The sequence below is a fragment of the Glaciimonas sp. GNP009 genome (assembly GCF_054343755.1).
In genome coordinates this window covers 2,306,387-2,364,057 of the sequence record NZ_JBTGUV010000004.1, presented here as the reverse complement: position 1 = coordinate 2,364,057, position 57,671 = coordinate 2,306,387, and the positions used below count along the sequence as shown (strand labels likewise).

At 52.6% G+C, this 57,671-nt stretch carries 52 protein-coding genes and 1 riboswitch (2 of these 53 running past the window's edge); of the genes, 9 read left to right on the top strand and 43 right to left on the bottom strand.

Annotated elements, in window-relative coordinates; genetic code table 11:
- The 16 genes from bluB to ACXX82_RS11260 all read right to left on the bottom strand — a co-directional run.
- Window positions 1–54: the 5' portion of a 5,6-dimethylbenzimidazole synthase gene (gene bluB, locus ACXX82_RS11335; protein ID WP_323506275.1), read on the bottom strand. It extends 633 nt beyond the left edge of the window; only the first 54 of its 687 coding nucleotides appear in the window; its start codon is at window positions 52–54; the stop codon falls past the left edge of the window.
- Between the two features lie 6 nt (window positions 55–60).
- Window positions 61–1,422 (bottom strand): cobyrinic acid a,c-diamide synthase CobB, encoded by a 1,362-nt coding sequence (locus tag ACXX82_RS11330; RefSeq protein WP_458562937.1) that lies wholly within the window; start codon window positions 1,420–1,422, stop codon window positions 61–63.
- 2 nt (window positions 1,423–1,424) lie between these two features.
- Window positions 1,425–2,027, bottom strand: coding sequence for a cob(I)yrinic acid a,c-diamide adenosyltransferase (gene cobO, locus ACXX82_RS11325; RefSeq protein ID WP_458562936.1), 603 nt, complete (start codon window positions 2,025–2,027; stop codon window positions 1,425–1,427).
- 49 nt (window positions 2,028–2,076) lie between these two features.
- Entirely contained in the window at window positions 2,077–3,237 is a 1,161-nt protein-coding gene (locus ACXX82_RS11320) for a CobW family GTP-binding protein (RefSeq protein WP_458562935.1), read from the bottom strand.
- A gap of 40 nt (window positions 3,238–3,277) precedes the next feature.
- Entirely contained in the window at window positions 3,278–4,894 is a 1,617-nt protein-coding gene (gene cobJ / locus ACXX82_RS11315) for a precorrin-3B C(17)-methyltransferase (protein ID WP_322234715.1), read from the bottom strand.
- A 50-nt stretch (window positions 4,895–4,944) separates the two neighbouring features.
- Entirely contained in the window at window positions 4,945–5,757 is an 813-nt protein-coding gene (locus ACXX82_RS11310; RefSeq protein ID WP_322234713.1) for a cobalamin biosynthesis protein, read from the bottom strand.
- Window positions 5,750–6,583 (bottom strand): precorrin-4 C(11)-methyltransferase, encoded by an 834-nt coding sequence (gene cobM / locus ACXX82_RS11305; protein ID WP_323506279.1) that lies wholly within the window; start codon window positions 6,581–6,583, stop codon window positions 5,750–5,752. Before cobM ends, ACXX82_RS11310 begins: the two co-directional genes overlap by 8 nt.
- Before the next feature lie 17 nt (window positions 6,584–6,600).
- Complete coding sequence (gene cobI / locus ACXX82_RS11300) at window positions 6,601–7,374, bottom strand: precorrin-2 C(20)-methyltransferase (RefSeq protein ID WP_322234709.1); 774 nt, start codon at window positions 7,372–7,374, stop codon at window positions 6,601–6,603.
- 22 nt (window positions 7,375–7,396) lie between these two features.
- Window positions 7,397–8,590: a cobalt-precorrin-5B (C(1))-methyltransferase CbiD gene (gene cbiD, locus ACXX82_RS11295; protein WP_322234707.1), complete on the bottom strand. Its 1,194-nt coding sequence runs from the start codon at window positions 8,588–8,590 to the stop codon at window positions 7,397–7,399.
- Entirely contained in the window at window positions 8,577–10,178 is a 1,602-nt protein-coding gene (locus tag ACXX82_RS11290; RefSeq protein WP_323506281.1) for a precorrin-8X methylmutase, read from the bottom strand. The genes cbiD and ACXX82_RS11290 overlap by 14 nt, the downstream gene beginning before the upstream one ends.
- Window positions 10,175–10,882: a cobalt-precorrin-7 (C(5))-methyltransferase gene (locus ACXX82_RS11285; RefSeq protein ID WP_458562934.1), complete on the bottom strand. Its 708-nt coding sequence runs from the start codon at window positions 10,880–10,882 to the stop codon at window positions 10,175–10,177. Before ACXX82_RS11285 ends, ACXX82_RS11290 begins: the two co-directional genes overlap by 4 nt.
- An 86-nt stretch (window positions 10,883–10,968) precedes the next feature.
- The gene (locus tag ACXX82_RS11280; RefSeq protein ID WP_458562933.1) at window positions 10,969–12,909 is read right to left on the bottom strand and encodes a putative cobaltochelatase; all 1,941 of its coding nucleotides are present in this window, start codon (window positions 12,907–12,909) and stop codon (window positions 10,969–10,971) included.
- A gap of 122 nt (window positions 12,910–13,031) precedes the next feature.
- Window positions 13,032–17,198: a cobaltochelatase subunit CobN gene (locus ACXX82_RS11275; protein ID WP_458562932.1), complete on the bottom strand. Its 4,167-nt coding sequence runs from the start codon at window positions 17,196–17,198 to the stop codon at window positions 13,032–13,034.
- Window positions 17,191–17,529 carry a (2Fe-2S) ferredoxin domain-containing protein gene (locus tag ACXX82_RS11270; protein ID WP_458562931.1) on the bottom strand — a complete coding sequence of 113 codons (339 nt, stop codon included), beginning with the start codon at window positions 17,527–17,529 and terminating at the stop codon, window positions 17,191–17,193. The genes ACXX82_RS11275 and ACXX82_RS11270 overlap by 8 nt, the downstream gene beginning before the upstream one ends.
- 221 nt (window positions 17,530–17,750) lie before the next feature.
- Window positions 17,751–18,545 (bottom strand): CbtA family protein, encoded by a 795-nt coding sequence (locus ACXX82_RS11265; protein ID WP_458562930.1) that lies wholly within the window; start codon window positions 18,543–18,545, stop codon window positions 17,751–17,753.
- Window positions 18,536–18,736 (bottom strand): CbtB domain-containing protein, encoded by a 201-nt coding sequence (locus ACXX82_RS11260; protein WP_322234693.1) that lies wholly within the window; start codon window positions 18,734–18,736, stop codon window positions 18,536–18,538. The genes ACXX82_RS11265 and ACXX82_RS11260 overlap by 10 nt, the downstream gene beginning before the upstream one ends.
- A gap of 190 nt (window positions 18,737–18,926) precedes the next feature.
- Window positions 18,927–19,149, bottom strand: a riboswitch (cobalamin riboswitch).
- 266 nt (window positions 19,150–19,415) lie between these two features.
- On the opposite strand from ACXX82_RS11260, the gene ACXX82_RS11255 reads away from it, so the two are divergent.
- The 3 genes from ACXX82_RS11255 (at window position 19,416) to ACXX82_RS11245 (ending at window position 21,348) form a co-directional block, all read left to right on the top strand.
- A complete protein-coding gene (locus tag ACXX82_RS11255) occupies window positions 19,416–20,294 on the top strand; it encodes an alpha/beta fold hydrolase (RefSeq protein WP_458562929.1) in 879 nt (292 codons plus the stop codon).
- A 262-nt stretch (window positions 20,295–20,556) separates the two neighbouring features.
- Entirely contained in the window at window positions 20,557–20,799 is a 243-nt protein-coding gene (locus ACXX82_RS11250; protein ID WP_323506286.1) for a hypothetical protein, read from the top strand.
- A gap of 96 nt (window positions 20,800–20,895) precedes the next feature.
- Window positions 20,896–21,348, top strand: coding sequence for a DUF3761 domain-containing protein (locus tag ACXX82_RS11245; protein ID WP_322234687.1), 453 nt, complete (start codon window positions 20,896–20,898; stop codon window positions 21,346–21,348).
- A 206-nt stretch (window positions 21,349–21,554) separates the two neighbouring features.
- Here the strand turns inward: ACXX82_RS11245 and ACXX82_RS11240 are convergent, their stop codons facing one another.
- The 11 genes from ACXX82_RS11240 to ACXX82_RS11190 form a co-directional block, all read right to left on the bottom strand.
- Window positions 21,555–22,523 (bottom strand): NAD(P)-dependent oxidoreductase, encoded by a 969-nt coding sequence (locus tag ACXX82_RS11240; RefSeq protein WP_322234685.1) that lies wholly within the window; start codon window positions 22,521–22,523, stop codon window positions 21,555–21,557.
- Between the two features lie 23 nt (window positions 22,524–22,546).
- Window positions 22,547–23,830: an MFS transporter gene (locus tag ACXX82_RS11235; RefSeq protein ID WP_458562928.1), complete on the bottom strand. Its 1,284-nt coding sequence runs from the start codon at window positions 23,828–23,830 to the stop codon at window positions 22,547–22,549.
- A gap of 123 nt (window positions 23,831–23,953) precedes the next feature.
- A complete protein-coding gene (locus ACXX82_RS11230; RefSeq protein WP_322234681.1) occupies window positions 23,954–24,904 on the bottom strand; it encodes a sugar kinase in 951 nt (316 codons plus the stop codon).
- Between the two features lie 101 nt (window positions 24,905–25,005).
- Complete coding sequence (locus ACXX82_RS11225; RefSeq protein ID WP_323506287.1) at window positions 25,006–25,773, bottom strand: sugar phosphate isomerase/epimerase family protein; 768 nt, start codon at window positions 25,771–25,773, stop codon at window positions 25,006–25,008.
- Between the two features lie 241 nt (window positions 25,774–26,014).
- The gene (locus tag ACXX82_RS11220) at window positions 26,015–27,085 is read right to left on the bottom strand and encodes a LacI family DNA-binding transcriptional regulator (RefSeq protein WP_322234677.1); all 1,071 of its coding nucleotides are present in this window, start codon (window positions 27,083–27,085) and stop codon (window positions 26,015–26,017) included.
- 131 nt (window positions 27,086–27,216) lie between these two features.
- Complete coding sequence (locus tag ACXX82_RS11215) at window positions 27,217–28,320, bottom strand: YncE family protein (RefSeq protein ID WP_323506288.1); 1,104 nt, start codon at window positions 28,318–28,320, stop codon at window positions 27,217–27,219.
- 3 nt (window positions 28,321–28,323) lie between these two features.
- A complete protein-coding gene (locus tag ACXX82_RS11210) occupies window positions 28,324–30,816 on the bottom strand; it encodes a TonB-dependent siderophore receptor (protein ID WP_323518754.1) in 2,493 nt (830 codons plus the stop codon).
- 105 nt (window positions 30,817–30,921) lie between these two features.
- A complete protein-coding gene (locus tag ACXX82_RS11205; RefSeq protein WP_458562927.1) occupies window positions 30,922–31,959 on the bottom strand; it encodes a FecR domain-containing protein in 1,038 nt (345 codons plus the stop codon).
- The gene (locus ACXX82_RS11200) at window positions 31,929–32,453 is read right to left on the bottom strand and encodes a sigma-70 family RNA polymerase sigma factor (RefSeq protein ID WP_458562926.1); all 525 of its coding nucleotides are present in this window, start codon (window positions 32,451–32,453) and stop codon (window positions 31,929–31,931) included. The genes ACXX82_RS11205 and ACXX82_RS11200 overlap by 31 nt, the downstream gene beginning before the upstream one ends.
- 374 nt (window positions 32,454–32,827) lie before the next feature.
- Window positions 32,828–33,457 carry a DUF2145 domain-containing protein gene (locus ACXX82_RS11195; protein WP_458563984.1) on the bottom strand — a complete coding sequence of 210 codons (630 nt, stop codon included), beginning with the start codon at window positions 33,455–33,457 and terminating at the stop codon, window positions 32,828–32,830.
- A gap of 526 nt (window positions 33,458–33,983) precedes the next feature.
- Window positions 33,984–34,319 carry a hypothetical protein gene (locus ACXX82_RS11190; protein WP_458562925.1) on the bottom strand — a complete coding sequence of 112 codons (336 nt, stop codon included), beginning with the start codon at window positions 34,317–34,319 and terminating at the stop codon, window positions 33,984–33,986.
- Between the two features lie 542 nt (window positions 34,320–34,861).
- On the opposite strand from ACXX82_RS11190, the gene ACXX82_RS11185 reads away from it, so the two are divergent.
- Both ACXX82_RS11185 and ACXX82_RS11180 read left to right on the top strand, forming a co-directional pair.
- Window positions 34,862–36,253: an amino acid permease gene (locus ACXX82_RS11185; protein WP_323506293.1), complete on the top strand. Its 1,392-nt coding sequence runs from the start codon at window positions 34,862–34,864 to the stop codon at window positions 36,251–36,253.
- Window positions 36,254–36,903: 650 nt separating this feature from the next.
- Window positions 36,904–37,980, top strand: a complete 1,077-nt coding sequence (locus tag ACXX82_RS11180) for a phytanoyl-CoA dioxygenase family protein (RefSeq protein WP_458562924.1) — start codon at window positions 36,904–36,906, stop codon at window positions 37,978–37,980.
- A gap of 400 nt (window positions 37,981–38,380) precedes the next feature.
- On the opposite strand, the gene ACXX82_RS11175 is transcribed toward ACXX82_RS11180, so the two are convergent.
- The 7 genes from ACXX82_RS11175 to ACXX82_RS11145 form a co-directional block, all read right to left on the bottom strand.
- On the bottom strand, window positions 38,381–38,503 hold the full coding sequence (locus tag ACXX82_RS11175) for a PEP-CTERM sorting domain-containing protein (protein WP_458563983.1): 123 nt from the start codon (window positions 38,501–38,503) through the stop codon (window positions 38,381–38,383).
- Between the two features lie 218 nt (window positions 38,504–38,721).
- A complete protein-coding gene (locus ACXX82_RS11170; protein WP_322234659.1) occupies window positions 38,722–39,669 on the bottom strand; it encodes a carbohydrate kinase family protein in 948 nt (315 codons plus the stop codon).
- A 142-nt stretch (window positions 39,670–39,811) separates the two neighbouring features.
- Window positions 39,812–41,065, bottom strand: coding sequence for an ROK family transcriptional regulator (locus tag ACXX82_RS11165; RefSeq protein ID WP_323506325.1), 1,254 nt, complete (start codon window positions 41,063–41,065; stop codon window positions 39,812–39,814).
- A 295-nt stretch (window positions 41,066–41,360) separates the two neighbouring features.
- A complete protein-coding gene (locus tag ACXX82_RS11160; protein ID WP_323506295.1) occupies window positions 41,361–41,801 on the bottom strand; it encodes an RbsD/FucU family protein in 441 nt (146 codons plus the stop codon).
- Window positions 41,794–42,588 (bottom strand): ATP-binding cassette domain-containing protein, encoded by a 795-nt coding sequence (locus ACXX82_RS11155; protein ID WP_322234656.1) that lies wholly within the window; start codon window positions 42,586–42,588, stop codon window positions 41,794–41,796. The genes ACXX82_RS11160 and ACXX82_RS11155 overlap by 8 nt, the downstream gene beginning before the upstream one ends.
- Window positions 42,589–42,590: 2 nt before the next feature.
- The gene (locus ACXX82_RS11150) at window positions 42,591–43,547 is read right to left on the bottom strand and encodes an ABC transporter permease (RefSeq protein ID WP_458562923.1); all 957 of its coding nucleotides are present in this window, start codon (window positions 43,545–43,547) and stop codon (window positions 42,591–42,593) included.
- 152 nt (window positions 43,548–43,699) lie between these two features.
- The gene (locus ACXX82_RS11145) at window positions 43,700–44,671 is read right to left on the bottom strand and encodes a sugar ABC transporter substrate-binding protein (RefSeq protein ID WP_323506297.1); all 972 of its coding nucleotides are present in this window, start codon (window positions 44,669–44,671) and stop codon (window positions 43,700–43,702) included.
- A 285-nt stretch (window positions 44,672–44,956) separates the two neighbouring features.
- Here ACXX82_RS11145 and ACXX82_RS11140 point away from each other — a divergent pair, with 285 nt between their 5' ends.
- Entirely contained in the window at window positions 44,957–46,048 is a 1,092-nt protein-coding gene (locus ACXX82_RS11140; RefSeq protein WP_323506298.1) for a porin, read from the top strand.
- A 102-nt stretch (window positions 46,049–46,150) separates the two neighbouring features.
- On the opposite strand, the gene ACXX82_RS11135 is transcribed toward ACXX82_RS11140, so the two are convergent.
- Window positions 46,151–46,486 (bottom strand): hypothetical protein, encoded by a 336-nt coding sequence (locus ACXX82_RS11135; RefSeq protein ID WP_322234650.1) that lies wholly within the window; start codon window positions 46,484–46,486, stop codon window positions 46,151–46,153.
- A 484-nt stretch (window positions 46,487–46,970) separates the two neighbouring features.
- On the opposite strand from ACXX82_RS11135, the gene ACXX82_RS11130 reads away from it, so the two are divergent.
- The gene (locus ACXX82_RS11130) at window positions 46,971–48,029 is read left to right on the top strand and encodes a helix-turn-helix domain-containing protein (protein WP_458562922.1); all 1,059 of its coding nucleotides are present in this window, start codon (window positions 46,971–46,973) and stop codon (window positions 48,027–48,029) included.
- Window positions 48,030–48,171: 142 nt separating this feature from the next.
- Window positions 48,172–48,519 (top strand): PIN domain-containing protein, encoded by a 348-nt coding sequence (locus tag ACXX82_RS11125; protein ID WP_503421163.1) that lies wholly within the window; start codon window positions 48,172–48,174, stop codon window positions 48,517–48,519.
- 55 nt (window positions 48,520–48,574) lie between these two features.
- On the opposite strand, the gene ACXX82_RS11120 is transcribed toward ACXX82_RS11125, so the two are convergent.
- From ACXX82_RS11120 to ACXX82_RS11085, 8 genes are all read right to left on the bottom strand, one after another.
- Window positions 48,575–49,660, bottom strand: a complete 1,086-nt coding sequence (locus ACXX82_RS11120; protein WP_322234646.1) for an alcohol dehydrogenase — start codon at window positions 49,658–49,660, stop codon at window positions 48,575–48,577.
- A 111-nt stretch (window positions 49,661–49,771) separates the two neighbouring features.
- Window positions 49,772–51,277 (bottom strand): aldehyde dehydrogenase family protein, encoded by a 1,506-nt coding sequence (locus ACXX82_RS11115; RefSeq protein WP_323506299.1) that lies wholly within the window; start codon window positions 51,275–51,277, stop codon window positions 49,772–49,774.
- 70 nt (window positions 51,278–51,347) lie between these two features.
- Window positions 51,348–52,532, bottom strand: a complete 1,185-nt coding sequence (locus ACXX82_RS11110) for an ABC transporter substrate-binding protein (RefSeq protein ID WP_323506300.1) — start codon at window positions 52,530–52,532, stop codon at window positions 51,348–51,350.
- Between the two features lie 70 nt (window positions 52,533–52,602).
- The gene (locus ACXX82_RS11105) at window positions 52,603–53,784 is read right to left on the bottom strand and encodes an ABC transporter substrate-binding protein (RefSeq protein ID WP_323506301.1); all 1,182 of its coding nucleotides are present in this window, start codon (window positions 53,782–53,784) and stop codon (window positions 52,603–52,605) included.
- Between the two features lie 21 nt (window positions 53,785–53,805).
- Window positions 53,806–54,597, bottom strand: coding sequence for an ABC transporter ATP-binding protein (locus ACXX82_RS11100; protein ID WP_322234638.1), 792 nt, complete (start codon window positions 54,595–54,597; stop codon window positions 53,806–53,808).
- Entirely contained in the window at window positions 54,563–55,261 is a 699-nt protein-coding gene (locus ACXX82_RS11095; RefSeq protein ID WP_458562921.1) for an ABC transporter ATP-binding protein, read from the bottom strand. The genes ACXX82_RS11100 and ACXX82_RS11095 overlap by 35 nt, the downstream gene beginning before the upstream one ends.
- Window positions 55,248–56,288 (bottom strand): branched-chain amino acid ABC transporter permease, encoded by a 1,041-nt coding sequence (locus ACXX82_RS11090; RefSeq protein WP_458562920.1) that lies wholly within the window; start codon window positions 56,286–56,288, stop codon window positions 55,248–55,250. The genes ACXX82_RS11095 and ACXX82_RS11090 overlap by 14 nt, the downstream gene beginning before the upstream one ends.
- Window positions 56,285–57,157: a branched-chain amino acid ABC transporter permease gene (locus ACXX82_RS11085; protein ID WP_322234631.1), complete on the bottom strand. Its 873-nt coding sequence runs from the start codon at window positions 57,155–57,157 to the stop codon at window positions 56,285–56,287. The genes ACXX82_RS11090 and ACXX82_RS11085 overlap by 4 nt, the downstream gene beginning before the upstream one ends.
- Window positions 57,158–57,631: 474 nt before the next feature.
- On the opposite strand from ACXX82_RS11085, the gene ACXX82_RS11080 reads away from it, so the two are divergent.
- Window positions 57,632–57,671 carry the beginning of an enoyl-CoA hydratase/isomerase family protein gene (locus ACXX82_RS11080; protein WP_322234629.1) on the top strand. 746 nt of this gene lie beyond the right edge of the window, so the window shows 40 of its 786 coding nt (coding positions 1–40); the start codon lies at window positions 57,632–57,634; its stop codon lies off the right edge, out of view.

Genomic DNA, 57,671 nt, shown 5'->3' with positions numbered 1-57,671 from the left:
CTCTGCAATTGCCTTGTAGACCGCCGCTATCTCGGCATCATCAAATCGGTTCATCGTTGTTTATGGCAAAAATAGCTGCGCGGCCGCAACAGGGTTGGACGGAAAATAACAATGTAAATAACTGGCAACGAGATGACCTTGCTGAAATATCTTTTCTCCCGCAGAGGTATTATGCAGTCGTTCACCACGCGCAATCGGGATCATCTCCGTCTCGATCACCGAATGATGAAAAGTGTGTGCACGCAAAACACCGCCCGGCATTGCCGCAGACTGATAACCAAGCCCTTGCAAGCGCCCTTGCATAATAGCGTGACCGCGCAGCAAACCGACCATGTTGGCCCGCTTACCTGCTTTATCGGTCAACGATTCGAGAAGATATAACATGCCACCGCATTCGGCGAAAATCGGTTTGTCGTTGGCGTGATGCTCTCTCAAGGCCGCCTTCATGGATTGGTTGTCTTGCAGCGATTGCAGATGAAGCTCTGGGTAACCACCGGGGAAATACAGACTATCAACATCGGGCAGACTGTGATCGGATAGTGGTGAGAAAAAATGTAACGTTGCGCCCATCTCGCGCAAGCAATCCAGATTGGCAGGATAGAGAAAAGAAAATGCAGCATCCTGCGCGATACCTATTCGTACGCCACACAATGGTGTGGTCAAAGCCGGTAAAAGATCATCGACCTGGGATCGCTCAAATGTGACTGCCGGCGGCAAGTCTGCCAATTTGGTATTGCCGATCCCCTCCGCCGCCCGATCAAGCCGCGCATACAGATCAACCACTTCTGCCGCTTGCACCAAGCCCAGATGGCGCTCTGGCAACGCGAAATCTTTTCCGCGTAACAAAGCGCCAAAATACGGGATGTTCAAATCCGGACGCAACCCTTCTTGCAACATCTCTGCGTGCCGCGCACTGGCAACAGCATTAGCCAGCACGCCAGCAAACGGCACATCCTTGCGAAAATGTGCCAAACCATACGCCACCGCACCAAAGGTCTGCGCCATGCCGGTAGCATCAATCACCGCCAGTATGGGAACGCCCAGCAGAACGGCTAAATCTGCGCTACTAGGCTGACCATCGAACAGCCCCATCACACCCTCAATCAAGATCAGGTCAGCATCCTGCGCTGCATCCCAGACCATCTTTCTGCAAGCTTCTTCCCCAGCCATCCACAGATCAAGCTGATACGCCGAATGACCACCGCCAGCCGCCAGCGCCAGCAACATGGGATCGAGAAAATCCGGACCAGTCTTAAACACACGTACCCGCAATCCACGCAATGTGTGATACCTCGCCAACGCAGCGGTCACGGTTGTTTTGCCGTGATGCGAAGCGGGCGCGCTGATAAAGAGGGCCGGCACCCGATGGTGCGGCACTTGATGTTGCGGCGCATCGGGGAAGCGAATCACAGAATCAGACATAGTTAAAACTCAACGCCTTTTTGCGCCTTGATTCCCTGCGTTTGATAGGGATGCTTTACCGGACGGAATTCCGTCACCAGATCGGCGGCCTCAATCAGCGCATCCGAGGCATGCCGACCGGTGACGACGATATGTAACATCTCGCGTCGGGCGGCGAATACGGCGAGTACTTCGGCTAATTCCAGATACTGATATCGCAACACAATATTCAGCTCATCCAGAATCACCATATCGTACGATGGATCTTGTATCATCCGCACCGCTTCGGCCCAGCCAACCGCTGCGGTTTTCATGTCGGCGTCACGATCTTGCGTATCCCACGTGTAGCCATGGCCGACGACATGGAAATCACAATTTTCGTGTCCGCCCAGAATAGTGCGCTCGGCACTTTCCAGCGCGCCTTTAATAAACTGCACCACGCCCAACTTCATGCCATGACCGAGGATACGCATCCCCATGCCAAAAGCAGCAGTGGACTTTCCCTTGCCCGTGCCAGTGTTGACGATCAACAGGCCTTTTTCTTTTTGTGCGGCGGCCTTCTTTTTTTCAAAGCCTTCCTTATGCCGCTGGGTCATACGCTTATGGGATGCTTCGTCGGTTTTCATTGTATTTTCTCCGTATTCTGTAACTTCTATTTTGCGTCTGCTAACGCCATTATTTCCAGACAGTACCGGTCAAGTCGGACAATAACGCCGCCACCTGCGCGCGACGCAAGTGATAACCAATAAAGACCAGCTCAGACTGCTGAGTCGATGCTGTATTTATTTCAGCACGCGCCATTTCAGTCACGGTGACGCGTGTACGCACACCCTGCAATAGCAAGGTAGACGTAGAACTCTTGTTACGAATAAAGCCCTTACTTCGCAGGATGGGCGTTGCGCGTGATACCGCGATTACAGCCGTTTTTAGCTGATCGGCCGATTGCTCGCCCGTGCTGCGAAGGGTGAAAGACATCCAGCCCGGGTCCTGCTCATGAAAATGTTTATGCGTGGCAAGACCGTGGCTGTGTGCCGCCATGCCAGAATGCACATGGCCGTTCAGCCGATTTTGGTGTGGCAACACCGTCGCATCCGACTCCGGCATACGACTGATCGGGGAATAAGTATGGCTGTGCGCCAGTTCTTTGGCCTGATGCAAACGCAACCCTAACGCAAGGCGAATATCGAGTTGCGCGTTAAAAGCTAACTCCAGAAAACGTACATTCGGTGCACGTGCACGCACACGGCTTTCTGCAAGCAGCAAAGCGCCCTCATCGAGTCCATCTATTTTGTTCAACACCACCACATCGGCATAGGCCAGTTGCTGGTCAAAGAGCGTCGCAATCGAGTCATTGGCTGATGCGCTTTTTAATCTCGTTGCCACCTCATCCGCGCCATACTCAAACGCATCGTCCAATAATAACGGGGTGTCGACGACCGCTAATGTCGCATCCAGCACAAAGGTCGCGACCAGTTCCGGCCCTTGCAACAATTCCATCACAGCCGTCGGCAATGCCAGACCCGACGTCTCAATCAGCACATGATCGACGTTGGCACGGCGCTCGGCAATCTGCAGCATGGCAGGGATAAATTGCGCATCATTGCCATACGCGATCAGACCATGCGCAAAGTCATGGATACGGATGTGATCATCACCGCCATCGCTACCATCAACAACTTCGCGCATCAAGACACCGTCTACCGCCATCTCACCGAATTCATTGATCAGCAACGCCAAGCGGCGTCGATTACGTCGCTTCACCAGTCCACTCAACAACGTGGTTTTTCCCGAGCCGAGAAAGCCCGTAACGATGGTGACAGGAATCGGTGGCTGCATTATGGCGTCCTCATGCAATGACTATGGTTATCTGCATTCATCATGGCGTTGAAAATACCGCATCCCACTGCTGAAGCTGCACTTGCACTGCATCAAAAGTTGTCGCCGTAAAAGGATAAGACATAATTGGCCGCTGAACTACCAGCAACGGAATCCCCAGCGCGGCGGCGGCATCCACCTTAGCTTGATACCCACCCGCTTCGCCCGAGTCTTTGGTGACCACACAATCAATGCGCCAGTCACGCCACAATGCCTGATTGAAGTCTTGCGAAAATGGGCCTTGCATCGCGCAGATATGACTGCGTGGCATACCAAGATCAATGGCGCGTTGAATATTTTCAGGTTCAGGCGTAACGCGAGCGAACCATTGTGTGTTCTGTGCGTCAGGCGCTTGCAAAAAACTACCCAAATCCTTCGAACCGGTCGCCAAAAAAATCCGCTTGCCAATTGCCATAGCACGTTCCGCAGCTTCTTCCATCGTTGCGCACACTATGGCTTTTTCCGGTCTGGCGACAGCCGTTGCTAACGCATCCGTCAACCCGCCCGGCCGTTCATAGCGCAGGTAAGGAATACCCAATTCTTGCGACAGGCGCATCAACTGTTCGGAAATCAGATTGGCATAGGGATGCGTCGCGTCCACCAAGACCCGGGCGCGACTGTTAACCAGCGCTTGCCGACGCGCCTCAACCCCTTGTCGTCCCGCCCAGACGATTAGTCCCGGGCAATCTTGCAACGCTACCTCGCCGCCATATTCCGTCGCGGCAGAAACTACTACCGGCTTACCGTCAGCCGCCAGCAAACTAGCCAACGCGTTACCGTCACTAGTGCCGGAAAACACCCACGTCGCCTCCTTGGGGAAAGTGACGCCGCTATCCACGCCCGTATTGTTATCGCTCTTGCGCGCATCTTCTGTTTCCGGCGCACGCCAGTCATTGTAGCCACGCGGCGTAAAAATCTGTCCGCGCTTGCGCTGCGTAAATCGATTGCCGATCACTATCGTGGTCAGCATGTCAAACTTAAGCGTCAGCAACTCTTGCAGCGAATAAATGGCGACTTCTTGCCCGGGCCGATAAGCATTCTTGACCACGCCGCATAGCGTTGTCGGCGCTTTGAATTCCAGCATCAAATTGAGAATCCGATAAACGCCTTCCTGCCGTCCTGCGCTCTGCACGTTATACAATACACAGGCCAGATCGGCCTGCGCGATGTGGCTTGCGCGTTGCTCGATCCAATCCCAAGGACATAACAAATCCGACAAACTCAGCGTCGCAAAATCATGCGATAGCGGAGAACCCAACAACGATGCACACGCGTTGGCTGAAGTGACGCCGGGAATCACGTTGACGGTAAAAGTATCGTCTTCGCGGATTTCGTCATAGGCCAGTGCGGCCATCGCGTAAATGCCGATATCGCCGCTGGAAATCAGCGCCACGGTCGCGCCAGCACGCGCCTTTTCGATGGCTAGCAATGCGCGTTCACGCTCCTGCGTCAGCGGCGGCGTATGGATTTCTTTGCCGACAATCCACGGCGCAATCCAGCGCAGATACAACTCATAGGCAACGATCACGCTACTTTCACGCAAAGCCGTTTCGGCACGCGGAATGATCAGATCGGCAAAGCCAGGTCCAACCGATACCAAATTCAAGACACCCGTCATTTCTCTTTACTCCTTCGGATTCAACTTCTTTTTATTGCATCTTTGCTACATTACGATGTGTAGGTTTTTATTAACTGATCTTCCACTACCGCTACCGCCACGCCATTGAGCGCCGTCTTCGGTACGATCAATGCACCACGCGGCGCAGCAATCAAGGCACATGGTTCGCACACGCCATCTAACCCAACATTCTGTTGTACCCATGCCGATGTTTGAGAAACCCATGCGCGGGACGCCACCGTTGCATGCGAAAAAATGCGTAATGGCAAAGCATGCTGATGACAAAATGCGAGCAAACCAGGTTCGTTCGCTTTCAGATCAACCGTCGCAATTTCTCTTACTTCCGCCAAACTGCGCGGACCCAATGCCAGCAACACAGCCGCGGCTATCTGCTCAGCCGAGACATCTTTGCGACAACCAACGCCAACAACGAGCGGCTTGATCGCCTCGGTCGCGGTGGTGATCACAGGCGTCGCGCCAATCGCCGCAGCGACGCGATAGGCAAGTTGATTGGCACCGCCTTCATGCCCAGCCAACAGCGATATCGCAAATCGGCCGGCCTCATCCACAACCACCATTGCTGGATCACTCAGTTTATCTTGTGGCAATCCGTCTAAAAAACGCACGGCGATACCCGTTGCGCCCATGAAAATCCATTGATAATGTTGACGATAGTGCGTCTCAAATAGTTTCTTCTGATTACTATTTTGAGTGGTGGCAGGTATTTCGGCGAGTGTATCCACGGATGTCAGCCAAGGTCGATAGCACACACCACCCAAATGCGATTGCAACACCGCAGCCAACGGTTCCGCCTCTGCACGAACTAACCAGATGCCCAGAGAACTGTCGGCAGATTTACTCAACGGACACCTGCTGTCCGACGTCCTCGTCCACTTGCTGATCTACTTTCTTGTTGGCTTTCTTTTTTCCCTTCTTTACCACGCGGAACAGATGCGTAAACTCCTTCGAATACAAGCTTGATTCAACCTGCTCGCCGTGACCCAACGCTGCGCCCACCAACATCATCGTGGTCAGGTTCCAGCTGCCGCGTTTGGTTTCTGCCAGCACGGTCGCGAGCGTCCCTTCGTAAATTTTCTGTTCCGGCCAGGTCGCCCGATAGACCAGTTTCACTGGCGTATCAGCGGGATAGTGCAAACGCAAATCGGTCACAATTTTCTTCAGATGCGGACCCGACAAGAAAATACACATAGTGGCGCGATGCTCTGCCAGCTTGGCAATAGCTTCGGCCTCCGGCACCGCCGAGGCACGTCCCGATACCCGCGTCAAAATCACTGTTTGCGACACTTCCGGTTTGGTGAGCTCTGATTGCACCATCGCCGCCGCAGCAGTGAACGAGGACACACCGGGCACGATCTCGTAATCGATTCCTAATGCCTCCAGCCGCCGCATCTGTTCCGCAGTGGCACCATAAATCGCTGGATCACCGGAATGTAATCGCGCAACGTCGCAATTGTTTTCAAGCGCACGCTGATAACAGGCTTGCTGCTGTTCCAAATCAAGCGTCGCCGTGTCTAACAGTTCCGCATCGGCGCGACAATGCTGCAACATCGCGGTCGGAACCAGCGATCCCGCGTACATCACCATGCCAACTTTACCCAACAAATTGGCACCGCGTAAGGTAATCAAATCAGGTGCGCCCGGACCAGCACCAATGAAGTAAACTTTCATACTATCTCTTCTCCATACTATCTAGTTTCTCTCGGTGTTTTGCGAATCAGCAGCGTCGCCAGATATCCCATCGCTTCGGTCGCCGATAGCGTGGTCACGTCTGCTGCGATCAATTCGCCCGAAAGGCCAATCCGCCGCGCAAAGGCGCAATGTTCAGCGATACCCATGTCACGCAATAAGGCCAACACCCACGGTAGACGTGCGCCGACTTTCATCAACACCACGACATCATGCGTGTCGATCTCCTGACGCAAAGCCGCGGCATCTTCCGGGCATGGCAAGATCAACGTGCGCTCCTTACCTTCTCCAAGCGGCCAACCCAGTGCGGCAGCGGCAGCGGCATAACTGGTAATCCCCGGAAAGGTGCGATGCGGCAAATGCGGCAATCGTGTCAGCAATGCAGCCAATACATAACCATAAGTCGAATAAGTCATGGTGTCGCCAATGGTCAGATACGCCACATTGCGACCGGCCCGAAGCTCCATGGCAATAGCGTCTGCCAGTTGCGCATAATGCTCGCTCAGCACATTGCGATCCGGGTCCATATTAAATTCAATCTCGCGCAAACGCGGCGATCCAGGTTCAAGCCCTAGTTCGATCCCAGCCAGACATTGCAACGCCACCGAAGTATCCGCACTTCGTGCACGTGGCGCGTAAATCAAATCCGCTTTTTGTAGAACTTCCAGCGCTGCCAATGGCAGATATCCTGATGGTCCCGGCCCGACACCAACGCCCCAGAAAGTGCCGAGGTTATTTTCTTTACTAATTTTAGTCACCTTTAATTCGGTCAAACTTGACTCCTGCAATCCACATTCACGCATCGCGCTGCCCTAAAGCATTGCCGTGTAAATCAAACAAGCGCACTTCGACCCGATCTACCGCTGGCACGCGACTTTGTGCGCAGACAGCAATCCGTCGTTCCATATCCATCCACAACGCTTGCGCATCATGCGCAGTCGCTGCGCCCTTTAACCGTTCCATTGCCGCTTCCACTGTGTTGGCGTTCGCCAGCTCCTCCACCAAAGCAGCCGGATAACCGCGCTCTGCCGCCACGCGTGCCACTACGCCCATGGCCATATTGCTTTTACTGGAATGGGTATCCCAGACACCATCCAACACCTTTGCCAGCTTGCCCGGATGTCCAGCTAGCCATAACACCGACAATCGGCGACCTTCTTCTTCCAGCGCAGTTTGCGTAAAATCCAGTGAGTCGCCTAGAAAATTGGCGATCTGTACCGCACGTTTTTCCGGCAAACCCAATACGTCTTTAGCAAACTCACGCCCGATCTTGCCGGGCAAAAACGCCACGCTGTCTGCGTCGCCAGCCAGCGCCACGCGTACATATACTTCGATGGAGGCGATCCAGGACGCCATCGACATCGGCTCTACAATGCCCGAGGTTCCCAAAATTGAGATGCCACCGATAATCCCCAATCGGGGATTGAAAGTCTTGCGCGCAATCTCTGCGCCGTTCATGCAGCCGATGGTAAGATCGAAGCCTGCATCCGCTACGACGATGTTCGCCAAACCTTGCAATTGCATCGCCACTGCTTGCCGCATCATCGCGCGCGGCACAGGATTGATCGCCGGTTCACCGACTGCGACGCGCAAACCCGGTTGTGTTGCAGTACCAACACCTTCACCCGCAAAAAACCGCACTTCACCAATCGCATTACGTCGCACTTCGGCGAAGATTGTCGCCCCATGCGTGCTATCAGGATCGTCGCCGCCATCTTTTAATACTTCAGCCCGAACGGTTTCTTGCGCGTCATCATCAACCCAGCAAACTTTCATAATCGGCACGATCAAAAAATGCTTACCGTCTGGCAAAAAAACGTCAACTTCCTGTACTTTTTCGCCGTGTAACATCAACCGCAAAGCCGCCGTGACTGCCGCCGTTGCACAACTGCCGGTTGTGCGTCCACGCTTCAGACCATTTGGTGCCAACACGCCGAGATCGAACTCGGCGCGTTCGGCATCCGGTGCAGATGCGTCAGACGGGTACATACCCGGCAAGCTGATTCTGCGCGTCGATCATCAGACCATTGACCACGCTTGCGGCCCACGGCGATCCCCCGCGCGTGCCGCTATTCGTAATGCGTGGCACTTGCAAACAGCGGCGCAAATCCTCTTTACTCTCGCGGGTTCCCACAAAGCCGACCGGTAAACCAATCACCAATTGTGGTCGCCAACCGTGATCACGAATTAACCGCGTCACTTCCATGATCGCGGTAGGCGCATCACCAATCGCTAACACGATGTCATTACCAAACTTTTCAAACGCACGCCGCATACCTGCCGCCGAGCGCGTGATGCCTTGCGCAGCGGATAGTAAATGGGTCTCCCGATCATGGACGCCGCACCAGGTTTCGATACCGAGCTGTTCCAGCAAAGCGCGTTTCAATCCGGTCTGCACCATGGTCACATCCGTGACAATTTGCTTGCAGCGCAATAAAGCACGAATCCCGGTTTCAACCGCACCCGCCGACACAAAAATATCATCGACCGCATTAAAATCGCCGCTGGTATGCACCAGACGTTGTAGCACCGTGAGATGCGCAGCAGGAAATGCCGACCAGTCACGCCCTGCCGCGATGATGCGAAAACTTTCGGCTTCAATTGGATGCGGCACATACGGCATTGCTACCGCTGTCGTCGGCTCCGCCATAGTTTGCAGCTCTTTTTCGAGCAACCCGCGCACCAGCAAATGGTGGGCGCGCTGTGGTTCGCCGACTTGCTCTTCAAAGCCAACAATTTGCACCCGATATTTGCACAAGCTACAGTTCATATCGGCGCGGCCTGCGACCGCCTCACGCGCCCGTTCGATAATGACATCGGCGACGTGTTGATGTGCACCGAAATACCCGGCTTTCACGATATCCACATTCGGCTCGCGGTGCTGCAGATCGTCCACGGCGGCGTAAATACGCTTCACCAATACACCATCAAACAAGAAGAAAGGCAGCACTACAAGCCGTGCGAATCCCAACTGTGCGGCAGCGCGGAGGCCATCCGCAACAAGTGGCTTGGCGGTCCCTGAGTAGCACACCATAGCGCTACCGAAACCCATGCCTTCTTCCAGCATCCGCGCCAGTTTGGAAACTTCACTATTAGCATCAGGATCAGTCGTGCCGCGCCCCACCAACACCAGACACGTATCAGATCGACGGATGGTCTGGGTGGATGTGGCCTCGGCAGCGATGATGCGCTCTTGCGCCAGCTGCAACAATTGCGGATGTAAATTCAACGGCGCACCGAAGTGAAAATCAATGGCCGGATAATCGCGCGCCATCGCCAGCACTTCGGCGGGCATGTCGTTCTTGGCATGGCGCGCAGCCAGTAACACGGCTGGTACGACCGCTATCTGCGTCGATCCTGCGGCCACATTGGCACTGACTGCCGCAACAAGTGCATCACCGATAGTCGGGCTGGAAAACTCCAGATAACCATGTGACACCGCATGCTGCGGCGCACGTGCGCGAACCAACGTGACCAAGGCCTCGAATTCGCGCACGGCGTCGGGATCGCGACTACCGTGACCGGCGATGACGATGCCAAAGCCGCTGACTGAGGATGCTGGAGGCGCAAGGTTCATTTGGCCTCCGGTGCCGCTTCGATCTGGCTATCCATCGGTGCCAACGTCCGTATCAACATAATACTCATGTCGCTGAACGTCTTGTGTGCGCATTCTGCCAACGTGCCATGCCACTCGGCCTCGGCGCGTGTCAGATTTTCCCAGACTTCGGTTGGATGTTGTGGATCAATACCTTGCTCCAGCAAATAAGTCGCAATATGCGGCGGCATAAACGAACGGGCGGCATCCCATGGACACGGAATAACAATCGCATTGCGCGCATCCTGAAGCACGTGCACCAGATGACGCTTGAACGGCGTCAAATCGCCACGTCGATGGAAGGTAATGAACGTGGTTTCGTCAAAACAAACCTTCGCACGCGAAGCCAGTATTTGTGCCGATGAAATACCTGGCAAAGTCTCCACAGGATGACCGCAAGCACGCTCAACCCGTTCCAGATACTGAAAACCGCTAAAGTGAATATCGCCCATAAACACCACGACGCAGCGTTTACCTTCGTGATGCGCTTTGGCCACCAGATCCAGTTGCGCGACCTGATCACGATAATTCATGAGGACCACTTCGGCAGTCGCTGGAATGATGCTCTGGATAACATTAACGACCGCATCAAACCCCGCCACGACATCCGCAGCACGAATCAATTCTGCGCCACGCTGTGTGAGATAGCCAATGTCGCCGGGACCGGCGCCGATACAGATGATCATAAAAAACTTTCAATACAAAACAGCATAAATAAAATAAACAGTCATCAAGAGGATGACGATGACGGTGACGATTTTTCACGCTCTTTTTATTGCATGCGCGCCCTAATCGTCAACGCCAGATTATCGGCAGTGAGTTGCTCCAACGTCAGGCATTCAGCACCTAACGCTTCGGCCAATTGCGCCGCTCGGCCCAGACGCAAATAGCCATCTTCCGTATCCAGCACCAGCGCTGCAATGCCATTATCAAACAGTTGTGCGGCCAATTCGAGGGTCTCGCGCCATGGATCGCCGCCGGTGGTTAACGCAACGTTGGCTTTGCCATCACTGAGAATTACCAGCAATGGGGTTGCCGCTGTGCTTTGTTGTGCGCGTCGTTGCAATAGTTCGCAAGCCAACTGCAAAGCGTGTGGTAAAGGCGTGCGACCACCGGTGGGAAGTTCACGCAAACTAATTTCAGCAAGATCAATCCCGCGCGTGGGTGCCAGTAACAATTGCGCGGACTGGCCGCCAAAAGTGATAACGGCGACTTCATCGCGGCGCTGATAAGCGTCTGTCAATAAGCTGAATACCGCCCCCTTGAGTGCCTCCATGCGACGTTGTGCTGCCATGGAACCGGAAGCATCGACCACAAACAAAATAAGATTCGCCGTTTTCCCCACCCGGACCTGCGCATGCAAATCTTGCTTCGTCACTTGAAAGTCTTGCGGATCTCTTAGCGCGGCAGAGCGCAACGTTGCGGCAATCGCCAGACTACGCGGATGCGGATCAGGAATACTGCGCACCATACGTCCTTGCGAAGCATCTTGAATGTCGCTACGGCGACCGGCAACGACTGCTGCACCGTGGGCATTGATACCGGAGATCGAGAGTTGGCGGGCGTTGGCGGCTGCGGCGATGGAAAATACCTGATGCTGTTCGGCGTCGTTCGATTTTCCCGTGTCGTCTCCCGTGTCATCCTGCTGATCCGGATTATGTTCTGATGCATCGTTGGATGATGGCGATGGCAAATCAGGTGCCGTGGTCTGTTGCATCAACTCATCAAGCTTATTTTGATCCAAACCCGGCTGCTCAAAAGGCTTGCGACGACGACGATGCGGCAATACCAGTTGCGCGGCCTGACGGATATCCTCGGGCGTGACACTTGTGCGCCCTTCCAGCGCAGCCAATGCACGTGCCGCCTTGTGCATAACAATGTCTGCACGCAAACTGGCAACCTCAAACTCGCAGCAAAGATGGCTGATCAGATCCAGTAATGCATCGCTCATTTCGACCGTTGGCAGCAATTTTTGGGCAGCGGTGAGTTGGGCTAGCAAAGCTGTTTGCTGTACCGACCAGAGTGTAGAAAAGGCGGTCGGATCGGCTTCATACCGGATACGACGCCGTACTACTTCTGACCGAAGTGTTTTGTCGCGCGGCGCGAACACCTCAACCATGAGACCAAAACGATCCAGCAATTGCGGTCGCAAGTCTCCCTCCTCCAGATTCATCGTGCCAATCAACGTCAGACGCGCCGGATGCGTGACCGAAAGACCTTCCCGTTGTACCGAATTGACGCCCATCGCTGCCACATCAAGCAATACATCGACCAGATGATCGGCCAGCAAGTTGACCTCGTCAATATAGAGAATTCCACGATGTGCGGCGGCCAGCAAACCCGGTTGAAAAGTACGTGCGTCACCCTTCAATGCGCGTTGCAAGTCCAGCGTGCCGAGGACACGATCTTCGGTTGCACCCAGCGGCAAGGTCACAAACGGTACGCTCGCCGACGTAACTGTCCGAGCCGAATCGATACACGCATCGCATAAACTTGACGGCTCATCGGGGCGGCAGTTAAAGGCACATCCCACGGTCCGCTCAATGCGCGGCAGAATCGCTGGCAAGGCACGTGCGGCGGTACTTTTTGCGGTGCCTTTGTCGCCGCGAATCAACACACCGCCAAGGGTCGGGTCGATCGCGCACAGCAGCAACGCGGTCTTCAACTGCGGTTGGTCGACAATGGCGGAAAAAGGAAAATTCAATATTGTCATAGCTCTATACTTATTTATCCGAATCCAGCAACGTTGCTGGACCTTTCTACATGGACTAACGCACTCAAATGCGCGCTCACATGAACGCTTACATCCCAGCTCGATGTGACTTCATTTTGGCATCAGCCAGCACGCGGGGTTTCGCCCCGCGCTTCCAGTAGCGTTTCGCTGCGCAGATACAGCTCCCGTAATGCGTCCAGTGTTTCCGGTTTTGGCGCTGCCCACATGCCTCGGCTGGCCGCTTCCAACAGGCGTTCGGCGATGGCATTTTGCGCCCATGGATTGGCCTCCTGTAAAAACTGTTGCATGGTTGGATCGAAGCCGTAAGTGCTGGCAACCTCTTCGTACATCCAGTCGTCCATGACCTGCGCGGTGGCATCGTAACCAAACAAATAATCAACGGTTGCGGTCAGTTCCAGACCACCTTTATAGCCATGCCGCTGTATGCTGGCAAGCCATTTTGGGTTCACTACCCGTGAGCGGAATACGCGCAGCGTTTCTTCTTTCAGGTCCCGCACTTGCGCTCTGGCCGGATCGTGACTATCGCCAAAATAATGCTTGGGCTGCGTGCCGGTAAGGGCGCGAATGGTCGCAATCATGCCGCCGTGAAATTGTAAGTAATCATCACTGTCAAAAATATCGTGTTCACGATTATCCTGATTATGCAATGCAACCTGTACGCCGGATAAACGCACACTGAAGGCGTCGCGCTCATCGATCCCTTGCGCCTCACGCCCATACGCGTAACCACCCCAGTTGACGTAAGCTTCGGCAAAGTCGGTATCGGCCTGCCAGTTTTTTTCCTGAATAAGCGGCAGAATTCCCGCACCGTAACTGCCCGGTTTGGCACCGAAAATCCGATACGTAGCGCGCCGTTTGGCTTCGGTCTCTTGCATGCCCTTGCCGAGCCAGCCGTCGAGTTCGTTCAGATAATGTTTGCGGATAAAATTGTGCGTCAGTGGCTCATCCAATATCAACACGGCGTTCACCGCGTCATCAATGAGTGTAATCAACTGCGGAAACGCATCCCGAAAGAAACCGCTGATACGCGTCGTCACATCGATACGGGGGCGCTTGAGTTGATCTAGCGGAATCACCTCGACGCCAGTGAGTTGACGGTTTTCCGGACGCCACAGCGGACGCACGCCAAGCAGCGCCAAAATCTGCGCTACGTCATCGCCATGGGTACGCATCGCGCTGGTTCCCCAGGTGCTGATGGCGACACTTTCGGGATAGGCGCCGGTTTCGCGCAGATGTCTGCTTAGGACCTCATTCGCCAGTTGCTGACCCACGCGCCAGGCCGATTGCGAAGGTACGCTGCGAGGATCGACGGAATAGAAATTGCGCCCGGTCGGCAGTATGTGCGCCATGCCTCGCGTCGGCGATCCACTCGGACCGGCCGGAATATAGCCACCATCGAGACCATTGAGCAGATTATCGATTTCGTCTGTCGCACGGGCCAGATTGGGGACTAAATTGGTACAGGCGAAGGTGATGACCCGACGCAATCCTACAAAGCGCTCGGTCGCTTGGGATGAGCTGAGCGATGCGGGCGCAATCTTGTTAGCTGGTCGCGCAACGCTGCTGTTGATCTGAAACTTTTTTGCCTGAGATAACATGCTGAAAGGACGTACCGCAGTGACAACGAGGGTCGGTTGCATTAACGGCTGAGTGGCAGCTTCCGCGCCCGCGACGCCGCCGAATAACGCGGTCAAAACCGGTTCGATGGCGTCTGTGGAGAAGGCTTTTTCTTGCAGTGCGACGAACAGTTGGCGACATAACACATCAATCGCATCCAAGGCATCGGCGCGGGTCACAATAGCGCACTGCGCCAAACGTGCCAGCGCGGGATCGGCGTTTAGACGACGACCTTTGTTGTCGAGCAACATATCCATGCTCAAGCCAAAGAGTTTGGCGATTTCTTCCTGCAAGCCCGGCACATCCTGATTAGGTAGTCTTACCAGCGAAACCAGCATGTCTACTAACTGATTATCGGCTGGACGCTCGCCGAGAATATGCAATCCGTCGCGAATTTGGGCCGCGCCAAGTTCGCACAGATAACCGTCCAGATCTTCGATTAGATGCGCAACCCCCGCACCGTCCAACGTACTGAGCGCGGCGGGTAGTTTGTCGTCGTGAGCATGGGGATGATCATGTTCTGCTTCAGGATCATGGTGATCGTGTGCGCCGTTTCCATGACCGTGGTCGTGGTCATGACCGTGGTCGTGGTCGTGGTCATGATCGTGGTGCAGCAATCTTGCCTGTAAATCAGAATCGAGATTGGTCTGTTTGACCAGTTCCCAAATTTGTTGCTGCAACAGCGGCAACTTGCTGGGGTCCAGTACTTCGACCTGATAATACTCATCCACCAATTGCGTCAACTGGGCCAATGCGCCGTATGTGTCGGCGGTGGTCATCGGTGGTGTCAGGTGATCGACAACGACCGCGTGTGCGCGCCGTTTGGCCTGTGCACCCTCGCCCGGGTCGTTAATAATGAACGGGTAGAACAAGGGCATATCAGCGAGCAGCGCATCGGGAAAGCAATTTTCCGACAAGCCAACACCTTTGCCGGGCAACCATTCCAGCGTGCCGTGCTTGCCGACATGGACGATCGCATCGGCGCGCCATGTGTCACGCAGCCAGCGATACAACGCGTAATAGTGATGCGTCGGCGGTAAGTCCGGCTGATGATAGATCGCGTCCGGGTCCATGCCGTAACCACGCGGCGGCTGCAATGCGACAAAGGTATTGCCTAACGCGATTCCTGCTAACACTACGTGATCGTCGTGCACATAGGCCGCACCGGGTGCTGCGCCCCATTGGGCGACCATGCGCGCTTGCATTTCTGGCGGCAAATCGGCCAGCCACTGCGCATATTGTGCGGCCGGAACGCGCCCAACCGCGTTGCGTAACTGCTGTTCGGTGAGATAGGTATTGTCGTACGCGCAGCGATCAATTAGGTCATGAATCAAGGCGGTGCCGTTATCCGGTAGTTCACCGGTCTGATAACCCCGCGCTTGCATGGCGCGCAGAATTGCCATCAATGAGGCGGGCGCATCAAGGCCGACCGCGTTGCCGATTTGGGCGGCTTTGCTATTGGCATTGGTAAAAATAAATGCCACGCGCTTATTCGCGTTTGGCGTATGTTTCAGGCGCGCAAATCGCTGTGCCAGTCCCGCCACTCTGGCGATGCGATCCGGCACCGGTGCATATTCCATCATCTGACCAGCGGCGCTGGCAGCTTTGGTCTTAAAAGAAATGGGGACGGTAATGATACGGCCATCAAACTCTGGCAAAACCACGTTCATCGCCGCATCTAGCGGGTTCATACCCCGCGCAGATTGTTGCCACTGATCTTGCGTCATGCCGCTGGTGATCGCTTGCAACACGGGAACGTTAAGTTGTTCCAGCACCGATACCGACCATCCGGCGGGAGTCGGTCCGCCCGGGGTAATCTCGCCCATGGCAAACGCGGTGGTGTTGATCAACACATCGATTAGCGCTGATTTCCCCCCCCGTTTACCACTTTTTCCGTCTGCCGTGAAATACCGCAACGCGGTCGGCAAGTTAGATTCACCATCGGCGCCGCTGCGCAACGAGGATGTAAACACCGGCAAAACGTTCATGCCGCGTTGTTCCAGTGCCGCGATCATCGCGTCAATAAAGCGCGTGTTGCCACTCATCCAATGGGCGCGATAAAACACGATGCCAACACCCGGACGATCGCATTTATCCTGTGCCGAGTGCTCAACCAACCAATCGGCTGTCGTCGCGCCCTCCGCCAGATCGGGGTGATAGATGCCATGGTCCGGCAAAGGTTGCGCTGGTAGATAGCCGAACCCGGTCAACATCAGATGATCCGAAAGGTAGCGCAACAACTGCGCGAGGTTGACACTGCCACCGGCATGAAAATAAGACAACGCTTGCTCTGCCACGGCTGAAGAGACGGTCGAGACGGCGGCGAGTTCAGGATCGGGCTCACCCGTGCCACTGATGGCAATCAGATAACAACCATTGTCACGTGCATGGCGTAGTAGTTCGTTAAAACCCGGCACGCCTCCCAATCGTCCCAACACACGCAAAATAATAATCCGCGTGCCAGCCAGATCACCCGACAACAGATCAGCGATGTGAGATTCTTTATCTAGCGTTTGCAGGTTGATTCCGGTCACTCGCGAAAAATCCTGCGGCAACTGACTCATCGCGCTGTGCAGTACCGTCAAATCATTGGCCGTGTGCGTCAGCAAGGCGATGGATGAACCAGACGAATGCTGTTGCGCGTCAGACATCGGTTTCTTCCTCTGCTGCGACGTCGCCGCTGCCAAGTCGATGAAACACCAGATCAGTCACTTCACGACCGTTTTCAAGATGCTCGGTGACGATGCGCTCAATAGCGGTCGCATCTTCGCAGCGATACCATATTCCTTCCGGATAGACCAACGCCAACGGGCCTTGATTTTTGCAGGCAACCATACAGTGGGTGCGCGTGCGCTTAACGCGCAACTCCGGCCGTGCATCAATGGCAGCGCCAAGAATGCCGAACATGGCTTCAGCACGCACACCATCTTCAGTACAACGTGGGCCGGTACACATAAAAATGTGTCGGGAATGGGTTCTCATAAGCTTTTCTTTGGAACATACAACAGCTAGTGCAGTTATTTCATAGAAGGACTATGATGATTGTTAAGAATGAGAGGAATCAAAAATTGCACATAAAAACAGCAATTGATCCATCAAACATATCCACAATCAGCTAGTTCCATTTAATTGCATCACGGTCAAAAATAAAACGTAATATTACGTAATACACTTGCTCGACTGCTACTTTTTTTGCGATAAATTTAGCCTTTGGGGTCGCCAAATTGACGGTTCAAAAAGCCGAAAGCGCCTCCCAAAGCAAGCCAAAATAGGCCGTTTGCAATCGCTGTTGCGACAATAAACGCCCTCGCTAACTCAGCTGGCGCTGCACCGCCGTGTATCTGCGGCTCTGGCGCACCCAATAAATGCGGCGTCAAAATCAACATTACCGCGAGCAATTTCAACGACCAATGACGCCCAAAAACGAGGAGAGCCAAAGAAATGGCTGTCAGCGTCGCTGTAGCAGTCCACCACAATTGCCGGTCAAGTAATGGCGCAGCTTGCGTCCCCGGCACTTCGGGGGCAAGGCCAAGTGAAGGGGCAACAAATACGACGACATATCCGGCAAGTCCCCACAACAATCCCTCTTGCCAACCGCTAATGCCACCACGTAGCAAAATCGCTGCACCCAATAAGAGTGCAAAACCGACCGCCATCGTCACGTTTGCCATCACGGTATAAAGCGTGCGCTCGATGCCGTTGGTCGGCTCCCATTCCTGCGCCTCGTGATGATGCTCTGTCGCGGAAGGTGGCAACGTTGACACCGATGACGCTGGAGGCAGGCTTGCTATCGCTGACGCTGGTTTGATTGCAGCCGCATGTGCAGCCGCTTCCTCGTAAACTTCCGCCTGAGCAATAATCGGCGTTACTTGTATTTTTTGCACCGCGGTGAGTACCAATCCGGCGAATAATCCAGCCAGCAGAACTGACGATATAAAGCGCTTAACCCCCGGCTTTATTGCTAAAAAATCACCAGTGTTAGTCCCGCTCAATGACATGGGAATCCAGCCGAATGACGACCGTCATGCGCCGCATTATGCAATGTCATGTTGTGAGAAAACCCCATCGCGTAAACCAGCAATAGACCGACTATTGCACTCAGCAATGCTGGAATAACGCGATCTTTCCAGGTGGCGGCAGGGGCTGCCGTAACAATGTGATCAATAAGACCAGTTGAGGATATTGCCATAGCGATCTTCCTTTTTTATAACTTACAACGATATGACTGGCACACGGCCTCCGCACCAGAACGGAGTGTGACCAGGAAGGCATAAAGGTGCAGCAAGAATGCAGAAAGCGCGACAGCAAAAGACGAGGAAATACAAGACGGGGTGCACAGGAAGGCAAGGCAATCCATCTGAATCGCCCGCCGCGACACAAACTGCATAACACTTTAGGCCGGTATCCGGGCTCACGAGGTGAAATCTGCTGACAGACTTCGAAGTTCGCGCCTTCCCATGCGTTGGCACAGTGGCGTACTGCAAACTTTTTACTCGCTTACCGTTGCGGGGGCAGCGTCGGATTAATGCCTGGGCACGCACCGACTTCCCGTTTAATTTTACGCACGACTGCACGCAAAACACCTAAAGCTATTGCTACCCGCCGAGTATAGGTTGCGACTTATCAAGATGCAAGTTGAAGCTGCTTTGTTTCTATTGGATGATCTAATAGCGTTTGCCAGTGTTACTGAAAGGTTTAACTGACACCGGTTAAGCTAATGTCAGTGTGCCTTTAGTTGTGCCGCGGTGCGGGAAGATGCGACAAAAAGTCGGCGTCACTCCACTTCCGGCTTTTAAAGACAGATTGTAATGAAATATTAACAACAGAAGCGCTATACAATTCATCCAAATATAAAGAGGAGAAACACCATGTTTACAGGATTTGAACGTCACGTCGCTGAGGTCAACGGTACGCACATAAATTATGTTCGCGGAGGCAACGGACCAGCGTTGCTTTTGTTGCACGGCCATCCACAAACGCATGTGATCTGGCATAAAGTGGCACAACAACTTGCGCAACACTTCACCGTAATTGCTGCTGATTTGCGCGGCTACGGCGATAGCGGCAAGCCAGTCGGATTGGCTGATCACAGCAATTATTCCAAGCGCACCGTCGGCCAGGATCAAATTGACTTAATGAAAACGTTAGGTTTCAAGCAATTTTTACTCATGGGACATGACCGCGGCGGACGCGTTGCGTACCGTATGGCACTTGACCATCCTGATGCGATTCTCAAACTGGTTTTGCTGGACATTGCGCCGACGCTGGCAATGTATGAAAAAACTACGATGGAATTTGCCAGCACTTACTATCATTGGTTCTTTTTAATCAGGCCCGCTCCCTTTCCCGAAATACTACTCGGCGCGCATCCCGAAGCCTATTTAGAGCACACCATCGGCGCACGCAGCGCAGGTCTCGGACCATTTACGCCGGAGGCGTATGCTGAATACCTGCGTTGTCTGAGTGATCCAGCCACCATTCACGGCATTTGCGAAGACTATCGCGCCAGCGCCAGCATTGACCTTGAACACGAACGTAAGGATCTCGCCGACGGCAAGAAAATTCAGTGCGATACGTTAGTTTTGTGGGGCGCGCATGGCGTCATCGAAAAGTGTTTCGATCCTCTCAACGAATGGCGGCTACTCACCAAAAACGTCACCGGCAAGGCCCTCGACTGCGGTCACTATATTCCGGAAGAAGCACCCGAAGCGCTGATGGCGCAGGTCATGCCGTTTTTTATTGAATGAAAAATGAGATGTGATGGCAGCCTGATTTATTAGAGGTTTCGCCGCTAGAAGAATGTGGGCAACTTGCTCATCGGCCACCGATGAAAGCCACAACTTAACTCTCAATAGCCAAGCGATACAAACGTCGATTACGTTTCCCAGTGACAACTATATGCAACGCCGAGTCGCCGTATTTGCAAACAATTGTTTCTGGGTCAACCGGTTTGGCTTTAGGCGCGTTTCTGTATTGCTATCAAACGTACATTTTCGAAAAGGAGTCATCATGCGATCAAAAATTATCTTTGTGCTGGCCTGTGCACTCACCCTTGCCGGAACCTCTGGACTAGTCGAGGCCAAAGGCTGTTTAAAGGGTGCTGCAGTAGGTGGCGTTGCCGGTCATGTGGCGGGCCACCATGCCGTACTCGGTGCGGCTGGTGGTTGTGTGGTTGGACGCCATATGGCCAACAAAAAAGCTGCTGAACAAAAAAATCAAGCCGCAACGACACAACCCGCGCCATCAAAGTAAATCGACAAAATCGGGCTAGTTGCTGCATACAAGAAGGCTAACATTTTCCTCTTTTTACCTGATTTTTTTACTTTTCTTACTGTATAGGAACTTAAAATGAAAACTTTATTACTCTCCGCAAGTTTGGCCTTAGCTTTGCTGACATCGGCCGGAAGCTATGCCCAGGCACCGGCAGGCGCTCCCGCAGGAAGCACCGGCCTATGTAAAGATGGCACTTATTACTCCGGCGCAACCAAAAGTGGTGCATGTTCTGGCCATAAAGGCGTGAAGGATTGGTATGCGACCAAAGCCACAACACCAGCAGCGACACCGGCTGCAACACCAGCGCCAGCATCAAAACCAATGGCTGCCCCAAGCGCAGCGTCGACTGCTAGCTCGGCGGTCGCTCCCGGTGGCGGTCCCGGTTTAGTGTGGGCAAATACCAGCACCAAGGTGTATCACTGCCAAAACACCAAGTATTACGGCAAAACCAAAGCGGGTGCTTACATGTCAGAAGCTGACGCAAAAACCAAGGGCTATCACGCCGATCATGGCAAAGCTTGCGGTTAATGGGTTAGAAGTATTTCAAACGACATCCGTGATGGATGTCGTTTGCGTTGGCGGTAACCTATCGCCAGAATGTTTCGGATCACCTCGATAGCGCACTGCACAGGTAAAAAAATGACGCCCTCTTCAGTATTTCCATTTTAAAAAATAGTGGAAATACTGAAGAGGGCGTTGTGTCATCAATACAGTCAATCAAGATATTGGTCGGGTTAGCGTTTTGGATTGACAATGTTCCCTGAATATTTGCCATCCAAAGCATCAATCAAATTTTGCGCTGCGCAGACCGCCATTGCGTGCCGTGTTTCATGCGTAGCCGAACCGATGTGCGGAAGCGCGACGACATTTTTCATGCGCAATAACGGCGAATCTTGCGGCAACGGCTCGCGCTCAAATACATCAAGCCCTGCGCCCCGAAGCTGACCGTTTTCCAGAGCGGTTATTAACGCCGACTCATCGATAATACTGCCGCGTGAAATGTTGACCAGAATAGCCCGGGATGGCATCAAGGCCAACTCGCGCGCGCCAATCATGCGTTCAGTTTGGGGCGTTAGCGGTACGGTAACACACACAAAATCGGAGGTCTTCAGCAAATCATCGAGCGGTGTAAGTTGCGCTCCGTAGGCTTTTTCGGCAGCGACGTTGGGCGTGCGGTTGGTGTACAACACCCGCATCCCAAAACCACATGCGGCACGTCGGGCGATAGCCCCGCCGATGCGACCCATCCCGATAATACCCAACGTTTTCCCTTGCACGTCGGTACCAAAACACGCCTCGCCGATACTACGCGTCCATTCACCAGCACGCACATAATCGGCCATTTCCACTACCCGCCGTGCAGTCGCCAGAATCAAAGCGAAGCCGGTGTCGGCAGTGGTTTGTGTAAGAACGTCTGGTGTATTCAGCAACGCGATATTGCGGCGGGTCAGATCATCTACATCGAATTGATCGGTCCCGACCGAGATTGTCGAAATCGCCAACAGTTTTGGTGCAGCATCAAGGATCGCGGCATCGATTTTTAAACTCGCACCGATCATGCCTTCGGCGTTGGTTAATGCAGCGATGAACGCCTCCCGATTACCGTCATTGACGCTGTCAAATTGCAGTACTTTAGAGCGCTCTTGCAACATTGCCAGCACATCTTCCGGCACTTTTTTGTAGAGTACGATTATTGGTTGCATAGCTTGTATTTCACCTTGGATAGTTAGCGTGTTGCCGGTTGCAAATTACGCGGCGCGACCACTTCCACTGGCGGTTTTACCCATAGCATCAGCAACACCGACATCAGCAAACCACCTGCCATGAACAGATAGGACGCCAACGGACTTCCGGTTGCGCCATTGAGATACCCGACCACATACGATCCCAGAAAAGAACCGAGCGCACCCATGCTGTTAATCAACGCCATCGCGCCACCGGCAACGTTCTTAGGGAGAAGCTCGGGAACAATTGCAAAGAATGGACCGTAAGGCGCATACATCGCGGCACCGGCAATCACCAGTAACGTGTAAGACCACCAAAAGTGACCGGTCCCGATCAGGAACGAACCCAGAAAAGCACATGCGGCCAACAACAAAGCTGGCCATACAAACAGCTTACGATTCTGCAATTTATCCGACGCCCATGACGACAGCAACATGGCGATGATCGCCGCCAGATAAGGAACTGCGGATAACCAGCCGGTTTCGACCATGCTGATAGACGACGCATTTTTAAGGATAGATGGCAGCCACAATACGAAGCCATACACACCAATACTCCAGCAAAAATATTGCGCACAAAGCTTCATGACCGCTGGCGACTTGAATGCCTCACCATAATTGCGGACCGGCTTCATCGCCGCTTGCTCCAACTCCAGCGCGGCTTTAATATCAGCCTTTTCTTGCGGTGATAACCAGGTCGATTCAGCCGGTTTATCCTGCACCACAAACCACCAGATAACCGCCCATATTACTGCCGGTATACCTTCAGCGATCATCATGTGACGCCAGCCGAAACTGTTGACCAGATAACCTGATAAGACCGACATCCACAACACCGTGACGGGATTGCCTAAGATCAAAAACGTGTTGGCACGTGAGCGTTCGGTTTTGGTGAACCAGTTACAGATATAAATCAACATCGCTGGCATCACCGCTGCCTCGACCACGCCAAGCGTAAAGCGGATCACCATCAGCATGGGGATATTGCTGACCATTCCGGTCATCGCAGCGCACGCGCCCCACAAAATAAGGCTCCAGAAAATCAATTTCTTGACACTTCCGCGCTGAGCATACATAGCGCCCGGAATCTGGAAGAAGAAATAACCCAAAAAGAACAGAGCACCGATCAACGATGACGTGCCATGCGAGACGCCGAGATCGCTGTTAATCCCTGCTGCTGCGGCAAAACCGTAATTGGCGCGATCCAGATATGCCAGACTGTATGTGATAAATATAATCGGCATGATGTACCACCAACGCCGTACTGCTAATGTTTTTGTCTCCATGATTTTCTCTTTAGTTTTGAATCTATATTGAGAGTGAATTTTAATTTTTGAATTACTTGTTGAATCTTGTTTTTTTATTCAGATCGGCTTCTTAAAAATCATCCAGCCTTCATCCGAAACAAATCAGATTATCGCCAACTCTTCCTGATCCAATCTGGCGCGGGTGGGCAATCCTTCGCTATCGCCGATGACTTGAATAGCCATGCCACCGATACGGTTACCGCGCTCTACCGCAAACGCCAGATCGCGCCCTTCCAGCAGGGCGCTGATCACGCCGACCGCAAAACCGTCGCCCGCGCCGACCGTATCGACTACCTTTGCGACCGGCAATGCTTCGACGGTTAACGCACGGTCGGCGGTGCGTACGTAGGCACCTTTTTCACCTAACTTGATGACGACACCTTTAGCACCGCCCGACAGATAGAAGTCTGCAATTTCACGCGGTGTTTGCAATCCTGTCAAAATCCGTCCTTCCTCTAAGCCGGGCATGATCCAGTCGGCATAGGCGGCCAGCTTATTCAGGCGTGCGATCATCACATCGCGTGAGGCCCATAAGGTTGGGCGCAAATTGGGATCGAAGCTGATACTTTTTCCTGCGGCGCGCATTTCCTGCGCGATATGCAGCGCCAGTTCGAATGAGGTTTCAGAAATTGCCGGCGCTACGCCGGATAAATGCAAATGACGCGCTGCGCCAAAGTATTCCGGCTTATAGTCGGCCAATGACAAATGACTGGCCGCCGAACCCTTACGGAAGTATTCGATTTGCGGATCGCTGCCATCGTCGCTGCGCGACTTTAATTGAAAGCCGGTGCGATAACGGTCATCAATGGTCACTGCACCCGTATCGATGTTCTCGTCGTTGAGTGTCTTGAGGATAAAACGCCCGAAGGAATCCGCGCCGACACGACTGGCCCAGCCAACCTTAAAACCTAAACGCGCCAACCCGATAGCGACGTTAAGCTCGGCTCCCGCGGCCCGTTTGACAAAGGAAGTGACGTCACCCAAATCGCCAGGTTCGGTGGCAACAAACAAGGTCATGGCTTCGCCATAAGTCACAACATCAAGTTCTTTCATTACATTCTCCGTAAATCCTGATATGGCATTTTTAATGCAATCACATCTAAATTAAATAACGTCCAAAGGCAATAACCCTCAATAACCTTTATCGTCCATAGTCAAACCGACCGTAACTGTGCAACATGTTGCTTCGCGGCGGGCCCGATTCCCTGATCAGGCAGCGGGTATTCGATTCCACGCGGGACGGTCTTTGGCAATACTGCCAGACACTTGCGCCAGTAAGCCAGCGTGTCTTCATTGGGCGCGGCCGCAAAACGCCGCATGCCTTCGCCCTCCACGCCTTTGCAATGGATGTAATGCACGTAGGGAGTTAATTGCTGCGCCGCCCGGAGCGGATCTTCGCCCGCCCATATCCAGTTGCCTATATCGAAAGTCATTCCGACAGGCAGTTTTGCCATACTACAAATGGCGAAGAAATTGGTGAAGTCGGCGATTCGTCCACCGGTTTGGAGTTGTCCGTTTTCGACTAATAACGCAACGTCGCTGGCCGCCAATGTGGCGCGCAACACACTAACGTCAACGTCACCCGCGAAATGCCCGAGTTGGAGTTTGAGGGACGATGCGTTTAATGCTTCGGCCTCGCGCAACAGATCCGAAAGTGCATCCAGATTGAGCGCGCCATCGTCGAGAAATAACGGTGTGGGCGCGGAATACACAGCGAACAACTGTTGACTATTGAGCGTTTTTGCCAGCGCTTGCAGCGCGTCAACGCTATGGCAAACGGCATCATGAAATAGCTCGCGCCGGATCTCAATACCATCCGCACCGGCAGCCACCGCAAGCGGCACGAGCGTGGCGTGGCCTTGTTTGATGACGGACTCGATGCCAAAAGATGAGGCGACAATAACGATCTTTGGTAACGGCAAAACTGTCTCCTGATTTGCTGACGGCGCTGTTGGCTCGGTGCAGCAGATGTTCGAATATTTTATTTTTTTACCCTGAATTTCGGGTGACACGTTCCATTATTTTTCAATTCAACGCGATGGAACCGTTTCCATTTTATGACGTAAAAAATTGGTGACTAATTAATTTTCACCATAAAGAAACAATTCATAAGGCAAAAATAGCTTGGAACCGATTCCAAGATAGTCGGTAAAAAATGCCTCGTCAAGGTTTTTTTTGTGATATCTCGTTGAGGGTTGAGCCCCGTATCTTTAACTCGCCCGGAAAACTGAGTACTCGCGCAGAAGTTGCCACACCATCAATACGCTGTATCAAAAATTCGACAGCGGCATGGCCTATATCGAAAGTTGGTTGCCGGATACTGGAAATATCCGCGCCCGCCAAACCTGCCCACTCCGGATCATCAAAACCGAGCAATCCGATATCCTTCGGCCATTGCGCGCCCAATTCACGTAAGGCAAGCGCCGCGCGTAAAAGCACGCGACCGTTACTTGCCAAAATGGCAGTCCGGTGCAAGGCAGTACTCGCCAGGCAGTGCCGCAATGCCGCATCAAGCGTAGCCGGTTCACGCAGATCAACTTCTGAGGTGACACTGAGACATTTTCCGGCGCTGGCATCAACGAGTGCGCGCATCGCGTGGTGGCGTTCCTGGCGACTACTGATCAGTCCGATAGGTTCGGTCAAAAAATGAATTGCCGTATAACCCTGATCCAGCAAATGTTGCGTCGCCAGCCTCGCAGCCTGGTCATTGTCGAGGCCAACCATATCGCATTTAATACGGCTGGCGCGACGATCGATCAACACCAACGGAACGCCAGTGCGCGTGATCGCTTCCAGATCTTCCTCCGGTAGCGCGATTGGATTGACCACCAATCCCTCTACCCGATAATTAGTTAGCAACTCCAGATAGCGTTGCTCAAGCTTCAGTTCGTTGGCCGAATTGCACAACATCAACATATAGCCGTGCTGCTGGCATCCAGCTTCAACACCGCGCATCACCTCGACCGAATAAGGATTGGTGATATCTGCCACGACCATGCCGATCAGACGCGTACGGCCTCGCTTTAAACCACGTGCCATCTGATTCGGCCGAAAATCGAGCTTTTGGATAGCGCGCGCTATCCGTTTACGCAACTCTTCCGACAACGCATCCATCTCGCCGTTCAGATAACGCGAGACGCTGGTTTTGCCGACCTGTGCTTCCCGCGCAACGTCATTGATCGTAGTGGTGCGCGGAATACTGGCGGATGCGCTAAGGTTATTTTTTTTGATCATGGTCTGGTAAGTGTCGGCAAAACAATTTTGCCGCGCCTATTATTCCATGCATGCTAGCGCCTGTGTAACCAATCACATCAGCGCCAGGTCGGCGCTATATTGATATTGCCGCCAGATGCGCATGTGCCGTATTACCGCAATTGCATCGTCAAAACCGAAAACGAGTCCGCATGAAACTGTGGATCTTGCTTCTTCAGGTCCGGCCCCGGAGCTGGTTGCGTAAAATCCATCGTGAACAAATACGCCTGACCGCGTTGAGGGTCGTAAGCCATATTGTGCGCCCAGGGTCGCGTGCCGACAAAACCCAATGTTCGATAGTCATTTGGCCCCGATTGCGCGATCACGGTCAGATTCGCATCTACACCGCTTGCTACCAACAGTCGCCGACGTTTTGCGTCGTAAGCAACTGCATTGACCGCATGCGTGATGGGCAATGATGCCTTTAACGCACCGCTGTCGAGATCGGCCACAACCAAAATAGGTGAGTTGCCGCGACAAGCCACGAACAACCGGCGATTTTGCGGATCAAGCGCCAGTGCGCTTGGCTGCGTACAGCCATCAAAGCGCCAGATTGCGCTAGTCTTCAGACTTGCTGCTGCAATACGCATGACCTTGCCTTCATCCCGCATCGGTAATAATATCGTGCCGTCACCTACAGCGACAAGAGGATCAATTTTCTTGACGTCGACATCTTGTTGCGCGACGATTCTGTCCTCTTTTGGATCGAGGACGAATAAAGTCGACTTGTCTGCACGGCGGCCGCTGGCGATAATCACCCATCCAGTGACGGGTTCGTAGACTGCACTATTCAGGTTTGCGTCGGCTACCGGAATGCGCTTCAGCGTCATCAGATCGGATAACCGCACGATCGTCAGAGAACCGTCCATGTTGGTAATGTAAGCCCGATCCACACTCGGCACGAAAACCACGGCATTTGCGCCCGCACTGTTATCGAGAGAGCGTACTACGCGCTGTTTTTCAACATCAAACACCGTGAGTCCGTTTTCACGGCGGGCAATAAAAAGGTAAGGACGGGTCGGATCTTGTGCCGCAAAACCCCAACTATGACCACTGCCAGGCAGCGTAGTGGTGTGTGTGATCGCCGCTAACAAGCTATTTTCTTGCGCCAGCGCAGAATTGCCGGACAACGCGCCGCCAGCAAACAGGAGCGCTGCACCTAGCGCATTCAAGCCTCGCAGGGCCAGCGATGGAAAAGCATCATTAATCGTTTTCATAGGTCAGAAATCCACACTGGTGACGAACGAGACCTGACGCGCATCGCCGATTGAAACGAAGTACCGATTGACGCCGGACGGGTAGTAAGTCTTGTTGAACAGGTTCTTGATATTTAACTGAAACTTGACGGCCTGACCGCCAATTTTTGCGTCGTAAGTGGCAAACGCATCGGCAACGGTATAACCCGGCATTTCAAAGGTATTGGCAGAATCAATGGCCCGTGCGCCGACATAATGAGCACCACCGCCCACCCGCAATTGGTCATTTCCAAAAATCTGACGTGCATCGTACGCTGCGTACAGCGAGGCCGTTTGTTTGGCTACGTTAGCCAGTCGATAGCCAGCATAAAGCGGATCTTTTGTGGTCTTGGCATTGATGTAGGCATACGTGCCAATCAGACTCCAGCGCTCGGTTAACTGACCCGTAAGATCGACTTCGATACCGCGAGAGGCCGCCGCACCGTTGGTGCGATATTCGTTCAGGTTGGAAGTCGCGTTGTATTGCACAATCTGGACATTCTTCTTTTTTATATCAAATACTGCGATGGCTCCGGTCAGCGCGGTCGTAAAATCAAATTTGGTGCCCAACTCAAACGAAGTCGCCTGTTCTGGTTCAACCGAGGAGTCGATAATATTGCCCGAAAGCAGCGGCGCGATAGTCGACGTTGGCTTCAGCGACTTGGTATAACTGCCATACAACGAGACTTCGTCCGACACCTTATAAATCAGACCGAGACGCGGCAACCATATCGAACCGGTGGTGTTGGTATTTGCAGTAAATGGGCGACCACGACCCGCGATTTGGGACCAAGTCTGATAACGCCCGCCGCCCACCAAAATCCATTTTTTACCCAGATAAAGTGAATCTTGAAAGAATAACGCGCTGTTGTGTAACTGGTCGCTTTGGTCGCTGTCAGAGGCCGAAACGGTGGACACCGACTTGTCCTGACCATATACCGGACGCAAATAGTTGCCATTCGTGGTCGTGGTGCCGCGCAAGAGATCACCCCGGAAAATCCGTCGGTATTCAGAGTCGGCACCAAACTGGATATCATTGCGCAAACCCGCGATATCAACCCTGCCCTGCAAATACGCGGTGCCGTAACTATCCATACTTAACGCGCCATGGGTCGCATCGTGGCTGCGTGTTAGCCCACCTGTGATGATGTTGACGCCGAATAAACGCTGCTGTTCGGCATCATAAGTTTCGCGGTTATAGCTTAAACCGATATGCGCCTTCCAGACATCATTGATCTGGTGATCAACCGTCAGTTGCGCCAAATCCGATTGCCCTTGCATGCGATCATAAGGCTCATCCAGCCGTTGCGTGGCCGGAATATCCAGCGGTCGGCCGGTAGTCGGATTGATGGCTGTACCACGATCAAATGGATACAAAAACTGGCGGTGTTCGTAAGAGGCCACGACTTGCGTATCGCGTCCATACCAGGCTAACGAAGGCGCAAAGAGGGTTTCCCGATGCGTACCGAAATTGCGCCAGTAGTCCTCTTCAACCTGATCGAAGATCAATCTGTAAGCCAGATCACTATTGCCGAAAGCACCAGTCGTATCCAGCGTGACTCCACCGCCATTTTTGCCGCCACCGTAGGTAGAACCGGTGGCCGAAAGCCTGGTATGGCGCAACAGCTCCGGCTTTTTGCTGATCACGTTGACGACGCCACCCGGGTCCATAATGCCGTAGATCAACGACGATGGCCCTTTCAATACTTCGATACTTTCAGCCGCGGCATTAAGTCCGCGGCCCTGCACTAACGGCATGCCGTTATGCATAATTGAACCATCACGATTGCCCCCAAAACCACGTTTCATGATCGTGTCCTGCGTGCCAGCCAAGGTATTTCCCTGTGTGATGCCGCTAACATTGATCAGTGCGTCGTCCATATTGCGCGGGCGCTGGTCGTTCAGAACTTGCGCCGGTACGACGTTGACGATTTGCGGAATGTCCAGCACCGGCGCGTCCGAGCGCAGCGTCGTTGAATTCGGTGCAGGACGATAGCCGCTGCCGGCGGATGCGTTGACCGATATTTCAGGTAATTCCGTCAAGGATGCGTCGCTCACCTGAGGCGCACGGATAATAATGTAGCCACCGTCGTTTTGCACCACTGCGGTCAACCCTGTGCCAACCAGCAACTGCTGCAAACCTTGCGGAACCGCCACATTTGCATGCAACCCCGAACTGGACTTACCTTCCATCAGACTGGCGTCGGCTGACAACAGAATACCGGCCTGACTAGCAAATTGACGCAACGCCAATCCCAACGCGCCAGCGCCAATGTCATAACTTTTAACCACTGCATTGTGTGTCACTGCGGCGGTCCCTTGCGCTTGAGCAGATATCGACGTCAACAATGGAACCGACAGCAGCGCGAACCCGCAGAGTTGCCATACAAAGGGCAACGGCAGCGGGTTCCGAAGGTTATGTAATGTATGACGCTTATTTCGAGACCGGACGGTGTGCGGAGAATGGGATGTAGACATGGAAATCCTTAAGGTAATCATCGATGGCAACAACTGTTTATCCATTGCCAAGCGATATCCCAAAAGCGGAACCATTTTTATAAAAATATTTCTTAACAGAAAATATCAGAGCGCTTCTACAGTCACCCACCACGATGATCTGCGTCTGATATGAACCGGCAGCGTTGCTGCCAGCGTCGTCAGAATACGGTCAGTATCGGCCAGCGGATAGACGCCCACCAACCGCAAATGCGCCACTTCGGGAGCGCATCCCAAGTAACCATGACGGTAACGGCCCAACTCTGCCAAAAAATCGTCGAGACGCATGTTGTCCGGTGTCAGCAATGCATTCACCCACGCTGCGCGACTTTCGTCGCTGACTCTGGACGCACCGATCCAGCTAACACCGAAATCACGTGCGAATCCGGCTTGCGCCAACTGGATTGCGTTACTTTTAGCCGGACTGATCTCCACTGCTCCTTCGAACACAGCAACAGCCGACCCGGTTTCCTGATATCGCACGGTAAACCGCGTTCCGAGTGCGCGCACCTGACCGTCTGGCGTGGATACTTCCAGCGGACGGGCAGGAATTTGTGTGTCGTGTGCGCTTTGCACTAATATTTCACCAGCGCGCAATCGTATTTGCCGCGTAGAACCGGTGTAGTAAACATCCACCGCGCTGTCAGTGTTGAGCCACACGACAGTACCATCCTCAAGTGTCAGCTTACGCGTTCGCCCGATATAGGTCCGATATTGCGCTTTCATCGAGGCCAGATAAGTGCGCGCCGAATAGGTATCCAGAGCCGTATCACCAACAGCAACCATGACGCACAGCGCGACCAAAGACTTCACCAACGTGCGTCGCTGGCGCCCGGGTGCCGATAGCGCTGCGTGTGCTGGTACCGCAGACAACAACCCAAACTGTTGATTGACCGCCTCGACACGACTCCACGCCTCAGCATGCAACGGTGTGGCATTGATCCACACAGCCCAACGGCGGTGATCGTAGGCATTTGCTTTCTCGGATCGCAGCACGGCAAACCATTCTGCCGCTTCCTGCAACACGCTAAAGTCTTTTGCGCCCGAACCCGGCGGATTGGCGCGCGGAGGCGGCAGATAAACGCCTTTATCGATCATCCCGCCAACTCCACCAGTAATACGCATTGCAACATTGCCTGCGCCATATATTTGCGCACCATACGATCTGAAACGCCAAGTTGAATCGCAATCTGACCGTACGTCAGCCCGTCGAGTTGCGCCAACAAAAAAGCTTGCCGTGCCTTGGTCGACAACTTATCGAGCATCGTATCAATTTGAAATAAGGTTTCCATCACCAAGGCGCGCTCTTCTGGCGATGGCATTGCCATCTCTGGTCGCGCCGCCAGCGCAGACAGATAAGCCCGCTCCAATGACAATCGCCGCCAATGATTGACGACCAACCCATTAGCGATCGTGCTCAGATAAGCGCGTGGCTCAAGCAGACCTGGTGCAGATTTATTGGCCAACAAACGCACAAATGTATCCTGCGCCAGTTCCGCCGCGTCGTCTCTCGAACCAAGTTTGCGCCATAACCAGCTATACAACCAACCGTGATGATTGCTGTAGATAGTTTTGAAACTCGCAAGCGTATTGTTTAACGGAGTGCTGGAGCTGGACACGATCGGGACGCGATGACGCGCGGTTAACAAAGCTTGTTAAGGTAAAACCAGAAGGGATGAAAGTTGCGCAAGAGAAACGCTTCTTGGGCAATTATAATAGAAATGATTCGCATTTACTACTTGTTAACGATTTATCTTAGGAGCAATGCGAAATTTTCTTATCTTTAATTGAAGGCAAAGGGAGATGAATTGCCAACGTGGGAGTCTGAGGTGAATGGACTTCCCACATTGCCAATGATGTTAAAGGACTATTGTGCTGACTTTGACAGTCCGATAGGTTAAAACGCGCGCCAAGAACTTAATGTTATTACTTCAATCCGCTTCGGCACCAAAAAGTTTAAGCGGTGACGAAGCATGGATTAGGTCCTAACTTTTTACGGACGATCAGGCGCTTCGCATGGATACGCAGCCAATGCAGTAGATGGCGGCGCTACTTCAGGCTCCGCCACAAAGATTAGCTTTGCTGCAGGATCAATTTTTTTCAGGAAATGCGTCATTGACACCACGCTGACGATGTCAATTTGATCCGCGTATCGCCGCTTGCCAGGGTGATCGTCGAACGCAATATTTGCACGAAACAGGCGACCGCCTAACCTTGTCATCGGACCAAGCGCCAACGTGGTGGGTTCATATTCCATCAACTTTAACCATTGTTGCGCTTTTTCACGGCCGTCTATTTTTACGTTTTCAGCAAGCATAACGGTTAGCAATTCCAATACCCATTGATTCGAATTTTCATAACGGCTCGCAAATGGATAGGCCAGCATGTTGTAATGCGGAGTAAATAAAGCAAGATAATCGGCTGGATTTGAAAGCTTTGCCAGAATTTTTTTCTGCGCCGCCGGAGACGGAATCATTAACAGCGAATCGAAGCTAAATAAATCATCAAGGAAAAAATTAGCCAAACCCTCTTTCCAGATTGCCGAGGTAGCAGTACCGCATGCGTTGAGCAAATGCATGGTGCGCCAAGTACCAGATGCTGGATCTTTAAGAACGAAAGCAATGTGGGAATAACGTCATCCGTACTTAGACAAATCCGAGCCGACGCGGGCAATTAACGCAAATTGTGGCTGTTCCTTGTCTAGTGTTTTTGAAAGCTTGCTAGCGCTATTGAAGGCCATCCGGACAGAGCTGGGACTCGGGGTCGTTTCTGAACAGCTTTGGCCCGCAAATACCGCATTCTGTAATGCCAAGATCAAGACCAAACCACTGATAAGTCGAAGGATCATACGGTCCTTTTTTAATGAGAAAGTTTAGTTTGATAGAGCAAGCTTTCACCAACGGCATTGGAGCAATCCTGGCCGAAGTTGTTTGTTGATCTTTGTCTAGACACGAGATGATTGGTGCGGCGGGAAACTATCGTCAGACATTGCGGCGACGAGATCGGCGCGGAATGCATTTGAATTTGAGGCCGCCTGTGCACACGCACACCGACACGACATCAATCAAAAAGTCCGGTTCTTTGGTATTCGGCGCATCATCTTAGCGCTGGGTAAATCTAAATGGACAGCCCCTTCAACCAACTCGAATTCAATGGACTAGCCGACCAAAGGCGCGACGCAGTAATCCGCGAGTGACACCAATAGCTGTGCCGAGTAAACCTAACATCATGAGGCTTGCGCCAAGCCCGAATTGGCGCGGCATTTCGCCGCTGGTTGGTGAGTCCGGAACGGCAAAGATCATACCCGTCGTCCCGACAATGATAAGCCCTGCGCAGGTTATCCAGTACCAGCGTCGGCGAACGGATCGACACCCTTTCCAGATAGAAAAAAACAGGCAGGAAAAGTAAAGCGAAGCAAACAGGCAGATGAAAATCATTTCCACACCCGTCCACGCATTGGGATTTGCCTCCGCACCTGGCAACATATATTTATCCTCGTTTGATCATAAATGCAAAATTAGCGACAACTGACTCGTCCTTCTCGGCATTGATAAGATCAATTGGTTAAAAGCAATACACATATTTTGTCCGAAAAAACTTCTTATCGAAACATTAAGCAAAATCCTGGACACACACTTTGACACACGGCTTGACTCCCGGTTCAGAAGCCGGCGACATTTTTAATATCCCCTTAAAGCCGTTGTCATAGCTGCTTATCTATTCATGATTTATTGCTGAAATTCAACTGTTTTTTGGTTACAAATCTTACTTACTGAGCGTTAGCATAGCGCTACATTGAATTAGATGGCCTTTTTGCAGCAATAAACACCGGCTGGAGGAATCGTCGGTAAGGAAATAATCGTGGCGCAGAGGGCGCTATGACATCTTAAAACGATGCTTCCTTAGCCGCTAACGCATTGCGTTCAAAAATATTAACAGCAGGTCCGGGACAAGGCTACGTCAGATTGCCGTTCCAAAAATTGGCAATCTGATTGTCCATACGTTAAAAAAAACAGGAGATGAAACAATGAAAAAAACCGATCAGGGCCTTCATCGTGGCTTGGGCGAACGCCAGATTCGCCTCATGGCACTTGGCGCAGCAATCGGCGTCGGGCTGTTCTTAGGATCAGCCAATGCCATCAAAATGGCTGGACCCGGCATTATGCTGGCCTACATTATCGGCGGTGCAGTCATATTTCTGATCATGCGCGCACTGGGTGAAATGTCCGTACACAACCCGGTTGCAGGATCGTTCAGCCGCTATGCAAAAGACTATATAGGCCCGTTGGCGGGATATCTGACTGGCTGGAACTACTGGTTTTTATGGCTGGTGACGTGTATCGCAGAAATTACCGCCGTCGGTATTTACATGGGTATCTGGTTCCCTGACGTGCCACGCTGGATTTGGGCATTAGCCGCATTAGCCGCGATGGGTTCCGTCAATCTATTAGCGGTGAAAGCGTATGGTGAATTTGAATTCTGGTTCGCATTGATCAAAGTGGTCACCATCGTACTCATGATCGTCGGTGGCTTTGGCATGATCATTTTTGGCCTCGGTAATCATGGCGTTGCCATCGGTATTTCGAATCTATGGAGCCACGGAGGATTCTTACCCCACGGCGTACAAGGCGTGCTCATGTCATTTCAGATGGTCATGTTTGCCTATTTGGGCGTAGAAATGATCGGCCTGACCGCGGGCGAAGCAGCCAATCCCAAAAAATCGATCCCGGATGCCATCAACTCGGTGTTCTGGCGCATTCTGATCTTTTACGTCGGCGCGCTGTTTGTCATCCTATCGATCTATCCATGGAATGAAATTGGCGTCCAGGGCAGTCCGTTCGTCATGACCTTTGAGCGCCTTGGCATCAAGACTGCCGCTGGCATCATTAACTTTGTCGTCCTCACCGCTGCGCTATCGTCATGCAACGGCGGCATTTTCAGCACCGGTCGGATGTTGTTCAATCTGGCAGAACAAGGTCACGCACCACGCGCATTTGCTGAAACATCGGCCAACGGCGTGCCACGCTGGGCGGTCCTGACATCGGTCGTTGCGCTGTTATTCGGAGTATTGCTAAACTATCTGGTGCCAGAAAAAGTGTTCATGTGGGTCACCTCAGTGTCAACCTTTGGCGCGATCTGGACATGGGGCGTGATTCTGGTCACGCAAATGCGCTTCCGCGCATCTTTGTCTCCAACCGAACGGAAAGCGCTCGCTTTCAAGATGCCTTTCTGGCCTTATGGCTCATGGATCGCATTGGCATTTTTAGCGCTGGTAATAGGTTTGATGGCCTATTTCCCGGACACCCGCGTTGCGCTCATGGTTGGTCCGTTATGGCTGGTACTGTTGACCATCCTGTATTACGCGCTGCGCCTTGCGCCGCACCACAATCAGGGCGTGAGTGGCGTCAGGGCGAGATAATTACCGTTGTTGCGCTGTGCAAGAGAGGGCGTTTGTTTTGCCCTTTCTTTGCTTACAGTGGCTTTTTTGTCGTTCACCAAAGTCACCAACGCCTATTCTTTGCATATAGTTTGGCTCAACACGCGCCATGATTTAAACCATGCGAATCGTCCGTAGAATAAATTCTCAATTGCTTGGTACAAAGGTAGTTTTGTCGCGATGTGAAGCGGCTTCCAGTGTAGAACGCCCCTCTAAAATTTCCCCTGCTTTCAAAAAATTAGCACTTTTATTTCCGTCTTGAAATAGTCGTCGCGACAAACATCGTCATAAGACATGACGTCAGAATCATAGCCGGTCGGGCCAATGACGGCGCACATCACCGCAACCATCTTTAAACGAATAAATCAGCGCTTCCCTGGACAAACCAGCGGCTTATTGCGGTAAACGCTCTCTGCGCCCTTGGCGTTCACCGCGTTCTCTGAGCTGGGTAAAAGGCGGTGATGATCGCCCATTATGGCTATCCCCAGCCGTTTGCTCCGAAAGCTTTGCGCACGTATTCGCCATCTCAAATATTTTCCTTGCAGGGTAGTAAATACGGCTATCCTCTACCATTCGATATTTAATTATAAACTTTCGGTCAGGTTCCCATGTCCATTCCAAATCAACTTAGCATGCACGATCTGGCGCAGTTTTTTACAAACGGGTATTTTCGTTTTGTTCAACCGAATGGACCGGAAGTTGTAGATCGAGTAATGGCTGCGGCCAATAGATTAAGAGCGGCATATCCCAATGGATTTGATCATTCTGAGGGTTTTGGATCGACAAAGATGCTCCCCCGAACAACGCCGCCCTTACCCAACGATCGCGCCCCTACGCTGATTTATCATAACGCTGGTTTTATAGAGCCGGATCTTTTTTTGCCTTTACAAAATCCTGCTGTTTATGAAACCATAGAGCGGGTCGTTGGCCGGGATTTTTATTTGTCCAACGTATGGCTACAAGTAGTTCCTCCGGGCACTGGAAGAATGGGCTATCACAAAGACGAGCATGGTTCTGTGTCTATCACGATGCCGTTGGACGATATTGGTTGGCGCAGCGGCAGTACCTGCCTCGTTCCTGGCACTCATCGGAATACGCCACCACCTGTTTTTTGCATGTCAAACATCATGCTTGATCACAAGCGCGAAGCCCAGTTGACCGGTGCAGCTGGCGACGTCATCTTTTTTACACCTGAAGCATGGCATGGACGCGCAGAAAATTCGACCGATACATCGACTTGTCGTTTATTTTTTAATTTTTATAGTCGTTCAAGTCGCGATTCGACCCGCTGGAGTCCATGTATCCCTGCTGAACAAGTGGCCCACGCAGCCGAAGTAATACCTTTCCCTTATAGACATATGTTTCGTATTGATCCTGCTCCACGAAGCGAAAATCTTCAGCAAAGCAAGTTCATGGCATGGGTGACCCATAACGGCTCATCTTCTTCCTCCTCTGCATTGTCTGCGCTTCTACGCGAGTATTTTTATTGGAAGGGTGCCATCAAAGCGCCGATAGGCACGGATGCCCGTGGAACTGATCTCCCTTCTTATCGGACCACCATCACCGAAAGTGAAAGGTTTTCCGTCTTTTACTATATTCGGCATTTGGATCCAGTCCGAACAATCAAAAATACTGTGCGATTGAGCTTGGAGTATTGGATGTCGGTGTGCAGATTGCGGGCAAAACCAGTAGAAAAAGGTGGAGAGTAAAGCATTGCTCGACTGGACCGAATCACTGACGATTGGGTTTATTGCACCAACGTTGCAAAGCCAAGGCATCTTCACACTTACCTCAATAAATTGGACGTGCGGATCGATTTAGTTTGAAAGATCGCTCTAGCATTTTTGGTGCTCGTAATAGGTTTGATGGACCATCTCTCAAACGCCGCGTTGTGCTCATGGCTGGTCCGCTATGGCGAGGTGGATTTTTCAGGTCCCTCAACACGCAAGATCGAGAAAAAGTCAGCGAGTCAGCGATAGTAAATAAAAAAGCGAACCCGTTAAGGTTGGCGCTTTGTCAGTGTTGCAACGTTGGGCAATTCGACGACATAAAGCACTGGTAAACGAAAAACGACGCACGCGGCGGCGTTTGAACGGCACCAGAAAAGATCTATGCGTTTTTGTTTTTCGATGATTTGCGGCGGGATGCTACAAAACCGAAAAGACCTCGTCCAAGCAATGCCAGGCTTGTTGGTTCAGCAACGGCGTTACTTGCAAACGAAATGTCATCCATTCCAATTGTGTCGCCCGTGGTATTTCCGTTATAAGAAAACACAACCGAACGTATGTCATTATCAGAATCAGTGACACCCATAAACAGAGTTTATTATTCTGGAAATTTAGAATATCTAAAACCGATGTGTATCCGAGGTTCAGGCCCGTCCCATTGACTCCACTGTATGCTGTCAGGGTCATAGGGTCGGTGGATTGATCAATCATGCCAATCAGAATTCAGAGACTAGGAACAAATTGCTCAGTCTCTTCCCAAGACGCAGGATCACAACCCACTCGCGTAATGTTAATACTGGCCGCTGCAATCGCGTGTTGAAGTGCACCGCGCAAAAAATGTTGATCAACTTGGGCCAGTTCCCGGGATGAGGTCAACTTGTCCGAACGCCTTAGATAAGCGATCAATCCGGCATGAAAACAATCGCCCGCCCCGACCGTATCAACCACATTTAGCGCTCCTGGAGTCGGCAATTCGACCTGATGAGCACGCGTCAGCAATGCGGCACCTTGCGCACCGCGCGTCAATGCAATCAGTTGCAACGTTGATGCTTGAAATAAAATGTTGGCCAGTTCGGCAAGGGACGGCGCGCCAAAACCAAGAATCTCCAGATCCTCGTCACTGACTTTGACGATATGCGACTGGGCAATAGCGCGTTTGACGCCTTCAATATAGTCATCACGATGTGCCACCGCCAGCGGTCGCAAATTGGCATCAATCGACACAATGGCACCACGATTTTTTGCTTCGTCTATCGCAGTGAGGATCTTTTCCAGATCATCCGGGACCAATGCCAGTCCGCCCGTGTGCAGCAATTCCATGCCTTCTGGGAAGCGTGAAATCAACATCTCGGCGCTGACATCCCTATCCGCCACCGCTTCACGGTGAAAGGCGTAAGTCGGCGAACCTTGCGCATCAAGACTGACCACCGCGAGCGAAGTCGGCCACGAACTCGTTGCGTTTGCACCCAGATGGACGCCATTGTCGGTAAGAAGAGAATAAAATTTCTTCCCGAACTTATCTTGTGACAGCGGGTTGAGGTAGGCGGTGGGGACGCCTTGTCGCGCTAATCCCACCGTGAAATTACATACCGAACCACCAAGACAGGCTTGAAAACGCCCGTCCGGTTGCTCGATCAAATCCACCAGTGCTTCCCCTATTGTCGCTATCATAATATTCTCGTTATTCGCTCATTGATGATAAAACCGACTCGTTGCATTAGCCGGTGGCGTAACTGTGTTGGGACCTACCTTTTGGTTGCCAGCAACCACCTTCAGTGTCGAACAATGACGAATCCAGCAAGTGCTTTCAACGTTAATTGCTTAACTTGAGAAACAGATCCCGATCCGGGGCAAAGTTGGCATACAGCGGTAACAGCGCGCCACCTATTGCCCGGGCGTCCGAGCCGATAGTACCGGCGAGGATTTCCGGACGCATAACCCCTTCCCAATTGTAATAGCCGAGCGAAATTTCTACTTCTTCAAGGAGTTTTTCGAGCAGTGTTCGATCACAAGAGCCATCGATAATAATTTTGTCCAAATCCAGCAAACAGGTTGCGCTGTTGATCGCAAGTGCAATCGCACGCGCTGCATCGTCGAGCCAGGCGCGCGTATGCGTGGCCCAAGGCGCTTGCAATGCGCGGGCATCAAAGCACGCAGCCTGGTCCAGCCCCGCGGCGCCAAATAATTGTTCCAGTTTGAACAGCGACGCATCACTCAACAGTTGATCAGGTGCCGTTTTGCTGTCACTTTTCGCCAGCCCGAGCGGGATCGAGGCAAGGGCGCCAGCGTTCCCATGAAGACCGCCTCGCAAATGACTGTCGATGACAAGGCCGCCGCCGATAAAGGTATCAACAAACACATACAAGAAACTTTTAATACTTCTGCCACGCCCAGCGACCAGTTCCGCAACACAGGCTGCCGCAGTGTCTTTGGCGAACTCGACCGGCAGGTTTGTCATTCCTTGCACGCGTTCCCTGATATCAAGCTGCTTCCATTTTTCGGCTTGCTCGGGAGGCATGCCGAGAAGCGTTTGCCACCCACCCAACGCCAACGGTGCTGCGATACCGATACCGCTGAGTCGCCCTGCGCGTCTAGGACCCAGCAGCCCATTCATATTCTTGAGTTGCTGTTCAATTTCGTTAAACAACACATCGGCGTCGGGAAACGCGTACGACAACGATGACCGCTCGCGTGCGTTTCCGACAAAGTCGACCAGCAACACGTCCAGACTACGGCGACCAATCTTGATACCAATAGAAAAAGCACCGTCCGGATTGAGCGCTATCGGGACGGATGGTTGGCCAACCTTGCCGCGCAACGGTGCAAGCTTTATCACCAATCCTTCTTCGAGCAGACGATTAATGATGATTGAGATCGTTTGCGTACTGAGCTTGGTGAGTCGGGCAAGGTCAGCTTTTGGCATACTGCCGTGAAATCGTATTGCTTGCAGTACAACGCGCTCATTAAACTGACTCATTCCAATCTGATTTGAACCACGCGGTCTGAGCCATTCGCTGTCGTCGTCGACTGGCTGGCTCACCGATGATTCCGTGTGTTCATTTTTCATGTTCATAGAAGCGGCGCTTTACCGCTTCCTTTCTGAGGTAAGAGTATGAATTTCTTGCGCATTATCGTCAATTTGTGCTCCTTGCAGGAGAGCATCAGCGGCATAATTACACACTTTTCCATCCGCGTGCCGGTACAACACATTTCCCTCGCAAGAGAGCACTTCTGCGTGACAAGGCATTCAGGTTTGCGCGACATGGAAGTGGTTAGTTTTCAGCATCGCCCTTGTGGGGTGCATCTTACCGTCTCTCAATGTGTCAACTTCAGTGTGCTGCTAATTGTTACGCTACTAATTGTCAGTTAATGACGCCTTTTTTGAAAATAAAATTGGCGTAAGATTGCATCTCACCCGTTTGCACAATCGCGTAAGCTTGCTTAACCCGCTCATAAAAACTGAACCGCTCCATCGCTTCGCATTGTTCCGGCCTAGCCAAATCGCCCGCTTCCAACAACACAATCACCGATAACTGAACCGTCGACGTGAATCCGGCCGGGCTATCAGACACTTGCATGTAAGCGACCGGCTGCGTCACTGCGGCATCTAACGGAAATACCGACAACACGGCTGCACAGGTTCGATACAAATCGCATCCCGGCAACCTGACAATCGGTTTTCCCCGCCCCAACGACTCGGCAGTGAAGTTGGCATCTACCACCGCAACTTCATCCCCGTGCCCCATTTCACAGAGTATTTTCAGCAATTCCGGCGATAACAGCGCGTCGATACCTTTAAGCATGGGCATCTTTCGGCAGGTCTTCAGGATTTTTTGCACCGGTCATTACGGCAACCGTGTCTGACATGCTGATGTGCTTGGGATCGACTACTGCCACGCGCTTGCCTAACCGCTGAATGTGAATGCGGTCGGCGATCTCGAACACATGCGGCATATTGTGACTGATCAGTATCACCGAAAGGCCCCGATCCCGCACCCGTCGAATCAGTTCAAGCACCATATTGCCCTCTTTGACGCCCAACGCCGCCGTCGGCTCATCAAGAATCACGACGTGCTTGGCAAACGCCGTACTACGGGCTACAGCAACACCCTGACGCTGACCGCCGGATAAGGTCTCTACCGCCTGATTCATGGAACGGATACCGATTTTCAGATCCTGCATATGCTTGATTGCTTCTGCCAGCATTTTCTTCTTATCGATCACCTTCAGAAATTTTCCCAGAAAACCGGCTTTCAATATCTCACGCCCAAGAAACAGATTTTCAGCAATGGTCATCGCTGGCGCGACAGCCAAATCCTGATAAACCGTCTCAATCCCATAGCGACGCGCATCAATCGGCGAGCGAAACTGGACCCGTTGACCGTCCAGCAGCATCTCTCCGGAATCGGGAACGAGAGCGCCCGATAAAGCTTTAATCAGACTGGATTTGCCAGCACCGTTATCACCAATCACGGCCAGAATTTCACCGGCACGCAGATCAAAATCGACGCCATCAAGCGCAGTCACATGCCCGTACCGTTTGGTAATGCCACGTGCCTGAAAAATGATGGCTGAATTATTCGTCGTCATTTTCAACCTTTCTTGTGCGTGAATTGGTCGGTAGCAACTGCCAGAATGACCAGAATACCGGTTACCATCACCTGAAACACGGATGGCACGCCCATCAGGGTCAAGCCGTTGCGGAATACGCCCACAATCATGACGCCGATCAGCGTACCGCCAATCATGCCGCGTCCACCGAACAGACTAGTACCACCCAGCACCACCGCTGTGATGCTATCCAGATTATCGGTCTGGCCCGCTTGCGGATCGCCCACGCCCATACGGGCGACAGAAAGAAGTGCGGCAATGCCGTATAACAAACCGGCCAGCATATACACATTGAGTAATACGCGATCGGTCGCAATACCGGTCAGCCGTGCCGCTTCACGGTTATTGCCGACGGCATAAATATGCCGTCCTGGCGCAGTATCACGCAGATAAAACCACGTCAGCAGATACAGCCCCAACATCAGCACCGTGCCGTAGGTAATATTGGTCTGGCCGATATGAAAGGTATTGCCAAAGAATAGTAATGCGTCTGGCAGATTGGTCACTGTTTGCGCCCCGGAATACACCTGCGTAATCGCAAAGACAATATTCATCGTGCCGAGTGTGACAATAAATGCAGGTAATTTGACCTTGGTCACTAACGCGCCATTCAGGTAGCCAACCAACGTGCAGGCCATTAACCCGCATATCACGGCAAGATACGGATGCACGCCGTGTTCGGTAGCGAATTTGGTCATCACAACCGAACCTAACGCCATTGCCATGCCGCAAGACAAATCAATACCGGCCGTCAAAATAATTAGCGTCTGGCCTATGGCAATCACACCAACCACCATCACTTGTTGCAGAATCAGAGAAAAATTTTGTCCACTCAAAAAGCGGTCGGATTGCGTTGAAAAAAACAGACATGCGACTAATAGCGCAATACACGGCCCCAGCGAAGACAGCGGAGGCAAATGATCTAAGTAACGCTTCATAAATTGGTATCCTTATTGGTTCAGGAAATGGGCTGGCGGCGATTAGCTTTAAAAGCGACCTTGCAATCATCTGTTGGGTCGGCTTCTAAATACGCAGCGTTCAAATAAGCTGACTCTCAAATCGATCGTTTACTCGCCAGCCCCGGTTCACATTACTTCATGCCCCAACAAGCGTTCAGGCCAAATGCACTATCTTTGCTGTCGATATTTTTTTGCTTTTTATCGGTAATCAGCATGACGCCGGTATCAACGTAACCGCTGACCTTCTTGCCGGTTTTAATGTAGTCGACACCCGCGTCAACGCCGAGGGACGCCATCCGTAGCGGATACTGCTGGGAAGTCGCCGCAATTACCCCGCCCTTGACATTGCGCACACCGTCGCAACCACCGTCGACAGAGACGATCATCACGCTTTTTTCTTTACCTGCGGCTTTTAAAGCCTTGTAAGCGCCAGCTGCGGCAGGCTCATTAATGGTGTAGACAAGGTTGATCTCGGGATTCTTTTGCAGGCAGTTTTCCATCGCAGTCTGACCTTTAGCCTGATCGCCAAAACTATCCTGCATACAAACGATGCTTGCATCACCTTTTTTGATGCCAAAGCCTTGCAGGAACCCATCATGACGCTGGATGCCGACCGGATGACCAGGAAATAAATCCAGCGTGGCGATCTTGGCCGGTTTGTCACCAAAGGCTGCTTTGGCATATTGACCAACCAGAACGCCAGCCTTGAAGTTATCCGTCGCAAACAGCGCGTCCGCCGCATTTTGCGGGTCAGTCGGACTATCTAAGGTAATCACCATCACGCCTTGGTCACGCGCCTTTTTTAACGCAGGAACGATCGCCTTGGCGTCGCTTGGCGTGATCAGAATAACTTTTGCACCCGCCGCAATCATGTTTTCAATCGCCGCGATCTGACCAGCATTATCGCCGTCGGACTTGCCAGCGGCTGTCAGCAACTTAGCGCCTTTGGCTTTAGCGGCTTCTTGTGCGCCTTCCTTCATTTTTACGAAATACGGATTGGTATCAGTTTTGGTGATCAGCCCGATGATCGGTTGATCAGCGGCAGCGGCCAGTCCTGCGACCATGGTCAAAACAGCTAGGGCAACGCGATTTTTAAGTTTCATTTATGTCTCCTCCGGTTCTAAACAATTAGATAGAAAGCAACGTCAAACAACGTTATCTAAAAAATATTTTATGTTTTATCGATAAGTCCTTTACCGCATTTCTGATTCGTAATATATTCGCATTTAATTAATAAATCAACTGTCTTTATTAATTGTTCGTTGATCACTCTCCTATGAGACGAAGCCTTGTAGGTGAGAAATATTTTATTTAATTGACAATAAAAATCGAGTTACTTAAAGCTCGGAATCGGTGTTTAACACCATGTGTTGTACCTAGGAGATGAAATGAAAACAATTTTCAAAATGCTGCTGGCAAAACCAATCGTTGTCGCTGGCCTACTCGCTTGTGCTTGCATTGGCAACGCGCAAGCGCAAACCAACGTCACGATTTACGGCCGTGTCGTTGACGGCATTAATTATCAAAGTAACCAGCTTACCGGCAGCGTCAATGCCAACAACAAACCCATCGTTGGCGGCAAATGGGGTGTTGATGGCAATGTCTGGGGAACCAGCATGTTCGGCTTTCAAGGCAACGAAGATCTGGGCGGCGGTTTGAAAGCGCTGTTCCAATTGGAAAACGGCTTTGACGGCAGCACTGGCACGGTCAACGGTGGATCGGGTCTGTGGACACGTCGTTCGTTAGTCGGTTTGAGCGGCAGCCTTGGTACTCTGAAAATTGGTCGTGACCTGACACTTCCTAGCGATGTGGTCTGGACGCTGGATTCCGGTGGACAACAAGCAATGGGCACGGCAACGCTGGTAAAAGGACGTAACTGGCCAACCTACAACAACGAAATCGACTACATCTCTCCAACCATTGGCGGCTTCACGGCCCAAGGCGTGTATGGCATGGGTGAAGTGGCTGGCTCGACCAAAAAAGGTAGCACTGGCGGTCTTTCACTGGCTTTCATTCAGCCAAGCTATGAATTGCGCGCGATGTATGACTACGCCAATGACGCGAATGGCCAATACTCTTCCCTGTTTCAATTCTCAAAAGAGTTGACACTAGGCGGTACGATCACAATCGACCGACTGAAGTTATTTGCCGGTTATCAAAATCTATCCGCGCCCGGCATGACCGGCAGCACGGGCAATCCTGACAAGGCGAACCAGATTTGGCTAGGCGCTAACTACCAGTTGTCACCTGCCCTGACCCTGATCGCTGGCGCGTATCACGTCAAGCTGAACCAAAATAGCGGCAGTGCCAACCTGTTCACGCTGGGCACAAACTACAGCTTGTCCAAACGCACTCTGCTGTATGCAAGTATCGGTACTGTACGCAACAGCGCACTCACCAGCTTTGCTGTAGAGACAGGTACTAGCGCTGTTGGCGTCAATCAGAACGCCTTCTATTCGGGCGTCAGCCATTCGTTCTAAGTATTGGTCAACCATTATTCGCCAGGATTATTAGTGAATTTTTGACTGGATTTTGTAAGTGTTTATATTGAAAAAGCCAACCGGTTCGGTTGGCTTTTTCAATTATTTTTCCGTCCTCAGCACACCATGCCGATTTAGATTATCCAACCCATCAATCCGGCTTGACGCAGCATCCGCCAACATCCGTAAAGAGGTGGAAGCCAGCCGCAGCAAACGATCCGTATCAGTAACATCCAACATCGGCGTTGTATCGCTGCCGCGATCCATCGTGCTGAAATGCGCCAGATCAATGCAAGTCTGGAGCCCTTGGCAGACGTCCTTGGTCATCGCAATAAATTGCGCGTGCGGATCGGCTCTGTGATGCAGCGGCAACCATGAAAATGCTTGATGGAGTGGCTCGGGTGCTGTTGACTGGGTCGGTTTGGATGCGTCGGTCATGATGACATCTCCCCAACGGCGTGACAGACTATATCGGATAGGTCTGGCGGCTGTTTAGGAATTCGTCTAATAACGGGTGAACAGAAAGGGTAAGACGTAATGTTAGGCATTATGTTTTCTTTGTGTGTAGTTAATCACCTCCCGTCGTCAAACGGGTGGGCGGTAAATAACAGGGTTGACGAACCGGTACACAAAAGAAAACCGGCAAGCCCGAAGGCTTCCCCACCACCACCGCCCAAAGAGGCACGATACGTACACACGAAAAAAAACCGGCATTGCGCCGTTTGTGTGCTTCTGTGTTGTCAGGTCGTCAAACCAGTTCCCCTTTTTCTAAGGGACTAAAGGAGTATAGAGCATCACGCCAAATTTTGTGAAAGTTGATTGCCGCATTGTGGATTCATGCAGGCCAGCAAAGTCGATTTATACTGACTGTGGTTGACAAATTAAGAAGAAAAATATATTTTGTCAACCATAGGAGATAACAATGATTGCCGATCGCATTCGACGCGCCAGAATTTTACGGGGTCTGAGCCTTGATGGCTTAGCCCAAAAATTGGGCGACGTGACCAAACAAGGGCTGAGCAAGTACGAACAGGGGAAAGTTACCCCGAACTCAACTCGCCTGATTCAATTGGCCAAAGCGTTAGAGGTAAAACCGGAATATTTTTTCCGCAAAGATTCTGTTTCTCTCGCTCCGCTGGAATTTCGAAAATTGGCAAAAATGCCGCGATATCGTCAGGAGCAAGTGGAAGAGCAAATCCGCGGACATCTTGAACGTTATATCGAACTCGAAAAATGTTTTGACGCCGCCGATAATAGCGTCCCGGTCATGGCTCCTCGATCTATCTCCGTTATCTCAGTTGAGGACGCAGAAAATGCAGCATCAACTCTAAGAGACCAATGGAAGATAGGTGGCGACGCCATCGCCAATCTCACCGAACTGCTCGAAGAGCATGGCATCAAGGTAGCGCTTTTAAGCGGTTGTGATGATTTTGATGGCGCCTGCGCGGCTACCAAAGATGAGGAACATGTGCTGGTGGCACTTAATGCTAGCCGTCCGGGTGAACGCATGCGTTTTACTGCAGCGCACGAACTCGGCCACTGGGTGATGGCACTTCCAGCCTCAATGCCCGAAAAAATAAAAGAACTTTGCTGTCATCGATTTGCCGGAGCGTTCCTCTATCCGGCAGAACGCGTCAAGACTGATTTCGGTCACCATCAGCGCTCTCGGGTTCATCCACGCGAATTGTTGAATGCCAAACAGTTATATGGCGTTTCCATGCAAGTCGTTTTGCGCCGTTTGAAGGACCTCAGTTTGCTCAGCGAGCCTGGGTACAAATCTATCAACATTCAATTCAGCGTGAATGGCTGGCGCAAGAATGAACCTGGTGTGTTCCTATCAGAGCGTCCAAGACGATTTGAATCGCTCGTTTTTTGGGGGCTTGCCGAAGATATTTTCACCCTCTCGCGCGCTGCAGAATTTCTCCAACAACCAGTCGGCACTTTTGACACCAGTTTGTCCGACCCGCTGAGGCGAGAATGAAGCGAATTTATATTAGCGATACAAATATTTGGATAGATTTTAGACATGCAGGGCTTCTGAGCGTGTTATTTCGATTGCCTTTCACGCTCTGCTGCACAGATTTTGTACTTTTTGAGTTGAACGACTTTGATCATGAAGCGTAATTGAGCAAGGCCTTCAAATAGAAGTGCTGGACAGTGCGCTCATCTCACGTTTGTCTGAGCTCAACATCGAACAAAACAACAGTTCACTGGCTGACGTGTCGTGTTACCTTCTGGCGAAAGACACAGGTCGCCCCTTGCTGACTGGCGATGGGCAATTGCGACGACAAGCTCAGCAAGACGGTTTGCAGGTATATGGCGCGCTCTGGCTACTTGACCGTCTTGTAGAACATCTAATCATATCCGCCAGACAGGCTGCAAATGGCTTAGACGCGATGCTGGCCTCGGGCGCACGGCTGCCTCAATTCGAATGCAACGCCCGCCTGGCTAAGTGGCGAAACAAACCATAACAGCGCTTCTTGCGACGCGCTGCATTTGTGTATGCACCCGGCGCAACAACCCCCTTCAAGGCACCGTCACCACACGCCCAACAAAACGACGCGCCTCCAGATCATCTAAAATCTCGTTGATCTCGCTCATGGGTCGCGTTGTTACTGGTATCGCGGGCAATCGACCTTCTTGCGCAAATTGCAGCAGCGCTTTCAATTCGTCCAGCGTCCCGACGTGAGAACCACGGATGGTAAGGTTGCGCGGGGACAGCAGCGCCAGCGGAATCTCAAGACTGCCGCCCATCATCCCGACAATAACAATCACCGTGCCTTTGACTGCGACGGCCATTGCCAGCTCCGCGGTTTCCCTTGATCCGACAAAATCGATGATCCCGCGAATCGGTCCTCCGGCTGCCAGTTTGAGGGCGGCGGCGGCCTCGGGTGTCCGGGTATCAAATACAAGCTGCGCGCCTTGTTGCGTTGCCGCCGCCAGCTTGATTGGATCAAGATCGGCGACGACCAGCACGGCGTCCGTCACTAAAGGCGCAATCGCAATCGATGCCAATCCCAAGCCACCCGCACCGATGATCAACAGGCGATCATTGGCTGACATGTGCGGCATTTTTTTGAGAGCGCCGTATGCGGTCAGGCCCGAGCAGGCGAAGGTGGATGCCAGTTTGAGATCGACATTGCCGGTTGGCACGACATATCTGCCCTTCGGTACGATGACGTACTCGGCAAAACCGCCGTCGCGGCGCGTTCCCAGACTGCGTTGCGCCTCGCAATCGGTATCGCGTTCTTCAAGGCAAGCGGTGCAAACCCCGCAGCCTATCCACGGATAGACCACGACTGGCGTTCCGACTTCCGGGCCTACCGCTTGGGGGCCGAGTGCCGCGACCGTACCGGCCATTTCGTGCCCTAGCGTCAATGGCAATTTTGAGCCGAACTGCTCGGCGGTCAGGCGTCGCCCTCCTCCGAGGTCAAAAAACCCGTCGCGTATATGCAAGTCACTATGGCAAACGCCCGCTGCCGCTATCTTTACCAGGACTTCTTCCCCTTGCGGCTCTGGCTTTTCGCGCAGGCGCAACTGGAGCGGTTTGCCCCATTCAACGATTTGGTAGCTATTCATGGCATCACCTGATTCTGCGTTGTTATCGGTCATTTCACGGGTTTCGTTTTATTTTTACGCTTATCGTCAATCGATTCAACGAGCAGATTGATCTGATCGTTGAATCATTTTTTCCACCAACACGCAAGGTCTGCATGGAGAGGCTCAGTCCGTTCTGATCACTACCGACTTGGTGCTCAGGTAGTAGTCGAGATGCTCAGTGCCTGATTCACGTCCGTAGCCACTCATCTTGTAACCGCCAAAAGGAATCGCGGCATCCAGTTGCAGATAGCAATTCACCCAGACTGTGCCAGCTTGCAGCGCTGCCGCCATCCGATGGGCCTTGCTGAGATCGCGGGTCCATACACCAGCACCAAGACCATACGGTGTGTTATTTGAACGCCGGATTACTTCTTCGATATCGTCAAAAGGCATGGCGCTGACAACAGGCCCGAAGATTTCCTCGCGAACGATTTGCATATCGTCTTTGGCGTTAGCAAACACAGTCGGCTGCACGAAGCAACCGTTGGACAATGCGCCATCCAGTGCGCGCGCACCGCCGACAATCGGGTTGGCGCCCGCTGCAATACCACTGTCGATGTAACGCATTACCCGCTCCAGCTGCTGGGTCGATGCCAGCGGTCCCATTTCGGTCGCGCGATCCTGCGGCATTCCGACGACCATCTTGCGACCGATATCCGCGACCCGATGGATAAACTCATCGTAAATTTTTCGCTCTACAAACAAGCGGGTGCCAGCGACGCAAATCTGACCACAGTTGGTGAAAACCGCATTCGCCGCACCGATAACTGCGGCATCAAGATCGGCATCGGCGAACACAATGTTGGGCGACTTACCGCCAAGTTCGAGCGATAAGCGTTTAAGGTTCCCTGCCGATGCCCGCACGATCGCCTGTCCGGTTTCGGTCGAACCGGTGAAAGCAACTTTGTCGACGCCGGGATGGGCAGCCAACGCCGCACCCGCTTCACCAGCGCCGGTGACAACATTAAATGCGCCCGGTGGGAATCCAGCCTCCGCGATCAGCTCTGCCAGCAACAGGGAAGACAAGCAAGCCTGCTCCGCTGGCTTGAGAACCACGGTGCAGCCAGTTGCCAGCGCCGGCGCGACCTTCCAGATGGCCTGACTTAAGGGGCCATTCCAAGGAATGATGGCACCCACAACGCCCACCGGTTCTTTGACGGTGTACGACAGGACTGCGCCGGGTATCGAATTTTGGATAGTCTGACCATGAATGGCCGTGGCAAGTCCGGCGTAAAAGCGAATCATGCCTAGCACGCGCTGCTGACCCGCAGTGCTACGCGTAATCGGCATGCCCATTTCCAAGGTGTCGAGTAGCGCAAATTGCGCGTATTCACGTTCCACCAGATCCGCCAGACGCAACAGCAATCGTTGTCGTTCGATCGGTTTGGTTTTACCCCATGCCCCTTCAAAAGCCTGCCGCGCTGCGATCACCGCAGCCTCAATATCGGCTGCGCCACCATCTGCAATATTTGCCAACAGCTCGCCAGTGGCGGGGTCGGTAGTGGGAAAGGTCTGCCCTGATTGTGCGGCCACCCAGCGACCGTCGATGAACAAGCGCTTTTCTGCCATGGTCTCGATGAAGCGAGGGCGGGGCAGGATGGAAGCTGTAGTTGATGAAAAATTGGCCATTTTTAGTTACCAGGTGAGAGGGTAATCATTTGAAACTCAGGGCAGCGGAGTGAAACAACCGCCTGAAAATTTACATCTTGCATTCGGTATTCAGTTCGGGACTGATCTTTGCCATTGATTCCACCGATTTGAGCGTCAAGTCGCCCTTGCCGTCGCCCACCTTGATGGCCTGCGTGATGACGAGAGAACGCAGAAGCTGGTGATCCGCTGCCCGCATCTCGACATCGCCCGCGATAGTGGCGGCTTTTAGGCCAGCCAGTGCTGTCCTCACGGCGGCGACGTCGGTGGACTTTGCCTTGAGTATGGCTTGGTTTAACAGTTCGAAAGAAAGGTAGGTATCGGCATCAACAAAGGTCGGTTTACGATTGAAACGGGCTTCGAAGGCCTTCACGAAGGCAGCATTGCGTGCTCCCGGCATGGACCAGAAGTAGCTTTGCGGCGTCAACATGCCGGCAGTGGCATCCCCTTGCGCGGCGATGATGGTTTCATTGGTGGAAAATACCGAAAATACCGATTTGTACTTAGCAAATAAACCGAATGGTTGCTGCTGCTTTGCCAGAACTATGCCAGCCGTGCCCGGTGCCAGCACCATCAAGCCATCGGCAGGCTTAACAAGTAGTTGAGAGATGTAGCTGCCAACGTCGGCCACGGATGGGGAAACAAACAGGGTTTTCTGGACAGTACCGCCGTTTTCTTGCACCAGCGCGGTAAAGCGTTTGGCGTAATCATGGCCTAGTGCGTAGTCGCCCATGAAAAGATCCCAGGATTTTGTTCCGCTATCTTTTAACAGGGCGCGCACGCCGTTGATGAAGGTGGTGTCATTGAGCCCGACGCGGAAATAATTTTTCTGACAATTCTTGCCGGTCAGATCATCCGATGCGGCAGTGGAGTCAAGGAACAGCACGTTCATGGCCGATAACTTTGGAGACAGCGCAAGTGACGTGCTTGAACTACTCAGCCCAGCGATAAAAGACACACCCTGCTGCTCGGCGAGGCGCGTGGCGGCCGCAATTGCGGTAGCCGGTGCGCCTGAATGATACTGGGTGACCAGTTCATATTTGCGTCCAAGTGCACCGCCCTGCGCATTGAGCGTTTCCACCGCAAGCGTCGCGCCATCCTTGACGAACGGCGCAAACACCGCGAATGGTCCGGCGTCAAAATTAATCAGGCCAAGTTTGATTGTCTCTTGCGCAAAGGCGCTGCCCTGCACCATCACCATTGCTGTCGCTGCAATTACCAACATTTTTCTTATCATGTTTGCGTCTCCTTGTTAAGTAGAAAATACAGCGTGGTCGCGTTGCGGCCACGTGCGTCATTTTGCATTCCTACATCTTGCATTCGCTGCTTGCCTCGGGTGCTGCTTGCGCTACCGGCTCGACTGACTTCAGGACGAAGTCGCCCTTGCCCTCACCTGCTTTTACTGCCTGCACCACTACCAGCGGACGCAACAGTTGATGATCGGCGGCACGCATTTCGACATCACCCACGATGGACATCATTTTCAAGCCAGCCAGCGCCGTGCGAACCGCCACCAAATCGGTTGACTTTGCCTTGGCAATAGCGGCGTTCAGGACTTCAAATGACATGTAAGCGTCCGCATCAAGATAGGTCGGTTTGCGCTTGAAACGTGCCTCGAACGCCTTGACGAAAGCCGCATTCCGACTGCCTGGCATGGACCAGTAATAGCTTTGCGTGGACACCATGCCAGCCGTTGTATCGCCTTGGGCGCTGATGATTGTGTCGTTGGTGGAATACACCGATAGCACAGACTTGTACTTGGAAAACAGGCCGAACGGTTGTTGTTGCTTGGCCAGCGTAATGCCGCCGGTTCCCGGATAGACCACCATCAGGCCATCGGCCGGCTTGACCAGTAATTGGGAGATATAACTGCCCACGTCGGGCGCTGTCATGGACGGGAATAGTGTTTTTTGAACCGAACCGCCTTTTTCCTGCACCAATGCCGAAAACCGTTTGGCATAGTCGTGACCGAGCGCGTAATCGCCCATGAGCAAATCCCACGATTTAGTGCCGCTCTCCTTGAGCAAGGTGCGGAAGCCTTTGATGTAGTAACCGTCACTGACGCCAATGCGAAAATAATTAGGCTGGCAATTTTTTCCTGTCAGGTCATCCGCGGCAGCGGTTGTATCCAGAAATAGGGCATTCATGGATGCCAACTTGGGCGCCAGACCGAGCGACGTGCTGGAACTGCTCAAACCTGCTATAAACGTAACGCCTTGCTGCTCTACCAGCCGATTGACGGCAGCAATCGCTGCGGCAGGTGTACCGACGTGATTCTGGGTGATCAACGCGTATTTGCGACCGAGTACGCCGCCCTGCGCATTCAGCGTTTCAATGGCAAACGTGGCACCATCCTGCACGAACGGTGCCAAAACGGTGAATGGGCCGGAGTCGATATTGACCAATCCGACCTTGATGGTCTCCTGCGCTAACACGCTGCCTTGCATCACCGTCGTGGCAACCACTATTGCCAACAGCTTTTTTATCATCGTTGTCCCCATTTTTTTTAGTTAAAAAGCCAGCGCAGCGCTGTGCTGCGCCGAGTCAATATTGTCGGTCTGACCACGATCAATGATTTCGCCCTTAGCCATCACCACGAAGCGCTGGCTAATCCGCCGTACCAGATTCAGGTGTTGCTCAACCATCAGGATGCCAGTCCCAGCGGCGCAAATCTGGTTGAATACCCGTGCCAGATCGTCCACCAGCACTGGCGATAAACCTTCAGAAGGTTCATCCAGCAACAACACGCGCGGGTTGCCCAGCAGGGCACGGCCCACCGCTAACATCTGTTGCTGGCCGCCGCTAAGCGCGTTGCCCATCTTGTCGCGTCGCTCCTGCAATATTGGAAACAGGCGGTTGACCGTCTCAACAGTCCAATGTCCCTTGCGCCCGCAGGCTGCGCCAAGCAATAAATTTTCACCTACTGTCAGATGCGGGAGGATCATGCGACCTTGCGGTGAAATCGTGACGCCCTGCTTGGCCGCTGCGTATGCCGGGAGCTTGTTGAGCAGACTTCCGCCGACCTCAATGGAGCCGCCACTGATCGTAGTAGCGCCAAAAAATGACATGAGTAAGGTCGACTTGCCTGCACCGTTTTTCCCCACTACGGCCACTGCCTCGCCCTCGTCAATATCGAGATCAATATCCCGCAGCACGACTGATTTGCCGTAGCCTGCGCGGAGGCCCCTAACCCGGATAAAGCTCATGCCAGGCTCCGGTGGACTGGCCGGATCGGCCTGAAAGCCGTGCTGATCATCGGATTTGATTTCATGCTTCGGTTCCAAGGTAGGCGGTGATGACACGTGGATCGGCACGCACTTCGGCAGGTGAGCCGGTCGCCAGCAATCTGCCGAGGTCAATCGCGGTGATGGAATCGCAAAAGCGGAATACGGCATCCACGTCGTGCTCGACCACTACGGCCGTGACATTTCGCTCCCGTACTATCTTGACCAGATGTTCGAATAATATGATGGTCTCGGCAGTTGACAGACCAGCGGCGGGTTCGTCGAGCAACATCAGACTTGGCTTGCCAATTAGGGCTAGCGCGATATCCACCCGACGTTGGTCGCCGTAGGCAATGCTGTCAGCGATCTGGTCGTAGACTGCGCCCAACTGAAGCGTGTCAACGATGCCGCGCAAGTCGGTCTCACCGAGTTGCTTGCTTACCAGTTCCAGTTGCTCACCTACGCTGATGCCGGGAAAGATGCTGGTGCGCTGAAATGAGCGTGACATACCAAGACGACGACGCCAGATGACGGAGCGGTCAGTGATATCCTGCCCGTCAACAAATACGCGTCCGCGCGTCAACTTGCAGCGGCCAGTGATGGCGTCCATCAGCGTGGATTTGCCAGCACCGTTGGGGCCGATTATTCCATGTAGCACGCCACGCTGGGCGATGTCGAGGTTGATACCTTCGAGCGCCTTGACACTGCCATAAGAAACGCTGAGATCTTCAATGCGCAACATGATGGCGTCCTGTAATGCGACGTAAGCCGCGGCGAATAAATCCCATCATCCCCTCGGGGAAAGCAGCGATAACCAGCACTACGCTTATACCGGTCAGTAACTCAAGGTTACCGCTCGCGCCAAAGCGATCCTGTCCAACTACAAAGAGTAATGCGCCCAACACCGGACCACCAACGGTGGCTGAGCCACCGACAAGCATGGCAACCAGCGTATTGCTACCGGTTGCAAAGTCAAGCAGCTCGGGCGATGCAAAAGCCATATTCAAGGCCATCAGCAAACCAGAAACGGAAGCAATAAAGCCAGCCAGAGCGAAGGCGAATACACGTGGCAAGTAAGTGTTGAAGCCAGAAAACCGCATGCGCTCTTCGTTAGCGCGGGTTGCGCGCAAGATTTGTCCGGTGCGCGAGCGACCGACCACCCATGCCAGCAACATGACGCCGCACAAGGCGAGCCATGCCACCGGCCAGAAAGTGCTCGGTCGGGAAAGCTGCGCCTGATTCAGGCCAAAGAACAATCCGTCCCATTGCATCGTGAGTCCATCGTCACCACCCGTGACGGATCTGAAATCGGTCAGCATGACAAGAGAGCGCAGCATTTGCGCCAGCGCTAGCGTCAGCATCGCAAAAGGCAACGGTCGGGCACGCACCACTAATGCACCGATCAGCACACTCAATAGCGTAGCTGCAAGCAGACAAAATACTGCGGCCGCCGTGACGTTCCATCCGAACTGTGTCACTGCAATGCCGAACAAGTACGTAGCGCCGCCGGTGAAACCCGCAGCGCCAAACATGATGAGCCCGCATTGATGGGCCAGAAATCCAATCGATATCGCGGCAACTCCCAACACGATTGTATTGATCATCAGCCCCAGATGAAAGCTGCTGCTGACGAGCGAGGGAATGAACAAGCCCAGGATGACAAGTGCCGTCACGATCAAAGCCGCCTTCAGCGATCCGGATAGCGTATTGCGCGGGGCGATCGCTGGCAATTTAACCTCGACGCCCAATGTTGGTGTTGAGCGCGTCATGCGACCCTTCCTCGTCCAAACCCCTGCGGGCGGCATAGCAACACAAAAAATAGCAGTAGGTAAGGCGCTAGCACAGCCAGTGTCGGTGAGATGACCGCGCCGATGACCTGGATAAATCCATACACCACAGCCGCAGCGATTGCACCACCAATACTGCCTAGCCCGCCGATAACGACGATAATCAGACAACTGATCAGCACGTTCGCACCCATACTGGGATCGACCGAAAGATAAGGTCCGGCCAGCACGCCAGCCAGTCCGGCAAAGCCGGTACCGAGGCATACCACAACGAGTCCAAGACGATCAGTATTGACGCCCATCATGCGAGCAACCAGTGGTTGCTGACTGACGGCACGCACATGCATGCCCGAGCGGGTCCACTTAAGCCAAATAGCCAGTGCCAGACACGTACCAAATCCCACCACAATCAGGAATATTCTATAAGCCGGATAAGGATGACCGAAAAGGTCGATGGCCTTCGACAGTGATAGTGGTGCTTGTACCGACAGTGGTGAAGTACCCCAGATGCGCGTCACCAGCTTGACCAGGATCAGGGCCAGACCAAAAGTGACTAGCGCCACCTCCATCTGCGAACGATTTTTAAATGCGCGCATGACACCATACTCAAATGCTAGTCCCACCAGCGCCAGTAGAATCGGAACAATCAAGAGTGCAACCCAAAAACCGAACAAGCCCGAGAATGTGTAGCCGAGGTAAGCACCAAGCATGTACAGCGCACCGTGGGCGAAATTCATCACGTCACGCAAACCGAAGATCAATGCGAGGCCGCTGGCCAGGATCGTCAACAATGATGACAGCGCGAGCGCATTACCCAACTGAACCACATTAAAAAGTTGCGATAATTCCATATCAGCTGCGGTACGCGGCAAACGCAGTGGCAGCAACGGCAGACGAATGCCTCACGGAAGCGCTTGCTAAAAGGGCTGGAATCACAAGATGCCGGGCGAGCCGAGCGGAACATAACATAGCGTCTCCTTTCTCATTTTTATAGTTTTCTGGACCAATTCCGCAGTGCGATTGGGATGCAGTGAGTCCTGTGCCAAAATATTACTGCCGTCCCTTTACGAAAACAAATAAAATAATCTGAAGCATTGTTCAGTTTTTATGTTTTCAATATCGGCGTTTGAGAGCGCATCATCAGCAAGCCGGAGACACCGTTTTAGAGCTAAAAGACTCCCCCGACTCATTAGTTAAGTTTAATAATGCTTCGCATTATTTGACTTGTTGCATGGTCACGCTAAACTTATCATTTCGCATCACGGCACAGAGCTACTAGACGATTCCACCTGAATCCCGGTTCTCGCACGTAAAGGAAATCAGCCATGTCAGTCATTCAATACGAGGTTCGGGATAACATTGCCG

What these genes read in the sequence shown, in the direction of transcription:
- ACXX82_RS11330 (WP_458562937.1), bottom strand. Translation starts at nt 1,422, where the DNA reads ATGTCTGATTCTGTGATTCGCTTCCCCGATGCGCCGCAACATCAAGTG.
- cobO (WP_458562936.1), bottom strand. Translation starts at nt 2,027, where the DNA reads ATGAAAACCGACGAAGCATCCCATAAGCGTATGACCCAGCGGCATAAG.
- ACXX82_RS11320 (WP_458562935.1), bottom strand. Translation starts at nt 3,237, where the DNA reads ATGCAGCCACCGATTCCTGTCACCATCGTTACGGGCTTTCTCGGCTCG.
- cobJ (WP_322234715.1), bottom strand. Translation starts at nt 4,894, where the DNA reads ATGACGGGTGTCTTGAATTTGGTATCGGTTGGACCTGGCTTTGCCGAT.
- cobM (WP_323506279.1), bottom strand. Translation starts at nt 6,583, where the DNA reads ATGAAAGTTTACTTCATTGGTGCTGGTCCGGGCGCACCTGATTTGATT.
- cbiD (WP_322234707.1), bottom strand. Translation starts at nt 8,590, where the DNA reads ATGTACCCGTCTGACGCATCTGCACCGGATGCCGAACGCGCCGAGTTC.
- ACXX82_RS11290 (WP_323506281.1), bottom strand. Translation starts at nt 10,178, where the DNA reads ATGAACCTTGCGCCTCCAGCATCCTCAGTCAGCGGCTTTGGCATCGTC.
- ACXX82_RS11285 (WP_458562934.1), bottom strand. Translation starts at nt 10,882, where the DNA reads ATGATCATCTGTATCGGCGCCGGTCCCGGCGACATTGGCTATCTCACA.
- ACXX82_RS11280 (WP_458562933.1), bottom strand. Translation starts at nt 12,909, where the DNA reads ATGACAATATTGAATTTTCCTTTTTCCGCCATTGTCGACCAACCGCAG.
- ACXX82_RS11275 (WP_458562932.1), bottom strand. Translation starts at nt 17,198, where the DNA reads ATGTCTGACGCGCAACAGCATTCGTCTGGTTCATCCATCGCCTTGCTG.
- ACXX82_RS11270 (WP_458562931.1), bottom strand. Translation starts at nt 17,529, where the DNA reads ATGAGAACCCATTCCCGACACATTTTTATGTGTACCGGCCCACGTTGT.
- ACXX82_RS11265 (WP_458562930.1), bottom strand. Translation starts at nt 18,545, where the DNA reads ATGTCATTGAGCGGGACTAACACTGGTGATTTTTTAGCAATAAAGCCG.
- ACXX82_RS11260 (WP_322234693.1), bottom strand. Translation starts at nt 18,736, where the DNA reads ATGGCAATATCCTCAACTGGTCTTATTGATCACATTGTTACGGCAGCC.
- ACXX82_RS11255 (WP_458562929.1), top strand. Translation starts at nt 19,416, where the DNA reads ATGTTTACAGGATTTGAACGTCACGTCGCTGAGGTCAACGGTACGCAC.
- ACXX82_RS11250 (WP_323506286.1), top strand. Translation starts at nt 20,557, where the DNA reads ATGCGATCAAAAATTATCTTTGTGCTGGCCTGTGCACTCACCCTTGCC.
- ACXX82_RS11245 (WP_322234687.1), top strand. Translation starts at nt 20,896, where the DNA reads ATGAAAACTTTATTACTCTCCGCAAGTTTGGCCTTAGCTTTGCTGACA.
- ACXX82_RS11240 (WP_322234685.1), bottom strand. Translation starts at nt 22,523, where the DNA reads ATGCAACCAATAATCGTACTCTACAAAAAAGTGCCGGAAGATGTGCTG.
- ACXX82_RS11235 (WP_458562928.1), bottom strand. Translation starts at nt 23,830, where the DNA reads ATGGAGACAAAAACATTAGCAGTACGGCGTTGGTGGTACATCATGCCG.
- ACXX82_RS11230 (WP_322234681.1), bottom strand. Translation starts at nt 24,904, where the DNA reads ATGAAAGAACTTGATGTTGTGACTTATGGCGAAGCCATGACCTTGTTT.
- ACXX82_RS11220 (WP_322234677.1), bottom strand. Translation starts at nt 27,085, where the DNA reads ATGATCAAAAAAAATAACCTTAGCGCATCCGCCAGTATTCCGCGCACC.
- ACXX82_RS11215 (WP_323506288.1), bottom strand. Translation starts at nt 28,320, where the DNA reads ATGAAAACGATTAATGATGCTTTTCCATCGCTGGCCCTGCGAGGCTTG.
- ACXX82_RS11210 (WP_323518754.1), bottom strand. Translation starts at nt 30,816, where the DNA reads ATGTCTACATCCCATTCTCCGCACACCGTCCGGTCTCGAAATAAGCGT.
- ACXX82_RS11205 (WP_458562927.1), bottom strand. Translation starts at nt 31,959, where the DNA reads ATGCGTATTACTGGTGGAGTTGGCGGGATGATCGATAAAGGCGTTTAT.
- ACXX82_RS11190 (WP_458562925.1), bottom strand. Translation starts at nt 34,319, where the DNA reads ATGTTGCCAGGTGCGGAGGCAAATCCCAATGCGTGGACGGGTGTGGAA.
- ACXX82_RS11185 (WP_323506293.1), top strand. Translation starts at nt 34,862, where the DNA reads ATGAAAAAAACCGATCAGGGCCTTCATCGTGGCTTGGGCGAACGCCAG.
- ACXX82_RS11180 (WP_458562924.1), top strand. Translation starts at nt 36,904, where the DNA reads ATGCACGATCTGGCGCAGTTTTTTACAAACGGGTATTTTCGTTTTGTT.
- ACXX82_RS11175 (WP_458563983.1), bottom strand. Translation starts at nt 38,503, where the DNA reads ATGGATGACATTTCGTTTGCAAGTAACGCCGTTGCTGAACCAACAAGC.
- ACXX82_RS11170 (WP_322234659.1), bottom strand. Translation starts at nt 39,669, where the DNA reads ATGATAGCGACAATAGGGGAAGCACTGGTGGATTTGATCGAGCAACCG.
- ACXX82_RS11165 (WP_323506325.1), bottom strand. Translation starts at nt 41,065, where the DNA reads ATGAAAAATGAACACACGGAATCATCGGTGAGCCAGCCAGTCGACGAC.
- ACXX82_RS11160 (WP_323506295.1), bottom strand. Translation starts at nt 41,801, where the DNA reads ATGCTTAAAGGTATCGACGCGCTGTTATCGCCGGAATTGCTGAAAATA.
- ACXX82_RS11155 (WP_322234656.1), bottom strand. Translation starts at nt 42,588, where the DNA reads ATGACGACGAATAATTCAGCCATCATTTTTCAGGCACGTGGCATTACC.
- ACXX82_RS11150 (WP_458562923.1), bottom strand. Translation starts at nt 43,547, where the DNA reads ATGAAGCGTTACTTAGATCATTTGCCTCCGCTGTCTTCGCTGGGGCCG.
- ACXX82_RS11145 (WP_323506297.1), bottom strand. Translation starts at nt 44,671, where the DNA reads ATGAAACTTAAAAATCGCGTTGCCCTAGCTGTTTTGACCATGGTCGCA.
- ACXX82_RS11140 (WP_323506298.1), top strand. Translation starts at nt 44,957, where the DNA reads ATGAAAACAATTTTCAAAATGCTGCTGGCAAAACCAATCGTTGTCGCT.
- ACXX82_RS11135 (WP_322234650.1), bottom strand. Translation starts at nt 46,486, where the DNA reads ATGACCGACGCATCCAAACCGACCCAGTCAACAGCACCCGAGCCACTC.
- ACXX82_RS11130 (WP_458562922.1), top strand. Translation starts at nt 46,971, where the DNA reads ATGATTGCCGATCGCATTCGACGCGCCAGAATTTTACGGGGTCTGAGC.
- ACXX82_RS11120 (WP_322234646.1), bottom strand. Translation starts at nt 49,660, where the DNA reads ATGACCGATAACAACGCAGAATCAGGTGATGCCATGAATAGCTACCAA.
- ACXX82_RS11115 (WP_323506299.1), bottom strand. Translation starts at nt 51,277, where the DNA reads ATGGCCAATTTTTCATCAACTACAGCTTCCATCCTGCCCCGCCCTCGC.
- ACXX82_RS11110 (WP_323506300.1), bottom strand. Translation starts at nt 52,532, where the DNA reads ATGATAAGAAAAATGTTGGTAATTGCAGCGACAGCAATGGTGATGGTG.
- ACXX82_RS11105 (WP_323506301.1), bottom strand. Translation starts at nt 53,784, where the DNA reads ATGATAAAAAAGCTGTTGGCAATAGTGGTTGCCACGACGGTGATGCAA.
- ACXX82_RS11095 (WP_458562921.1), bottom strand. Translation starts at nt 55,261, where the DNA reads ATGTTGCGCATTGAAGATCTCAGCGTTTCTTATGGCAGTGTCAAGGCG.
- ACXX82_RS11090 (WP_458562920.1), bottom strand. Translation starts at nt 56,288, where the DNA reads ATGACGCGCTCAACACCAACATTGGGCGTCGAGGTTAAATTGCCAGCG.
- ACXX82_RS11085 (WP_322234631.1), bottom strand. Translation starts at nt 57,157, where the DNA reads ATGGAATTATCGCAACTTTTTAATGTGGTTCAGTTGGGTAATGCGCTC.